This window comes from Arthrobacter sp. AOP36-A1-22 (genome assembly GCF_052377615.1).
Lineage (GTDB): Bacteria > Actinomycetota > Actinomycetes > Actinomycetales > Micrococcaceae > Arthrobacter_H.
The window spans coordinates 1-56,611 of record NZ_JBQSWX010000014.1; the positions used below are offsets into that span (position 1 = coordinate 1).

Sequence of the window (56,611 nt, forward strand, 5' to 3'; positions counted from 1 at the left end):
CCTAGGAAGTCAATGATGAGTACGACCACCGACACCCTCCGCGTGGCACCACCCCGGAACGAACACGCCGCCGCCCCATCGGGGCGCGGCACGGTCACCGCTGTCCGGACCGCCCGATTTGTCTCCCCCGGGTTCACCGGACAGGTCAGCGGAGCCCTGAATCTGGTCCCTTCTCCCGATTTCGAGGACGCGATCGCCCGGGCCTTCGAGACGCAACCCGATGCCGATGTCGTCATCGGCTGCCTGCCCTTTGACGCCACCGAGCCCGCCGTCTTCATCTGCGGTGCCAATGAGGCATACTCCGGCGCCACCGGCGATGTGGCCCCGGACAGCCGGACTCCCCGCATCCAGTCCCTCGTTGAGATCCCGGACGTGGCCGGATACGAACGCCGCGTCGAAGAAGCTCTGCGGTTGATTGGTGACGGACAGCTCGAAAAAGTCGTCCTGGCCCGTTCCAAGCTGGTGGCCGCCGATGGCCCGATCGACCCCCATGGGCTCCTGGAGCGGCTCCTGTCCTCCTCCGAAAATGGTTTCGGCTACCACATCCCGCTTGAACACGGGCGCTCCTTCGTGGGCCTGAGTCCCGAACTCTTGCTCGAACGAGACGGCTCCTCCGTCAGCTCCCACCCCCTGGCCGGATCCCGCCCGCGGAGTGGCGAGGACAACGAAGACCGGAAACGCGCCGCAGACCTGCGCACCTCGAGCAAGGATGCCCGTGAACACGGACTGGTCGTCGACGCCGTCACTTCCGGTCTGGCCCCGAATTGCTCCAATGTACGTGTCGAGGCCCAGGACACCACCACGACGGATTCCATGCTCCATCTCGGCACCTGGATCCGTGGGGACCTCTCTGCCCCCGGGACCTCGGGTCACCGGCCATCGGCCGCCGCCCTGGCCCGCACCCTGCACCCCACCCCTGCCGTATGCGGCACGCCGACCTCCGAGGCCCGCGCCCTTCTGCGACGCTTTGAAGCTAGCCGCGGCTACTTCACCGGCGCCGTCGGCTGGCAGGACCGCGCGGGAAACGGGGTGTGGGTGGTCGCCATCCGTGGGGCCCTGGTCGACGGCCCCACGGCCCTCATTTCGGCGGGAGCCGGCATCGTCGCCGGCTCCGATCCCCGATCGGAGGCCGCGGAGACCGGGGCCAAGTTGCGCACCGTCCTCGCGGCGCTGGGGCTCGGGGAAGGCGGCAATCGATGAACCCACAGACCATGAACTCAGCGACCCCCCTGCTGGCCGCCGGTGGCCGGCCCTGGCCAGCCGAAGCAGCAGCGGCCTACCGCCGTGACGGGTACTGGACCGGAGAACGGCTGGATCGCATCGCGGAGGCCGCGATTCGAGCCACCCCGGATCACCCTGCAGTGGTGGATGACCACGGACAGCTCAGCTATGCCGAGCTCGGCGCCCGGATCAGCCGACTGGCTGCGGTGTTCTCCCACCGGGGGCTCACCGATCGGGACCGGGTCATCCTCCAACTCCCGAACCGAATCGAACTCGTCGTCTGCGCCCTGGCCCTGATGCGCATCGGAGCCATTCCCGTTTACTGTCTGGGCAGCAGTCGTGAACGCGAGCTCACGGCCGTCGCCGACCGGGCGAAGGCCGTTGCCCTCATCGTTGGCGACATGACCGCGGACTACGACGCTGCCCGGGTCGCCGCCGACGTGGTCGAACAGGTCGCTTCAGCCAGGTGGGTCATGACCGCGGAGCAACTCCGCAGCGCCTCGATCACCGGCCGGGAGCTCGAGCAGACCTACCGCGTCTCGGGGACGGACGACATCGCCTTCCTGCAGCTCTCCGGGGGAACCACGGGTCTGCCCAAACTCATTCCCCGCACCCACGACGACTATCTGTATTCAATCCGCCGGAGCAACGTGGTGTGTGGACTGACGCCCCAGGACGTCTTCCTATCGGTGATCCCGGCCGTGCACAATTTCCCGATGAGCTCCCCCGGCTTCCTGGGCGTGCTGCTGGCCGGCGGCACCGTGGTCCTGACCGAAGACCAACTTCCCGGGGCCGTATTTGATCTCGTGGCCCTCCACCGGGTGACGGTGGTCCCGCTCGTTCCGCCGCTGGCGCATCTGTGGGTCAACCATGCCGAGCTGGAACCTGACGCCATCGGACAGCTCTCGAGCCTGCGGCTCCTGCAGGTCGGTGGCGCCAAGCTGGTCCCCGAACTGGCCCGACGGCTCATGGAGCTGGTCCCCGGGACTTTGCAACAGGTCTTCGGCATGGCCGAGGGACTGGTCTGCTATACCCGGCCCGACGACGATGCCGACACGGTCATCGGCACGCAGGGCCGGCCCATGAGCGCTGCCGACGAGATCCGGATCGTCGACGAGCAGGACCGCCCGGTCGCCTCTGGGCACCGCGGCCACCTGCTGACCCGGGGCCCCTATACGATCCGCGGGTACTTCCGGTCACCGGAGGCCAACCGCCAGGCGTTCACCGAGGACGGTTTCTACCGCACGGGTGACATCGTGCGACAGCGCGCCGACGGCTCCCTCATCGTCGAAGGGCGGTCCAAGGACCAGATCAACCGCGGCGGGGAAAAGATCTCCGCCGAGGAGGTCGAGGACATCCTGCTGGCCCATCCCGCCATCGACGATGCCGTCGTCGTGGCCGAGCCCGATGAATACCTCGGCGAACGCAGTGTCGCCATCATCGTCCCGGCACGTGCGGGCACCAGCGCGAATTCCGGAGTGGACCGGAAGTCGATCGCCTCCCATCTGCGGGACTGCGGCGTCGATGTCATGAAGGTTCCCGATCGGATCGAGACCACCGAACAGTTCCCCGTCACCGGGGTAGGAAAAATCAGCCGGGTTCGCCTGCGGACACTGCTGCGCGAGCAAAGGAGCACCAACGCATGAGCACCAACACCATGGACACGACGAACCTCGAAATCCCCGAGGCGCTTCGCTACGACTTGCCGCGCTGGGACGGGGTGAACCGGGTAGGCGATTGGATCTCCTGCCCGGAGCGCAGCATCCTCCTCGTTCACGACATGCAGAACCACTTCGTGGATAAGTATGCTGCTGACGCCGAACCGATGGACACCGTTCTGGGGAACATCGCCGAGCTCATCGCCCAGGCACGCCTACTGGGTATTCCGGTGGTTTACAGTGCCCAGCCCGGCGACCAGGATCCCGACGAACGTGCCCTTCTGACCGATTTCTGGGGCTACGGCCCTCGCACCGCGGATACCGGGATCGTGGGGTCCCTGACTCCCGCGGACGCTTCCGAAGTAATGCGCAAATGGCGCTACAGCGCTTTCCAGCGCACCGATCTGCTGGAACGCCTGCGCGCGGAAGGGCGCGACCAGTTGGTCATCACCGGGGTCTATGCCTTCATCGGCTGCTTGGCCACGGCCCTGGAGGGATTCATGTCAGATGTCCAGTCCTTCATCGTCGCCGATGCCGTAGCGGATTTCACCGCCGAGGACCACGCCCGGGCGTTGGAATGGGTTTCGGCACGCTGCGGCGTCGTGACGACGATGCAGCACCTCGGCGGCCAGTGGAAGCTGCAGACCGTGATCCGCGAGTCCGCAGCCCTGCTGGGCATTCCCGCCGCGGAGATCACTGCCGACTCCGATCTGGCCGATCTGGGTCTGGACTCGGTGCGGTTCATCCAGTTGGTCATGAAGCTCAAGAAGCAGGGCCTGGACGTCCCCCTGGAACGTCTGGTCCAGGGCGGACCGGTCTCGGGCTGGCTGAAGGAGGTCTAGAAGAGCTCGAGGCTGAAGGAATGGCCCTGCACCAGGGTGGCGTGCCATTCCTTGGCGGAGGAGTCCGTCAGGCTCGCGACCTGGTCGATGACCGCCCGCAGCCGGCCGGCATCGTCGGTGGCGCTGGCCCAGTCCTCGGCGAAGAGCGGTTCGAGATAACGGTCCCCGGTGTCCTCCAGCAACCCGACCAGTTCACCCAGCACCTCGAGCTGGCGCTGGTAGATGGGCTGGCGTTCCTGGCTGGTCATCACGTAGGCGGCGGCGAGCCCCTTCATCGCGGCGATCTCGTGATCGGTTTCCTCGGGGATGATGAGGTGGCCGTTGAACCGGGTCAGCCGGGTCGGCCCATAGACCGCCCGGGTGGCGTCGAAGGCCGACTGGCAGAACCTGCCGATGAACTGGCTGGTCATGTCCTTCAATGCGGCTGCGCCCTTGCGGGACTGGTCGTAGTGCTCGACCCATTCACCGGTGGCCTCCAGCCGGGCCAGGGCGCCGTCGATGGTCGCGGTATCGACCTCGGGCAGATACCAGCGTTGGGTGCAGTCGATGACCCGCGCCCGCTGGTCCGCATCACGGATCCACCGCAACTGGAAACGGCCGGCCACGATCGCGTCCTCCACATCGTGGACCGAATAGGAGATGTCGTCGGCCAGATCCATGACCTGGGCCTCCACGCATTTCTGCCGCGGCTCCGGGGACACGGTGGCACCGCCGTCGTGCCCCGAGCGCAGCCAGTCGAAGACGGGCAGGTCATCTTCGTAGACACCGAATTTTCCGGTCTGCCGGCCGTTGACGATGGGGGCCTCGCTCCGCCGCCACGGATATTTGCAGGCGGCGTCGAGGGTGGCACGGGTCAGGTTCAGACCTGCGGGTTCGCCGTCATCACGGAACTTCTTGGTTTCCAACCGGGTCAACAGCCGCAGGGTCTGGGCGTTGCCTTCGAATCCGCCGATGCCGGCGGCCAGTTGGTTCAGGGCCTTCTCGCCGTTGTGGCCGAAGGGCGGATGCCCCAGGTCGTGGGAAAGGCAGGCGGTGTCCACGACGTCGGGGTCGCAGCCCAGGGTGGCCCCGAGTTCGCGGCCGACCTGGGCGACTTCGAGCGAATGCGTGAGCCGGGTGCGCACGAAATCATCGGACATGGGGGCCACGACCTGGGTCTTGGCCCCCAGCCGGCGCAGTGCCGAGGAGTGCAGGACGCGGGCCCGGTCGCGTTCGAAGCTGGTGCGGTAAGCGAGCTTCTCCGGTTCGCCGACCCAGCGTTCCTCGTCGAAGGGCGTGTAGCCGGCCGGGCTGCGGCGGGTCTGCCGCTCAACCACCTGACACGTCCAGTTCGGCGGCGGAGATCATCGCACGGTGCTCCTCGTCCATGGACCTGCTGTCCAGCCACCCGTCGGGCAGATGCGTGCGTTTCGGCGATCCCGCCCGGCCGCGGGGGCCTTCGGCGCCGCCCCCGGGGTAGGGCACGTCGGCATCGAGTTCAGCGAGCAACTCGGCCAGCGAGTCCAACGTCTCCACGGCGGCCAGGGCCGCCCGCAGGTCCCCGCCGACCGCGTAGCCCTTGAAGTACCAGGCCACGTGTTTGCGGATGTCCCGAAGCGCCTTGCCCTCGTCCTCGAAGTACTCGACCAGCAGTTCGGCGTGGCGTTGGAAGCTGGTGGCCACCTCGGCCAGCCCGGGACGGAACCGGCGATCGGATCCCTCGAAGGCGGCCTGAAGGTCCCCGAAGAGCCAGGGCCGGCCCTGGCAGCCACGGCCCACGACGATGCCGTCGACCCCGGTCTGCTCGACCACGGCGACGGCGTCCTCCGCGCTCCAGATGTCCCCGTTGCCTAGCACGGGGATATCGGGCAGGGCGTTGCGCAGTTCGGCGATCGCGTCCCAGTCGGCCTTCCCGGAATAATGCTGGCCCGCCGTGCGCCCGTGCAGGGCCACGGCGGCGACGCCGGCATCACGGGCGATTTTCCCGGCCTCGATGAACGTCAGGTGGTCCTCGTCGATGCCCTTGCGCATCTTGATGGTCAGCGGGACGTCCCCGCGGGCTGCTTCGCGGGTGGCGGCTTGGATGATGGAGGTGAACAGATCCGTCTTCCACGGCAGGGCCGCTCCCCCACCGCGCCGGGTGACCTTGGGGACCGGGCAGCCGAAGTTCAGGTCGATGTGGTCCGCGCGGTCCTCCTCGACGATCAGCCGCACCGCGGCGCCGACGGTGGCCGGGTCCACCCCGTAGAGTTGGACCGAGCGGATGCCTTCGTCGTCATCGTGGGAGATGATCCGCAACGACTGTTCATTGCGTTCGACCAGCGCGCGGGAGGTCACCATCTCGGAGACGAACAACCCGCCGCCGTACTCCCGGCACAGGCGCCGGAAGGCGGCATTGGTGATGCCGGCCATCGGGGCCAGGACGACGGGGGTGTCCACCGTGAGATGGCCCAGTTGCAGCGGGGGCAGCATCAGTTGGGGCGGGGTCGGGGTATCGGGGGTAATCACGCTCACGACCCCATTGTGTCAAGAACGGGCCGATCCTCCGAATGCCGCCGCCGGGAAGGGCCCTCCCCGGCGGCCTGGGTGCATTAGTTGGCGACGATGATCGTCGTGGTCACCACGGTCGCCGATCCGGCGGTGATCAGTTCATCGGTCAGATCCGCGAGCGGGGCCATGGCGTCGTCGACTTCGAGCTTGACCGGGTACTGGTGGGCCAGCATGGCCAGCAGACCGCGGACCGCCTCACGGGCCTCGGAGTCGGAAAGGGAGGGGTCCCAGCCCATGAGCACATCGGCCGGGGCGTCGACGCGGTCGGGCTCGTAGCTGATCGCGAAGGAGAGGATCTTGCCGCCGGATTCCTTGGGCTTGTCGCGCAGCACGATGGCGCCCTTGGCCCCGGTGGCCTCGTTGAGCAGCATGGTCTGGGCACGGCCCAGGGTCATCTGCGCCCGGTCCCACTCGTGGACCGCGTTGTAGAAGTCCGCGACCACCTGGGAGAGCTCCACCGACCCGGTGGCGGCCTCCTCCAGGGTCAGTCCTTCGTCCTCGAAGACCGGCAGGCGCAAGGAGTCCGGTTCCACGACGACCCCGCGGGACCTCTGGATCTGTTCCTGGCCGAGGGAGACCGTGAAGGCGGCCGCTGCTTCACCTTCGGCGCCTTCGACCGTGTACCTGGACTTCAGTGCGGTGACCCCCGACGGGGCCGGGAATTCGCGCAGCCGCCGCAGCAGTTCGGTGGCGACCCCCTGGCGGCGCAGGCCCGGGGCGACCTCCACGAAGAACCACAGCCGGTCGGGGTGCAGCGAGGACTCGAACAGCGTGCCGGCGCCGACCGGGACGCCCTCGTCGACGGCGACGAGCGTGCGGGCCCACGGGTCATCACCATCGGCACGGAGCATCGTGCGGTCGATATGGGCCTGTGGTGTGGATGGATCCCCGAGGATCTCCAGGAGGGCCAGGTCGTCGCCTTCTTGCCACGGCCGGTAGGTGAGGTTGCTCATGATGCTCCTGATGCGAGTTGGAGGTGGTGAAACGACTGCGGGCCGGCCACCGTGGGGTGGCCGGCCCGTGGGGGCTCAGGCGCCGAGTAGACGCGTGGCCAGGTAGGACTTCACCTGGTCCAGGGCCACTCGTTCCTGGTTCATGGTGTCGCGTTCACGGATGGTCACCGCGTGGTCCTCGAGCGTGTCGAAGTCCACGGTGATGCAGAACGGGGTGCCGATCTCATCCTGGCGACGGTAGCGGCGGCCGATGGCCCCGGAATCGTCGAAGTCCACGTTCCAGTGCTTGCGCAGCTCGGCGGCCAGTTCCTTGGCTTTGGGGGTGAGTTCCTCGTTGCGGCTCAACGGCAGCACCGCGGCCTTCACCGGGGCCAGCCGCGGGTCCAGCTTGAGCACGGTGCGCTTATCGACGCCACCCTTGGAGTTCGGGGCCTCGTCCTCGGTGTAGGCATCCACCAGGAATGCCATCATCGCGCGGGTCAAGCCGAAGGAGGGCTCGATGACGTAGGGGGTGAACCGCTCGCCGGTGGCCTGGTCGAAGTAGCTCAGTTCGGTGCCCGAGCCTGCGGTGTGGGCCCCCAGGTCGTAATCGGTCCGGTTGGCCACCCCCATCAGCTCGCCCCATTCGGAGCCCTTGAAACCGAAGCGGTACTCGAAATCGACGGTACCCGCCGAGTAGTGGGCGCGTTCCCCGTCGGGAACGTCGTACTGGCGCATGTTCTCCGGGTTGATGCCCAGATCCAGGAACCAGGCCCAGCAGGCGTCGATCCATTCCCGGTACCAGTGCCCGGCGTCTTCGGGGGCGGTGAAGAACTCGATCTCCATCTGCTCGAATTCGCGGGTGCGGAAGATGAAGTTGCCCGGGGTGATCTCGTTGCGGAAGGCCTTACCGATCTGGCCGATGCCGAACGGGGGCTTCTTGCGCGAGGTGGTGAGCACGTTGTTGAAGTTCACGAAGATGCCCTGGGCGGTTTCGGGGCGCAGGAAGGTCAGCCCGGCTTCGTTGTCCACCGGGCCGAGGTAGGTCTTGACCAGGCCGGAGAAGAGCTGCGGTTCGGTCCAGCCGCCCTTGTTCCCGCAATCCGGGCAGGCGATCTCCGACATGCCATCGACCGGGTCGCGCTTCTTCTTGGCGGTGAAGGCCTCGATGAGGTGGTCTTCGCGGTGGCGTCGATGGCAGCTGGTGCACTCGACCAGCGGGTCGGTGAAGGTCGCCACATGCCCCGAGGCCTCCCAGACCGCCTTGGGCAGGATGACCGAGGAGTCCAGGCCGACCATGTCGTCGCGGCCGCGCACGAAGGACTGCCACCACTCGCGCTTGATGTTTTCCTTCAGTTCGGTCCCCAGCGGGCCGTAGTCCCAGGCGGAGCGGGATCCACCGTAGATCTCACCGGCCTGGAAGACGAAGCCGCGCCGTTTGGCGAGGGAGATGACCTGATCGAGCGGGGACTGGGGCGCCATGAATTCAACTCCAATGGTTTACGAGGCCGCTGGTTGCGGTCCGTAGCGGGGTAACAATATCGGCCAAGCCTAACGTGATCGCCGTGTCCGCAGGCAATTTCACCTACCGGCGCCCCCGCGTGGGCCGGGCCAGCCGTCCGGCCGGGACGCTGGCCAGGACGACGGCGGCCAGGGTCAGCAGGGTGCCCAGCAACGTCGCCACGGCGATGACGGTGCCCGGGGCCGGCAGGATCAGGTCGATGGCCAGCGAGCCGACGAGTTGTCCGGCGATCATGCATAATCCGGAGATCAGCACGCCCAGGGATTTGACCAGCAGGGCGCCGATGGCGATGAACACGCAGCCGAAGACCCCTCCGGTGTAGAGCCACCATTCGGCGGGGAAGGACAGCTGGTGTTCACCCCCGAGGGAGCTGAGGCCCCACAGGATGAACAGGGCGGTTCCCCCGACGAGGAAATTGACCAGGGTGGCGGTGATGGGGGTGCCGTAGGCGGCGGTCTGGGTCCCGTTCATGGCCTGCTGGAACCCCATGAACAGCCCTGCGGTGAACGGCAGGAGCACCGGCACCAGCCAGGAGAGCCCGTCGGCGGAGGATTCCAGCCGGGGCGATACCGCCCACAGTACGGCGATGATCATCAGTACGGCCCCGGCCATCCGCCGGGCGGTGATGAAGCGTTTGCCCCCGGGGCCGAATCCGACCCGGTCGACCATCAGCCCGCTCATGGTCTGTCCGGTCACGATGGCCACGGTGAACAGTGCGACGCCGATCAGGGGCACCGCGTGGCTCTGTCCGAAGACGATGTAGCCGCCGCTGATCCCCGCCAGCAGGTACCAGCGTGGGAATTCTCGTCCGGCCACGGCCCGGCGCATGGCCACCAGTCCGGCCCGCCCCCGCGGCAGCAGGACCGAGGCCAGCATCATGACCACGGTCCCGCCGGCGAAGCTGATGGCCGCCGCGGCGTTCGGGTCCCCCATCCGTTCAGCGAGCCCGCCGTTGATCCGGCCCTGGATGGGCATCATCAGTCCCCCGATGATGGCCAGGACCAGACCGGCCCATAACGGAAGGTGCCGGGCCTTCGCCCGCGGAGCAATCACTGGGGTCATCGTTGGACATGCTATCGCCGCGGTGGCGGCCGGACCTGCTCGTGACGCAAGATGGTCTCATGACAGCAGAACAGCCCCGGCCCATCAGCATCCGCGACGATTCGATCCGTTTGGGGCAGCTACTGAAGCTGGCGAGCCTGGCCGAGGACGGTTTCCATGCCAAGGAGCTCATCGAAAACGGGATGGTTCAGGTCAACGGTGAGATCGAGACCCGCCGGGGCCGGCAGTTGAAGATCGACGATGTGATCGCCCTGGCCGACGAGTCGGTGATCGTCACCTCCGAGTAGGCGCGACTCCGCCGGGTCCTAGTCCAGCACGTGGTGGCGCAGGAACTCGCCCACATGCTTCATTTCCGGTTCCGATACGCTGTGGCCCATTCCGGCATAGAGCATCTTGGTCAGGTCGGTGTGTTCCCCGGCCCAGTCCAGGGTGAAATCGATCTTCTCCTCGGTGATCACCGGGTCGGCTTGTCCGCGTCCCCAGAACATCGGCGTCCGGGCCGCCTTCGTGGCCTGGTCGTTGAAGAATTCGTGTCCGGCGGCCTGGATCGCGAATCCCGACAGTCCGACGACGGCGTCGATCTCCTCCGGTCGGTGGCGCAGGACCGAGGTCGCCACGGCCATCCCCATGGAGAAGCCCAGGAGCGTCACCGATGCGTGCTGTTCCTTCACCTCCTCCAGCCAGGCCCACACCTGCTGCACCGACTCCACGACCTTCTCCAGCGAGTAGTCCAGGTCCTCCATCAGCGGGAACCAGGTGTAGCCCGGGCCCATGGCGTAGGGGGCACGCACCGAGGCCAGGGTGAATTCCTCCGGCAGCATCGGGGCCAGGCCGATCAGGTCCTTCTCATGGGAAAGGTAGCCATGGAACAGGACCAGCAGGGGGGTGCCCTCCCGCTCGGATTCGGGGCGGGACCAGGCAACGACGGGCTGGGGCAAAGTCTCAGTCATGCGGCCATTGAATCACGCCGGCGCGCCCGGCCACAGGACGCGGCATCGCTTCCGGCGTGCCTGCCGGTCGTGTCCCGGGGTGGTAAACCCGGGCGCCCGGTGAAATGATGTACCCGTGAGTAACAATGATGCTTCCTCCGCACCGGACCAGTCCGACCCCTCGTCCACGTCCCCCGGCGACGCGATCCGCCACCCCTGGCGCCGCATGGTCTCCCTCGGCGACTCCTTCACCGAGGGCATCGGGGATCCGGATCCGCAGAGCCCCGGCGGACACCGTGGCTGGGCCGACCGTGTCGCCGAGCAGCTCAGCCGGCAGGCGGAGGACTTCGCCTATGCCAACCTGGCGATCCGCGGCCGGCTGCTGGACCAGATCCATGAGGAGCAGCTGGAACCCGCCCTGGAACTCCGCCCGGACCTGATCACCATTTGCGCCGGGGGCAACGACGTGCTGCGCCCCGGTGGGGATCCCGATGCCCTGGCGGTGACCATGGACCGGTTCATCGGCGAGCTCTCGGCCACCGGGGCCACGGTCCTGCTGTTCAACGGCCCCGATATCGGTGAAACCCCGGTCCTGGGCTCGATGCGCGGCCGGGTGGCCATCTACAACGAGAACTTGCGGGCCATCGGCGCCCGCCATGACGCGGTCGTCGCCGATATGTGGGCGATGCGCCAGCTCCACGAACCCCGGATGTGGGCCCCGGACCGGCTGCACTTCTCACCGCTGGGCCACCACACCATTGCGATGATGGCCCTGGATGCCCTCAACGTCGAACACGAGCTCACGGCCTTGGAGCCGAGCCCCTCGGAGCCCAAGCCCTGGAGGGTGGCCCGGCGTGAGGACCTGGTCTGGGCGCGCACGCATCTGGCGCCCTGGGTGCTGCGGCGGCTTCGGCACCAGTCCAGCGGTGACGGAATCACGGCCAAACGCCCGCAGGCCATGCCCTTTTCCCCGGGCGGGACCCCCCACAGCGTGGGTGCCGGGGATCCGCGCAACGACGCGGACTAGGTTCCCGGGGCGGGGCCCTCAGGCGTAGAACCCCGAACGAAGGACCTGGTTCAACTGTTCGATGTCGGTCAGGAAGCCATCGTGGCCGATCGGTGAATGGATGTACTGGACCTGCGGTGTCTCCGGCAGGGCAGCGGCCAGGCGCTCGGACTGCTGCGGGCCGTAGAGCCGGTCGCTGTCGACGGCGGCGATGAGGAATTCCACCCCGCCGGTCCGGGCCAGGGCGGCCTCGACCCCGCCCCGTCCCCGTCCGACGTCATGCCCCACCAGTGCCTCGGTGAGCACGATGTAGGAGTTCGCGTCGAAGCGGGTCACCAGCTTGCCGGCCTGGTGGTCCAGATAGCTTTCGACCTGGTACCGGCCCCGGTCGAAGCCGGGGCTGCCGAAGGGGTCCTCCTCGGCCTGGCCCTCGTGCCCGAAACGGATCTCCAGTTCCGGCTCGGAACGGTAGGTGATGTGGGCCAGCCGGCGGGCGATCCCCAGCCCCGCGAGGGGGCCGGTGCCACTGCCCCGGGCCACGGTGCCGACGGCGTCGAGGGCGCCGGCCGAGGGCGCCGCTCCGTAGAAGTCGCCACCGGAGAAGTCCGGATCCAGCCGGATGGCCTGCGTCTGGATCTGCCCGAAGGCGATCTGTTCGGCGGAGGCGACCGCGGTGGCCGCAATGACGGCGCACCGGGCCACGCGTTCGGGGTATTCCACCGCCCATTCCAACGCTCGCGCTCCACCGAGGGAACCGCCCAGGACGGAGTGCCAGCGTGAAATGCCCAGGTAGTCGGCCAACCGGGCCTCGGTGCGCACCGAATCCCGCACCGTGGTGAACGGGAACCGGGAGCCCCAGGCCTGCCCGTCGGGGTCGAGGCTGGAGGGCCCGCTGGAGCCATAGCAGCCGCCGACCATGTTCGGGGCCACGACGAAGAACCTGTCGGTATCGATCGTCTTTCCCGGACCCACGAGTCCTTCCCACCAGCCTTCTTCCTGGCTGTGCCCCCGGGAGACATGGGTATCCCCCGTCAGGGCGTGCAGCAACAGCACCGCATTGGAGGCCCGGGCGTCCAGGGTCCCCCAGGTCTCGTAGCCGATCATCACCTCGGGCAGCCAGCCGCCGGTCTCGAAGCGGTAGCCGCCGATGGGCACGCATTTGAGGATGCCGTCACGGATCAACGGCGCCCCGGGGGCCTGACGTCGTTCCCTCACGTCGCCGACGCCCTGGCTCACCGGACGGCCTGGACTTCCGGGGCGGCCTCTGCGGCTTCGTCCCCGGCGGCGGCCGCGGCGGCGAAACCGACCTCGAGGTCGGCGATGATGTCGTCGATGTGCTCGATGCCCACCGACAGGCGCACCAGTCCGGCTCCCACCCCGGCCGCGGCGCGTTCGGCGTCGGAGAGCTGGGAGTGCGTGGTGGAGGCCGGGTGGATCACCAGCGAGCGCACATCGCCGATGTTGGCGACGTTGGAGTGCAGTTCGAGGCCGTCGACGAAGGCCCGGCCGGCCGGTTCGCCGCCGGAGATCTCGAAGGCCAGGACCGCGCCGACGCCCCGCGGGGCGTATTTGCGGCCGAGTTCGTACCAGGGGCTGGAGGGCAGGCCGGCGAAGGCGACGGAGTCGACCTGGGCGTGGGCCTCGAGCCATTCGGCGACCTTCTGCGCGTTGGCCACATGGCGTTCCATGCGCAGGCTCAGGGTTTCCAGGCCCTGGGCGATCAGGAAGGCGTTGAACGGGGAGACCGCCGAACCCAGATCGCGCAACAACTGGACGCGCGCCTTGAGGATGAACGCCAGGTTCGCCCCCAGGGCGCCGTCGACCCCCAGATCGCGGGCGAAGACCAGCCCGTTGTAGGACTCGTCGGGGGTATTGAATTCCGGGAAGCGTTCCGGGTCGGCCGCGAAGTCGAAGTTGCCCGAATCAACGATGGCCCCGGCGACGGAGGTTCCGTGCCCGCCCAGGTACTTCGTGGCCGAGTGCACCACGATGTCGGCACCGAATTCGATGGGGCGGACCAGGTACGGGGTGCCCAGGGTGTTGTCCACGATGAGCGGGACCCCGGCTTCGTGGGCCACCGTGCTGACGCCCTCGATATCCAGGACGTCCTGGCGCGGATTGGAGATGACCTCACCGAAGAATGCCTTGGTGTTCGGTTTCACCGCGGCCCGCCAGGAATCCAGGTGGTCGGGATCCTCCACGAAGGTGACCTCGATGCCGAGGCGCTTCAACGTGTGCTTGAACAGGTTCTGCGTTCCCCCGTAGAGGCTCGGGCTGGCCACGATATGGTCCCCGGCTCCCGCGAGGTTGAGGATCGAAAGCGTGGTCGCCGCCTGGCCCGAGGCCAGCAGCAGGGCCCCGACCCCGCCTTCGAGGTCGGCGATCCGGGTTTCGACGGCTTCCTGCGTCGGGTTGCCGGTGCGGGTGTAGATCGGCTCGAGTTCCTTCAGCGCGAAGCGTGCTGCGGCACTCTCGGCGCTGGGGAAGACATACGACGTCGTCTGGTAGATCGGCAGCACCCGGGCCCCGGTGGTGGGATCCGGTGCCTGTCCGGCGTGGACCTGGCGGGTTTCAAAAGACCATGATGCAGACATTTCTGTCCCCTTCTACGACTCAGGGGCCCCTGTTCCACGGCGGTCCCGGAAGGGAACGCCGGGAGGTGACCCGCGCTTGTCCGTTCTCCTTGTGGAGGCGAACCAGGTCTTCACCCGGGGCACCCCACCGCGAGTGGAGGGTTGCCGGCCAGCAAACCGGGGTTTCGCGCTGGCACTCATGACCTGCCTCCAGTGTTGTGGATCGGGGCGGCCGCCGCAACAACGCGGCGTCAATATGACCGCAGGGCGCAACATTCCTCCCCCTCCCCCGTCCGGTCCCCCTCCTGACGGCCGCGATGGAGGCCCGGGAAACGGGTCGAGGAAAATACGAACCATGGTGATTTAGGGCACCCTAAGTCGAGACGCACCTCACAAAGTGCGATCATGAAGCCATGATGAGGTTGGATCACGTTTCGTACGCATGTGGACCAGACGGGTTGGCCGCGACGGCCGCCCGTGTCGGCAAGACTCTGGGGATCGAGTCCGTCAAGGGAGGCATTCATCCCCGCTTCGGGACCAGGAACGTCATTTTCCCGTTGAAGAACACCCAGTACCTGGAGGTCGTGGAGGTCCTGGACCACCCGTCCTCGGACAAGGCGCCGTTCGGCCAGGCCGTCCGGGCCCGATCGGAGATGGGTGGCGGATGGATGGGTTGGTGCGTCGCCGTTGACGACCTGGCCCCGTTCGAGGAACGTCTGGGCCGGTCATCGGTCCCGGGCAACCGCAAGTTCCCCGACGGCCAAGAACTGACGTGGCAGCAGATCGGCATCAAGGGCCTGATCGCCGACCCGCAGGTGCCCTACATGCTGCGCTGGGATACCGGCACCGAGGACCTGCACCCCTCCCGGGCATTGGATCCGCAGGGGCATATCTCCGGGATCGCGATCGCCGGTTCGGTCGAACGGGTCCGCGAATGGCTGGGCACCCCCTCGGAGTCGCCGTTGGGCGATGTCGAAGTCCAGTGGGAGGCCCCCAATGGCACCCCGGGAATCATGACGGTGACCTTCGAGACCCCCTCGGGGACCATCACCCTCTGATCCGCTCACGGAGGTGGAACACCGAACGACGGCGGCCCGCGGGCCGCCGTCGTTTTCGCTCTGTGCCGTCCCGGATCAGTGCCGCGGCACCGCCGCGAAGGGTCCGTCGGCGGCGAAGACCCGATCGGCGAAGCGATCGCCGATCAGCTGATGCGTTGCGGAATCCGGATGCAGGTTGTCCGGCAGCGGCAGCTCGGCCTCGTCCGGGGCCCCATACAGCTCGAGTCCGTCCAGGAAGTACAGGTTCGCATCGTCCGCCCGGTCTTCGACCAGGGAGCGCATCTCGCGGCGGATGACCTCCAAGGTCAGCCGTCCCGCCGATTCATCCCCTGGGGTCCCCGTCGCGCTGAACTTGACCTGGCTGGTCCCCAGGCTCTCCGGGACGATCGTGCCGGGGCCCGACGTGCTTTCGTGAATCGGGCAGAAGATCGGGGAGATCAACACCAGCGGCGTGGTGGGATGCCCCTCGCGGATGGTGTCAAGGAATCCGTGGATGGCCGGGACCAGGGTCCGCACGCGCATGGCATCCAGGTTCACGATGTTGATGCCGAGTTTGACGCTGATGACGTCCGCTGGCGCATCGCGGATCACCCGCGCCATGAAGGGGTCCACGAAGCAGCTGCCCCCGAAGCCGAGGTTGTGCAGTTCGACCCCGCCCCGGCGGGCTGCCACGGCGGGCCAGATCCCGCTGGGGGATGCCGCGTTCGATCCCTGGCTGATGGAGCTGCCGTGGTGGACCCACAGCGGACGGGTCCGGGGCGCGGGGTGGAGCGGCTTGTCGGAGCAGAGGCTGATCAACTCCAGGGATTCATTGTGGGGGAGGTGGAATTCGAGCGTCTTCTCCGTTGGCGCGAGGCCCTCCACGACGGTTGTGTGGTGGGGCCCGGCCACGTGGTGCATCGAGCCGGCGGCCATGTCGATTTCCACGGCGTCCCCGCCGGTGAGTTCGTCGCCGAGCTGGAGGCTGCCGTCGACGAAGACGTCGATGCGGCCACGGGGCCTTTCGCTCCCCCGGAACGCGGTGTGCGTCGAATGGGAGACGAGCTTGATCCGGGTCGCAGTCGTCCTCACGACAATGCGGACGCCCGCGGGCTGGGATTCACGGTCCATGAGGGTCTGTTCAGGGTATTGCCGGCGCACCCAGGCCGGCAGCCGGTGGATCCGCATCCCGTCGGGGGTCTGCTCGAGTTCGGCGGCGCCCCGGACGAGGTCTGTGGTGAGGTCGGTCGTGATCATCAGTGCTCCTGCTCTGTGGTGGTGGGCCAGCTAGCCAGGGCGCGGTCGAGGGCTTCCAGGGCGCGATGCCAAGACGTCCGGGTCTGCTCGTCGCGGTGCTCGAAGGAGGAGGCCCGTTCCAGGGCCAGGAACCCGTTGACCGTGGCGCCCATGAATCGGGTCGCGTGCACCAGTTCGGTCTCCGGCAGGCGGTAGCCGCGGAGCACCGAGAAGGTGAGGTCAACGAGGCGGATGGCCCCCGCGGAGCGTGCGGTCTTCGGCGTGGCGGGCCGTGCCAGGACGGCCCACCGGCCGGGGTGCTGCCCGGCGAAGTCGCGCTGGGCTTCACCCAGACCCACGAGCGCCTCGTATCCGGAGCGCCCAGCGATCCCCGCGGCCACCGCCTCGGCCACCTCGCCGAGGACGAGTTCGTGCACCCCGTCCAGCAGGGCTGCCAGATCCTTGACATGCGAGTAGAGGCTGGCCGGGCGGACGCCCACCTCCCGGGCCAACGCCGAGACCGTGATGGCCTCGAAGCCATCCCGGTCAGCCAGTTCGGCGGCTGCCTGGACCACTGCTGCCTGGTGAAGGGGTGCACGTTTCATGCATTGAACCTACACCCTGTAGGCGTTTGCCTACAAGCTGTAGGTCCAGGGGTGGCTAGGTTCCCAACCCGATCGCCGAACCGATGAGCGAATACCCCACGAAACCGGCGATATCCAGCAGCGCATGGGCGATGACCAATGGCATGACCCGGCCCGTCCGGGTGTAGATCCAGCCGAAGATCACCCCCATGACGGCGTTGCCCAGGAACGGACCGAACCCCTGGTAGAGGTGGTAGCTGCCCCGCACCACCGCGCTGGTGAGGATGATCGGCCAGGTCCCCCAGCCCAGCTGCCGCAACCGGTCGAAGAGGTACCCGATCATGATCGTCTCCTCCAGGATCCCGTGCCGGATGGCCGAGAGCACCAGCACCGGGATGGTCCACCAATATGGTTCCAGCGCCTCGGGGACGAGGGCCGTGGTCACCCCCAGCGTCCGGCCCACGGCGTAGAGCCCCAGGGTGCCGACCCCGATCAGCACGAAGAGCCCCACCCCCTGCCATGAATCCTTTCCGGGCCGGCGCAGATCGAATCCGAGCGCACGGAACCCGTTCCTGCCGGCCAGATAGAACAGGTAGAACACCAGGGCGACCGGAACCAGGGCGAACATGATGTCCATCAGCTGGTAGGTCAGATCAAAGTACTGCCGGTTGCTGAGCGAATTATTCAGCGTGGTCGTCTGTGATCCCAGCGGGCCGCGGCTGAGCTTGTCGATCAGCGAAACGATCGCGTAGAGGGCGGACTGCCCCAGCGAGAGCCCCAGGACGATCAGGATTTCCGGCCACAGGCTCTTGCTACGCATAGGTGAATACTAGGCCAGTGGCGCGGACCCCACGGCGGTCCGATCCACCCGCTGCCCGGCCCGCCAGACGGCCCCGGTCAACGGCATGCCCGGTCGGTAGGCCAGATGGGCCGCCGACGGTGCGTTGAGCAGCTGCAGATCCGCCCGTTTGCCGACCTCGATGCTGCCCACCTGGTCCTGCACCCCCAGGGCCAGGGCCCCGCCCATCGTCGCGGCCTGCAGGGCCTCGGTCAGGGACAGGCGCATCTGCAGCACCGCCGTGGAAACGCAGAAGGCCATCGAACTGGTGTAGCTGGTCCCCGGGTTGCAGTTCGAGGCCAGGGCGATCTGGACGCCGGCGTCGAGCAGCCGGCGCCCCTCGGCCAGCGGCTGCCGGGTCGAGAGGTCGCAGGCGGGCAGGCAGGTCGCCACGGTCCCGGATTCCCCCGTTCCGCTCGCGGCATCCCAACCGGACCAGGATCCGGCGAGCGCGTCGACATCCGCCTCGTCGAGGTGGTTCACATGGTCCACGCTCGCGGCCCCGAATTCCACGGCCAACCGCACCCCCGGCCCGGGACCGAGCTGGTTGCCGTGGACCCGCAGGCCCAGGCCCGCATCACGGGAGGCGGCCAGGACCCTGCGGGATTGGTCTTCGGTGAAGGCGCCGCGTTCGCAGAACACATCCGCCCATTTCACGTAGGGGCGCACGGCGGAGAGCATGTCGGAGCAGACCAGATCGGTGTATTGTTCGGCGTCGGCGCCCGGCGGGACCAGATGGGCGCCCAGATAGGTGACCTGGTCCACGATCGTGGAGGCGATCCGGGCGTGGCGGGCTTCCTCGGTGACATCCAGGCCGTAGCCGGTCTTGGTCTCCAGGTAGGTCGTCCCCCCGGCGGCGGCCTCGGCCACCCGGCCCATGAGCAGTCGGGTGAGTTCGTAATCGGTGGCGGTCCGGGTCGCCTCCATGGTGACGCTGATCCCCCCGGCCGCGTAGTCGGCGCCGGCCATCCTGGCCTCGAATTCGGCGGCCCGGTCCCCGGCGAACATCAGGTGGGTATGGGAATCCACCCAGCCCGGCAGCGCGGCCCGGCCCCCGGCGTCGTACACGGTATCCACCGCCGGGGCCTGGCGGGGATGCCCGATCCAGGCGATACGCCCCCGGTCCATGACCACGGCGGCACCGGCCAATACCCGTGCGTCAGGGTCCAGCGTGGTCAATTCCCCGACATTGGTCACCAAGGTGGCACTCATGCGAACTCCCGATGCTCGTAGATGAAGGTCCTCAACAAGGCGGCAGGATCGCCGAGCCGGGTGTGGATTCCCTCCCGGGCGACCTCGACGCCATTGATGACCACAGCGTGGACGTCGGCGGCGGTGGCCGTCAAGGGCAGCTGGGCCACCCGGCTACCGGCGGTGCGCAGACTACCGGCGTCAACCAGGAGGTGGTCGTCGTTGCCGGGCAGGGACAGGCTGCGCAGCCCCCCGGCCCGCGAAGCCGCCGACAGCTCCGCCGGGGCGAAGCGGCCGCGGATCCCGCTGCGGAGGCGTTCACCGTATTCCAGGGCCCGCATCTCCAGATACGGGTCGATGACCGCATGCTGGTCGGTGCCCAGGGCGAGGTTCGCCCCGGCGTCGACCAGGGCCCGCGCCGGGCCGATGCCATCGGCCAGATCGGCCTCCGTCGTCGGGCACATCACGATCGAGCAGCCGGCGGCCCCCAGGGCGGCGATATCGGCCTCGGTGAGGTGGGTGGCATGGACCGCCGACAGGCGTGGACCCAACAGCCCCTGCCCGGCCAACAGGGCGGTGGGGCTCACCCCGTGGGCGGCCAGGCACCCCTGGTTCTCCGCGGGCTGCTCGGAGAGGTGCACATGCAGCGGCTCGCCCGGTTCCAGGGCCGCCGCGATGACCGGCAGGGCCTGGAGAGGGACGGCCCGTACCGAGTGGAGGGCCGCGCCCAGAGTCACCAGGCCCGCCCCGTCGGCCCCGGTGGCGGGTTCCTCGGAGGCCAGGGCCGCCCGCAAGGCGGCATGGCGGCCCACCCACCCGGCGGCGTCTCCGTCGGAGAAGCGTCGTTGGGTGGCATTGAGCTCCACCGGGGCCCCCTCGGCATCGAGTCCGCCGGACAAATAGCAGGTGTCCAGCAGGACCAGTCGGATTCCCGCGGCCCGGGCGGCCCGGGCCAGAGCGCGTTCCATGTCATGGTCGGGATAGGGGGTGCCATCGGGGCCATGGTGCAGGTAATGGAATTCGCCGACGGCGGTGAACCCGCTGACCACCATCTCGGCGAACACCGCGGTGGCCAGCTGTTCGTAGCCGGCCGGATCCAGCTGGTCGGCGGCGGCATACATCCGTTCGCGCCAGGTCCAGAAGTCCCCGGCCCCACCGGTCGCCCCCTCATGGGTGCGCCCGCGCAGGATCCGGTGGAAGGCATGCGAATGCGCGTTCACCGGGCCCGGCACCTTCACGAGGTCTTCCGCGGCCCCGCTCACAGCAGGTCCTCCAGCGCGTCGGCCAGGGCCACGGTGCCGGCGGTGGCGTCCTCGTCCTCGACGTGCTCCTCGGGCGAATGGCTGATGCCCGAGGGGTTGCGCACGAAGAGCATCCCGGTGGGGACCTCGGCAGCCAGCACCCCGGCGTCGTGCCCGGCACCGGTGGACAGGGCGGGGGCCGCAGCAGTGGTGCGGCGCACCGAGTTCTGCAGGGTCCGGGTGAGGGTGGCATCGAAATGCACGGTGCCCGAATAGGATTCCTCGGTCATGGTCACCGAACAGCCTTCGAAGGCGGCGATCTTCTGTGCCTGGCCGTGGATCCGCTCCACCAGCATGGCGGTGACCGCATCGTCGGGGTGGCGCACATCCATCCAGAAATCGATCCGGGAGGCGATGACGTTGGTCCCGCCGGGGAGTGGTTCCAATCGTCCGACGGTGGCCCGCGCCCCGGTCTGGCCTGCTGCGGTCTTCCGGACGGCCAACACCATCTGGGCGGCAGCGACCATCGGATCGGCCCGGTCGGTCATCAAGGTGGTTCCCGCATGGTTTCCCTGCCCGGACACGGAGAACCGCCAGCGGCCGTGTCCGAGGATCGAGGAGGCCACGGCCACCGCGGGTCCGCGGCCGGCCGCATCGACATGGTCCTCACCATTGAGCCCCAGCCCCTGCTCGACGTGCAATTCGACGAAGTCGCCGATCCGGGCCAGTGCCGCCTCATCGCGTCCCATGGCCGCGGGGTCCAGCCCCTGGGCCTTCGAGGCCTCGGCGAAGGTGGTGCCGGATCCGTCGCGCAGGTTCAGCGCCCGCGTCGGCTCGATCGCCCCGGTGAGCAGCCGCGACCCCAGGCAGGCGACCCCGAACGCGGAGCCCTCCTCCTCGGGGAACACGGCGATGGCCATGGCCCGGTGGCGCTGCAGGTCCCCCGCGGCTTCACGGGCGGCCAACACGTCATGGGCGGCCAGCGCCGAGGCGACCCCGAGCGGGCCGTCGAAGGCCCCGCCGCCGGGGACCGAGTCCAGATGCGAACCGGTGACCAGGGCCCCGCGGCGCCCCTCGGTGGATGCGGCGCCGGGCAGATCCCACCAGGCCCAGATGATGCCGTTGGGATCGCGTTCGACGGCGAGACCACGGCGGGTGGCCTCGGTGGTGAACCATTCACGCAGTTCCAGCTCGGGGGTGGAGTAGACGGGGCGGGTGTAGCCGCCGCGGCGCCGATCGCGTCCGGTGTCCGCGATGGCCGCCATCAGTGAATTGACGGTGCTGATCTCGTTCATGCTATTCCGCCATCGGGATGCGCACGCCGCGTTCGGCAGCGACTTCGGAGGCGCGGTCGTAGCCGGCGTCGACGTGGCGGATGACGCCCATGCCCGGGTCGTTGGTCAGCAGGGCCTCGAGTTTGGCGGCGGCCAGCTCGGTGCCGTCGGCGACGGAGACCTGCCCGGCGTGGATCGAGCGGCCGATGCCCACCCCTCCCCCATGGTGGATGGACACCCAGGTGGCCCCCGAGGAGGCGGCGGTCAGGGCGTTGAGCAGCGGCCAGTCGGCGATGGCGTCGGAGCCGTCGGCCATGGCTTCGGTTTCGCGGTAGGGGCTGGCCACCGACCCGGCGTCGAGATGGTCACGGCCGATGACGATGGGGGCGGAGACCTTGCCGTCGGCGACCAGCTGGTTGAACAGGAGCCCTGCCTTGGCCCGGTCGCCGTAGCCGAGCCAGCAGATGCGGGCGGGCAGGCCCTCGAACTCCACGTGCTCGGCGGCGGCGTCGAGCCAACGGTGCAGGTGGGCGTTGTCCGGGAAGAGTTCCTTCAGCGCCTGATCGGTGACGCGGATGTCCTCCGGGTCCCCCGAGAGCGCGACCCAGCGGAAGGGGCCCAGCCCCTCGCAGAAGAGCGGACGGATGTAGGCCGGGACGAAACCGGGGAAGGCGAAGGCCCGGGCGAAGCCGCCCTGGCGGGCCTCGTCGCGGATGGAGTTGCCGTAGTCGAAGACCTCGGCTCCGGCGTCCTGGAATCCGACCATCGCCTCGACGTGGACGGCCATGGATTCCTGGGCCTTCTTGGTGAAGCCGATCGGATCGGCCTGCGCCTCGGCGTCCCACTGTTCCAGGGTGTATTCCACCGGCAGGTAGGACAGCGGATCGTGGGCGGAGGTCTGGTCGGTGACGATGTCGATGCTCAGCTCCCCCGCCCGGTGTCGGCGCAGCAGCTCGGGGAAGACCTCGGCGGCGTTGCCGACGTAACCGACGGAAAGCGCACGCTGCTCGGCCTGGGCGGCCAGGACCTTGGCCAGGGCGGTGTCCAGGTCGGTCTCCACCTCGTCGAGGTAGCGTTTGCCTTCGCGGCGGCGCAGCCTCTCCTCGGAGACATCCACGATCAGGCAGACCCCGCCGTTGAGCGTCACGGCCAGCGGTTGGGCCCCGCCCATGCCGCCGCAGCCACCGGTGAGGGTCAGCGTGCCGGCCAAGGTACCGTCCTGGTCCCCGGTGAGCTTGCGGGCGATGGCCCCGAAGGTCTCGTAGGTGCCCTGCAGGATCCCCTGGGTCCCGATGTAGATCCAGGAGCCGGCGGTCATCTGCCCGTACATCATCAGGCCTTCGGCCTCCAGCTTGCGGAATTCGGGCCAGGTGGCCCAGTCCCCGACCAGGTTGGAGTTGGCGATCAGCACGCGCGGGGCCCATTTATTGGTGGTGAACACCCCGACGGGTTTGCCGGACTGGACCAGCAGGGTCTCGTTGTCCTCCAGGGTCTCCAGCGTGCGGGTGATGGCGTCGTAGGCCTCCCAGGACCGGGCGGCCCGTCCCGTGCCGCCATAGACGACCAGGTCCTCGGGGCGTTCGGCGACCTCGGGATCCAGGTTGTTCATCAGCATGCGCAGCGGCGCCTCGGTCTGCCAGGACTTGGCGGTCAGCCCGGTCCCGCGGGCGGCACGGATGGTGCGGGCGGGGTCGTGCTGGGTGAAGGACTGGCTCATGCCGTCTGCTCCTTGCTGTCGGCGTCGTCGCCGGCTTCGGTGTCGAGTTGGTGGGTGGTGAGGATGCTGTGGGCTTCGGCGGCGACCTGGCGGCCGATCCGGGTGACCAGTTCGGGGTCCATCCGGTACGACGGCGCAATCACCGACAGGGCAGCGATCACCCGGGTTTCGTCCCCGCGGCCCACGGTGATGGGGGCGGCGATCGCCGTGACGTCCTTTTCGACGCCGCGGTCCACGACCACGTACCCGGCCGCTGGGGTCCTGCCCCGCAGGACGGCCCCGACGGCACTGTTGTCGAGCGGGACGCTCCGGCCGACCCAGGAGGTGTGGCGCACCGAATGCGTCCCCTCCTCCACCGCGATGTAGATGCTGTGCCGCGCCGCCGTTCCGCCGACCGAGGGGACGCTGAGATAGGCGGACTCCCCGGTGGCCGCCACCAGATGACGGAGGGATTCCATCGCCAGCGAGACCAGGGATTCGTGGCTCAGCGCCTGGGCACCGAGCTGGACGATCCGCATTCCCGGCCGGTAGCCGGCTTCCGGTTCGCGGCGGACGAATCCGCTGGATTCCAGCGTGCGCAATAAGCGCAGGGCGGTGGAGGCGGAGAGCCCGGTCTGTCGGGCCGCCTCGGCGAGGCTGAGATGCCCCGCGTCGCAGACGGAACCGAGCAGGTGCAGTGCCCGCTCCACCGTGCGGGTGGACGGTTCGGCCATGTCTCCTCCTGGTTCGTTGCCTCCGGGTGGATCAGACGGTTCACTGTCTTGCCACCAGACAAAATTTACGTTTCACTTATTGAAACGTGAATGCCACTACTTGGCAAGCCCTTCTATCCGGGAGGCACCCAACGAGAGGAACACCCCATGGCAGAGACCATCACCCTGAGCCCAGCGCCACTGGCCGCCCACGACGTCGTGCAGGTCGCCCGTCATGAGGCACGGGTCGAGATCTCCGGGGAATCGCTGTCCGCCATGGCCGAATCCCGTCGGGTCATCGACGGGCTGGTCACCGACACCCGGCCGCATTACGGGGTCTCCACCGGCTTCGGCGCCCTGGCCACCAAGCAGATCCCGGTCGAGCTCCGGGCCCAGCTGCAGCGTTCACTCATCCGCTCCCATGCCGCCTCCTCCGGCGCCGAAGTCGACCGGGAGATCGTGCGGGGACTGATGCTCAACCGCCTGCACACCATGACCACCGGGCGGACCGGGGTCCGCCCCGAGGTCGCCCGCGCCTACGCCGCAGTGCTCAATGCCGGAATCACCCCGGTCGTGGGGGAATACGGTTCGTTGGGTTGTTCCGGGGATCTGGCGCCACTGTCGCACTGCGCGCTGGCCGTCATGGGCGAGGGCAAGGTCCACAACGCCGCCGGGGAACGCGTCGAGGCCTCCGAGGCCCTGGCCGCCGCCGGCCTCGAACCGATCGTACTGGCCGAAAAGGAAGGCCTGGCACTGATCAACGGCACCGACGGCATGTTGGGGATGCTGCTGATGGCCGCCGAGGACCTGCACCGCCTGGTCGCCACCGCCGACCTGTCCGCGGCCATGAGCATCGAGGGTCTGCTGGGCACCGACGATGTCTTCGCCGCCGATCTGCACGCCCTGCGCCCGCATCCGGGGCAGATCACCTCGGCCGCGAACATGCGCGCCGTACTGTCCGGTTCAACACTGATTGCCGAACAGAAGGAAGGCTCGCACGCCTTCACCCGCGTGCAGGACGCCTACTCGCTGCGCTGCGCCCCCCAGGTCCATGGCGCCGTGCGCGCCACCCTGGCCCACGCCGAATCCGTGGCCGAACTGGAATTGGCCTCGGCCATCGACAACCCGGTGGTCACCACCGACGGACGGGTCGAATCCAACGGCAACTTCCACGGCGCCCCGGTCGGCTACGTCCTGGATTTCCTCGCCATCGCCGTGGCCGATCTGGCCTCCATCGCCGAGCGACGCACCGACCGGTTCCTGGACAAGGCCCGCAGCCACGGGCTCAACGCCTTCCTCGCCGATGATCCCGGGGTGGACTCCGGGCACATGATCGCCCAATACACCCAGGCCGGAATCGTCTCCGAACTCAAGCGCCTGGCCGTCCCCGCCTCCGTGGACTCGATCCCGAGTTCGGCCATGCAGGAGGACCACGTCTCGATGGGGTGGTCCGCCGGGTTGAAGCTGCGCCGTTCGATCGACGGCCTGCAGCGGGTGCTGGCCGTGGAGCTGCTCACCAGCGCCCGCGCCCTGGACATGCGCGACGGCGGTCTGGCGACCTCGAAGTCCTCCCCGGTCGTCGACGCCGTGCGCACGGCGATCCGCCAGGTGGTTGAAGGCCCGGGCACCGACCGCTACCTCGCCCCCGAAATCGAGGCGGTCCACACCCTGGTCGCCGACGGTACGGTGCTGGCAGCAGCCAACGGTGCCGCGGAGTCGGCACTACAGTAGTCGCCACACCCCCGACGTCAGGACCTGCGCATGAGCACCCCCACCCCGGCCCACCTGATCCGTTTCGCCTCCCTGTGCGCCGAACGCTGGCGCAACGGGGGTGGCTCCACCGTGGAGATCGCCCGTTCACAGCCGCCGGGATCCGGTACCGGGGCCCCGGCCCCCGGTACCGACTGGAATTGGCGTCTCAGCGTCGCCGAGGTCTCCCGCGCAGGCGCCTTCTCCGCGTTCCCGGGGTGCGAAAGGATCCTGACGGTCATCGAGGGGGAATTCATGCTGCTCACCATCGACGGCGTCGACCACGGGTTGCAGAAGTACCGGCCGTTCCGTTTCGAGGGCGGGGCGGACACCGGGGCCACCCTGCCGGAGGGCCCGATCAGGGATCTGAACCTGATCACCGGGCCCGGCCACCGGGGCCACGTGGTCATCCTCGAACTGTCGAAGAAGCGCCCGCACCCGGTCTTCGACGACCAGCACGCGGTGTTCCTCCACGGCAACGCGGTGGTGTCGGGCGGTCCGGGGGAGGAACCCCTCGGACTTGAACGGCTCGACACCGTCATCGGCAACGATGCGGCGCCCCCGGAGATCTCCGGGCGGGGTTTCCTCGCCGTCGTCTCCCACGACCGCCGCTAGAGGGATCCCGGCGGGGTCTCCCCGTCGACCAGGGCGACGGCGGCCAGGGCCTCGAGCCCCTGGACCAGGGCCCGCAGATCGGGGACCGCCAACCGGGCCATCGCGGCCTTGCGATACCTGTCGGCGTCGATGATCACCGAGTGGAGCATCTGCCGGCCACTATCGGTGGCCACCAGCCGGCGTGAACGGCCGTCGCGTTCATCGCGGATCCGTTCCACGACCCCGTGGCCGACCAGCCGGTCCACGATCCCCGATACCGTGGCCAGGGACACGTGGAGGATCTCGGACATCCGCTGGGATGTGGCATCCCCGTTGGCGGTGATCACCACGGCCAGGGCCTTGAGCTGCTGAACGGTCAGGGGCAGGGAGAGCAGCGCCTCCAGGGAGGCATCCCGACTCATCCTGTCGGCATTCGATTCCAGCGCCTCGATGCGTCCCATCAGTGCTTCCCGCTCGTCCATGCCCCTCGTTCCGTCCTGGACCGCAGCATCCATACCCATTGATGCTTAGCCACAAGCTATGCTTATTCGGTCACAGCTTACCGGCTGATCGTCCCCCTGCCTGCCGAAGGATCCACTCGTGCACCATCTCGCCCGCCTCAGTCTGGCCAACCGGGCTGTCGTCGCGCTCCTGACCCTGATCATCGCCGTGGCCGGCTTCGTGTCGATGGGTTCGCTGAAGCAGGAGCTGATCCCCCCGATCAGCATTCCCCAGACCACGATCCTGACCACCGCCGTCGGGTCCAGCCCCGAGCTGATCGACGAACAGATCAGCCTGCCGCTGTCCAAGGCCGTCAAGGGCGTCAGCGGGGTCGAAACCGTTTCCGCGTCCTCGGCCCCGTCGGTGTCCACCATCACGGTGTCCACCGAATACGGCCTGGACCAGGACAAGGTCGAATCAAGTCTGCGCGAGGCCATCGATTCGGTCTCCTCGAAACTCCCCGAAGGGGCCGACCCCGAGATCCTGGCCGGCAGCACCTCGGATATTCCGGTGGTCATGTTGACGGCGTCCTCCGACGCCTCCGCCGAAGACCTGAGCCACAGCCTGGAGAAGGCAGTCCTGCCGGAGATCCAGGGCATCGAGGGGGTCCGTGACGTCCAGCTCAGCGGTGAGACGAAACAGCGGATCACGATCGACCCCGACGCCAAGAAGCTCGCTGCCGCCGGGCTGGGACAGCAGGCGATCTCCTCCGCCCTGAAGGCCAATGGAACGACCCTGCCCGCAGGCACCATCGTCGAGGACGACCAGTCGGTGTCGGTCCAGGCCGGCAACGCGATCGAATCCCTCGATGCGCTCAAGTCACTGCCCCTGCTGCCCTCCGCCCCGGCCGCCGGTGCCGACGGCCAGGGAGCCCTCGGCCAGGAGGGTCCGGGGCAGGATGCCCCGGGTCAGGGTGCCCCGGGTCAGGACTCGAAGGCCCCGGAGGGCCAGGCCCCTGCCGCCCCCGCGGCCCCCGCCAGCGGGCCGGTGAAAACCATCGGCGACGTCGCCTCGGTGAAGGTGACCAACGAAAAGCAGACCTCCATCACCCGGACCAACGGCGAGCCCAGCCTCTCCGTCCAGGTCACCGCGCTGCCCGATGCCGACATCGTTTCCATCTCCCACGCGGTCAACGACAAGCTCGATGGGTTCAAGGACGCGCTGGGCGCCGGCGCCGCCATCACCCCGATCTTCGATCAGGCGCCCTTCATCGAGCAGTCGATCAACCACCTGGCCATTGAGGGCCTGCTGGGACTGGCCTTTGCCGTCATCGTCATCCTGGTCTTCCTGCTCTCGGTGCGTTCGACGCTGGTCACCGCGATCTCCATCCCGATCTCCGTGCTGGTGACGTTCATCGGACTCAATGTGGGCGGCTATTCGCTGAACATGCTCACCCTGGGCGCCTTGACCATCGCCATCGGCCGTGTGGTGGACGACTCGATCGTGGTCATCGAGAACATCAAACGACATCTGGGCTACGGCGAGGAGAAACGCCACGCCATCCTGACCGCGGTGAAGGAGGTGGCCGGGGCGATCACCGCATCGACCCTGACCACGATCATGGTCTTCCTTCCCATCGCCCTGGTCGGCGATGTGGTCGGGGAACTGTTCAGGCCCTTCGCCCTCACGGTCGCCATCGCCATGCTCTCCTCGCTGTTCGTGGCGCTGACCATCGTCCCGATCCTCGCCTACTGGTTCATGCACCAGCCCCAGCAGGACGTCGACCCCGCAGAGGTCCGCGCCGCCTCCGAGGTGAAGGAACGCAAGAGCCGGCTGCAGCGCGCCTACCTGCCGATCCTGCGTGGCACCCAGCGCCACCCGGTCTGGACACTGGTCGGCGCCGTGATGATCCTGGTCCTGACCGCCGGCATCCTGCCCTTGTTGAAGGTCGACTTCCTGGGCAGCACCGGGCAGAACAGCCTGCAGGTCACCCAGGAGTTCGAGACCGGGGCCGATCTGAAGACGATCAGCAGCCAGGCCGAGGCCACCGAAAAGGCCCTGCTGGATTCCGACGGCGTCGAGAGCGTCCTGCTCACCGCGGGGGTGGGCGGCGAAGGCCTGGCCGCCATGCTCGGCGGTGGCGCCGATTCGGCGTCGTACACGGTGAACACCGATCCGGATGGGGACCAGAGCGCCATCAGCGAGGGCATCCGGAAGCGCCTGGATGCCTTGCCCGACGGCGAGGACATCTCCGTGGGGGAAGCTGCCGCCTACGGCAGCAGCACGGTGGACGTGATCGTCAAGGCCCACGACGACAAGAAGGCCCTGACCAAGGCCTCCGACCAGGTGCTCTCCGCGCTCAAGGACACCGCCCACACCACGGATATCGCCAGCGACCTGGCGGCCGACCAACCGACGATCGAGGTCGTGGTCGACCGCGCGAAGGCCGCGAAGTCCGGGCTGACCGAAATGCAGGTCTCGGGGATCGTGGCCTCCGCCGCCAACCCGCAGGCCGTGGACAGCATCCGGCTCGACGGCAAGGACCTCTCGGTCTACGTCGACAGCGGGACCTCGGTGTCCACATTGAAGGAACTCAAGGACTCCCCGGTCCCCAGCGCCACGGGGATGAAGAAGCTCTCCCAGCTCGCCGACATCAAATCCACCAGCGTGCCCGCCTCGGTCAGCCGCCAGGGCGGCCAGCTCGTGGCCACCGTCTCGCTGACCCCCGAAGATGGCGAACTCGGAGCGGTGACCTCCTCGGTCACGGACGCCGTCGATGACATCGACCTGCCGGCGGGGGCCTCGGTGGAGATCGGTGGGGTCAGCGCCCAGCAGACGGACTCCTTCAAGCAGCTGGGATTGGCCATGCTGGTCGCCATCGCGATCGTCTACCTGCTGATGGTGGCCGAGTTCAGGTCCCTGCTCCAGCCGCTGATCCTGCTGGTGTCGATCCCGTTCGCGGCCACCGGGGCGATCCTGCTCATGCTGGCCTCCGGCAAGCCGTTGGGGGTGGCCTCGATGATCGGCTTGTTGATGCTCATCGGCATCGTGGTCACCAATGCGATCGTGCTGATCGACCTGGTCAACCAGTACCGACGCCAGGGCCAAAGCGTCCGGGATGCCGTGATCAACGGGGCCCGGCAGCGGTTGCGTCCGATCCTGATGACCGCGCTGGCGACGATCTTCGCCCTGACGCCGATGGCCCTGGGCGTGACCGGATCCAGCGGGTTCATCTCCCAGGACCTGGCCATCGTGGTCATCGGTGGGCTGGTCTCCTCCACGGCACTGACGTTGATCCTGGTCCCGGTGTTGTACCAGCTGGTCGAAGGCCGGCTGGAGAAGCGTGGACAACGCAAGGCAGCCAAGGCGAAGCCGCATGGAGTCCACGCGGCCCCGGTTGAGCCGGATCTGCCACCGAACACCGCCACCCACCCGTAGGCAGGGACGAAGGAGGCCGATCCGCTACTGCGGATCGGCCTCCTTCATGGTGCGGTGCCCCGGCTACCGGGCGGAGATGAAGGCCTGCACGCAGGCCTCGATGTCCTCCGGTGAATGCGCTGCCGAGAGCTGGACGCGGATGCGGGCCGCATCGCGGGGGACCACCGGGAAGCTGAACGCCGTGACGTACACCCCGTGCTCGAGCATCGTGTCGGCCACGGCGGCGGCCTTCGCGGCGTCACCGAACATCACCGGGATGATCGCGTGTTCGCCGTCGAGCAGTTCGAAGCCCTCCTCGGTCATCCGCCGACGGAACAGTGCGGCGTTCTCGAACAGCCGGGTGCGCAGCTCCCCCGAATCCACGACCAGTTCCAACGCCTTCAGTGTCGCGGCGACGATGGCCGGGGCCAACGAGTTGGAGAAGAGGTACGGCCTGGCCTTCTGGCGCAGCATCGCCACGATCTCGGAGCGACCGGCGACGTAGCCGCCGGAGGCACCGCCGAGGGCCTTGCCGAAGGTCCCGGTGTAGATATCGACCCGCTCCGACACCCCCGCGTGTTCCGGGGTCCCGGCACCGGTGGCCCCCATGAAGCCCACGGCGTGGGAGTCGTCGACCATCACCAGGGCCCCGAATTCGTCGGCCAGGTCGCAGATCTCCTGCAGGGGGGCCAGGAAGCCGTCCATGGAGAAGACCCCGTCGGTGACGATGACCGATCGGCGGGGCCCTGCCCCGTCGTTCATGGTCGCGGCCTCGGTCAGCTTCCCGCGCAGGTCGTCCATGTCCTGGTTGGCATAGCGGAACCGCTTTGCCTTGCTCAGACGGATTCCGTCGATGATCGAGGCGTGGTTCAGGGCATCGGAGATCACGGCGTCCTCAGGGCCGAAGAGGGATTCGAACACTCCCCCGTTGGCGTCGAAGCAGCTGGAGAACAAGATGGTGTCCTCGGTGCCCAGGAACTCCGAGACCTTCCCTTCCAGTTCCAGGTGCAGGTCCTGGGTGCCGCAGATGAAGCGCACCGAGGCCATGCCGAGGCCGCGCTCATCCAGCGCGGTCTTGGCCGCTTCGACGAGCCGGGGGTCATCGGCCAGCCCCAGGTAGTTGTTGGCGCAGAAGTTCAGCACGGCGCGCGCCGGGGCGCCAAGGGCCCCGGCGGCGATGTGGCTGGACTGGGCGGAGTCGATCCGGCGTTCGTGCTTGAACGTTCCGGCGTCGCTGATTTCCGCCAGTTCGGCGGTGAGCTGGTCCTTGAGGGTGGAGTACATGGTTCTTCCTTTCGGAACAGACGTTTAGTTGAACACGGTCCAGTCGAGAATGACTTTTCCGCCTTGGCCGGCCCGGGCGGCTTCGAATCCGGCTTCCCATTCGGTGGCCGGAAGCCGGTCGGTGACGATGGAGGAGATGCGCTCGCGCAGTTGGGCATTGGAACCGAGCATGGCGGACATGGCGTACCAGGTCTCGTACATCTCCCGTCCGTAGATGCCCTTGAGCGTGAGCATATGGGTGACGACCTTGCCCCAATTGATGTCGATGGCGGTGCTGGGCAGACCGAGCATGGCGATCTTGCCGCCGTGGTTCATGTTGTCGATCATCTCCGGCAGCGCGGTGGCGTGACCCGACATCTCCAGGCCGATGTCGAAGCCCTCGACCATGCCCATTTCCTGTTGCGCCTCACGGATCCGGTTCGCGGAGACATCCACGGCCAGATCGATGCCCATGCTCCGGGCCAGGTCCAGCCGGGCGGCGGAGACGTCGGTGATGACGATCTTGCGGGCCCCGGCATGGCGGACGACTTCGGCGGCCATGAGCCCGATCGGACCGGCCCCGGTGATCAGCACGTCCTCGCCCACCAGCGGGTAGGCCAGCGCGGTGTGCACGGCGTTGCCGAAGGGGTCGAAGATGGCACCGAGTTCGGGGGTGATGGATTCGTCGCGGTGGACCCAGGCGTTGGTTTCGGGGATCACCACGTATTCGGCGAAGGCCCCGTCGCGTTGGACGCCGACGGAGACGGTGTTGATGCACATCTGTCGTCGTCCGGCGCGGCAGTTGCGGCACATCCCGCAGACCACGTGGCCCTCGCCGGAGACCTTGTCGCCGAGCTGGACGTGGGTCGCCAGTTCGCCGACCTCCACGACCTCGCCGTAGAACTCGTGGCCGGGAATCAGCGGGGCGTCGATCATGGAGCGGGCGGCATCGTCATAGGCCAGGATGTGCAGGTCGGTGCCGCAGATGCCGGCGGTCTCCACCCGGATCTTGACCTCATGCGGGCCGGTGACGGGTTCGGGACGATCAACAAGCTCCAGGCCCTCGTGCGGACCGGATTTATACAGTGCCTTCATGGGATCCTTACTGGCTACAGACGTCGGGCGGCAGTCGAACACCGCCTCCGTCCCCAGTCTGACACCGGGAGGACGACTTCAACGGTTAAGAACATACGACATTATCTGAAGCGACGATTTAGGATGGTCTAATGGAAGTCCATCAGTTGCAGATCCTCCGCGAACTCGGTGACCTCGGCAGCGTCCGGGCCGTCGCCGCCTCGATGTTCGTGACCCCCTCCGCGGTGTCCCAGCAATTGGCCCTGCTTCAACGCGGTGTCGACGTCCCGTTGACCCGCAAGGAGGGCAGGACCCTGGTGCTCACGGAGGCCGGCCGGATCCTCGCCAACGCCGGTGCCGCCGTCATCTCCTCGATGGCCGAGGCCCGGGCGGCGATCGGAAACTACCAGAACGACGCCGCCGCCCCCGTCACCCTCGCCGGCTTCCACTCGGTCGGACAGTCCCTGTTCGCGCCGCTGTTGGCCCGGTTGAAGGCGGCCCAGGGGCCGCAATTGCTCTTCTCCGACGAGGACGTCGCCCAGGACGATTTCCCGGCTCTGACGTCCCGCTATGATCTGGTCCTGGCCCACCGGATGGACCACACCCCACCCTGGCCCGGACAACAAGTCTCCGTGGTGCCCCTGGCCCACGAGCCGCTGGACATCGCCGTACCCACCGGACACCGGCTGGCAGGACACCGGAGCGTGACCCCCGCCGACCTGAGGGGTGAGCGATGGGCGGTCAGCCGCGAGGGGTACTCCCCCGCGGACATCCTGGGGGCCATTGCCGCCGTCTCCGGCGGTGCCCCCGAAATAGTCCACCGGATCAACGACTACGCCACCGTCGCGGAGCTGGTCGGTACCGGAAACGTCTTGGGGGTCATCCCCCGTTACACGGCAGGCGCCTCGGTAGGTCAGGGAGTGGTGCTGCTGCCACTGGAGGGCATCGCCAACCGGCGCCGCATCGACCTGCTGGCCCGTCCCGAGTCGTTGCGCCGGCTCTCGGTACGGCGGGTCGCCGACGCCCTGAGGGAGACCATGGCCGAACGCGCCGCGGAGACCCACGATCATTGATTGCCGAAGGCACTCCCGCCCGGCCTCCCGGTTCGTACTGCCGAGGAGGGCGGCTGCCTCCTCGGGATTTGCTGCCTGGCCTCCGCACATGCTCCGAGCCCAAGGGCCACGGCCTGCGGCCATGGTAGGGTCCACCTGACGTCGAGACCCTGGTCCCTGTCTCAAATCCATGCTGGGCATCATGGGCATTCCCAGCTGATTCCAAGGAGCCGCCCTGAGCCATGAACCCACCTGGTTGTTCCCAGGAGCCATCCTTGCATTCGCCGTGGCTGCGGCGGTCCTCATCTTGACGATTCCCCCGCTATTCGGCACGCACGAGCCGTACCAGGTCTGGCTCACCTCCGCACTGGCGGTCCTGACCACGATCCTGGGAACAGCCGTCATTCTCTTGCGCCCTCCCCCACGGAAGTGAGGTAGCCGGCAGAGCCGGCGATGGCCCCCACGCCGACGGGTGCGGGGGGGCCATCGACCCATATCGGATGGTCACGGGACCGAGAGCCCTCCAGACAGCCCGTCCCCCGTGTTCCGGTCAGCTCTACGTGTCAGTGCCCGGCTTCCTCCGCAGCGGCCTTCTCGGCGGCCTTCTCCGCGTCCTTGGCTTCGCGCAGGGCGTGGGCCTCGAATTCCTCCTCCGCCTTCTCCTGATGGATGACATTGGCCAGGAGCTTTTCCATCTCCTTGGCCACCCCGCCGGCCGAGGCCGGGTTCTGCCCGGTCACCAGCCGGTCATCGACGACCACCTTCTCCTCGAAGACGTCGGCCTGGACGTGGGTCGCCCCTTGCTCCTCGAGCCGGTCGGCAAGGAAGAACGGGATGATCTTGTCCTTGCCGGCAGCGACTTCCTCCTCGTTGGTGAAAGCCGCCACCTTGCGTCCGGAGACCAGACGGAAACCATCGGCCAATTCGACGTTCACCAGTCCGGCCGGTCCGTGGCAGACGGCCCCGACGACGCCGCCGGCATCATAGACACCGGCCACCAGCTGCTGCAGGCCCTCGCTGTCCGGGAAGTCCCACATGGTGCCGTGGCCGCCCACCAGATAGACGCCGTCGTACTGCTCGGGATCGACCACCGAGACCCGGGCCGTGTTGTAGAGCCCGGCCCGCGTGGTCTCGCTTTCGGTGAAGGCCACCTGGATGGGGTCCTCCTTGTCGACCACGTCCTGCGGAGGGTGCCCGCCCTGGATGGACGCGAAGTCCACGATATGACCGGAATCGGCGAACACCTTCCACGGATGCGCTGCTTCGGCGACGTTGTATCCGGTTTTTTCACCCGTATCGCCGAGTTCGGAAACGCTGGTCAGGACCATGAGGATCTTCTTCATGTCGTGCTCCTTTCGTCCGGTTTTCCAGCCTAGGACAGATGCGGGCTACTTCACAGGGCGAACTTATCCGCCGTTTCCCGCTCTTGGTTGGCCGCGAAATACCGCAGCAAGCCTTCGTCCAGTGGCGGGACCTCCCGTGCCGCCCCGTCCCCGCGCAACGACTCCGTCGCCAGGACCCCGGCCGCGACGGCAGCCCGGGCGGCGACCGGCGAGGTCTCCGTCGGGCCGCCCTCGGTGGCAAAACGCAGGAACTCGCCGATCAGCAACGGGTCGGCCCCGCCATGCCCACCATCGGCGTCGGCGATGACCACCTCCTGGTCGGCCTCCACGTAGCCGTCCTGGGTCCTGCTGGTCCACACCTTGATCCGGTCCCCCGCATGGTCCCCGAAGTTCTCCAATCGACCGCGCGTACCGATCACCGTGTAGTTCCGCCAGTAGTCGGGGGTGAAATGGCACTGCTGGTAGGACGCCAGGATGCCGTTCTCCAGCACCATGTTCATCATCGAAACATCCTCCACGTCGATGACCGGGTTGAGGTCCTGCTGCGCGGACGGCGGCCAGTTCTCCAGCGAGAACCAGTCGCCCATGCGCCGGTCGGAATTATCCCGCCGTGACGTCACATCGCCGTAGACCGCCAGGGTGCCGACGGCCGATACGCGTTCCGTGTAGGCATCGGCCAGCCAGTGGATGACGTCGATGTCGTGGGCGCCCTTCTGCAGCAGCAGACCGGTGCTGTTCGCCCGCGCGGCATGCCAGTCCTTGAAGTAGTAGTCACCGCCGTTCCCCACGAAATGACGGCACCAGACGGCCTTGACTTCCCCGATCGTTCCCGCCTGGATGATCTCGCGCATCTGGCGGATCACCGGCATATGGCGCATGTTGTGTCCGACGTAGAGCTTGGTCCCGGTCCGGAAAGCAGTGTCGAGGAGGGAATCCACGGCCTCGAGCGTGACGTCCAACGGCTTCTCGCAGAACGTGGCGATGCCTGCCTCCAGGGTGCGCGTAGCCACGGCGGCATGCTGGTTGTCCGGGGTCAGTACCAAAACGGCGTCCAGTCCGGCCGTCAACAGATCATCGAGGTCCGCGGTGACGGTGGCTTCGGGCAGTTTGGCTGCCGCATCTGCGCGGCCGCGTTCGCTGGTATCGCACACCATGGTGACGACCGACCCTTCACCGGGGCGGTGCGCCTGCCGGAACAGTCCCGAGCGCAGGCCGAAACCGACCACTCCTACTTTGAGATCCACGAATCTAACTCCTTAATTATTGATGAAAATGTCGCCGCAGGTGCCGCCGGTTGCCTTCACTGCGCCGACACTGTGTCGGCGAAATGGCATCGGGCGGCATGGGTTCCGGAAATTTCGACGGGCTCGGGTTCCTGGTCGACACACATCGCCTGGGCCAGCGGACACCGCGTATGGAACCGACACCCCGACGGCGGGTCGATGGGCGAGGGCGGGTCACCCTGGAGCACGATGCGTTCGCGGTCGGCACCGTCGTTTTTGCGCAATTCCGGCGCCGCGGAGAGTAGCGCCTGGGTATACGGGTGGCCCGTGCGGTCGTAGACTTCGTCGTAGCGGCCCAGTTCCACGACCTTGCCCAGGTACATGGTGGCGACCCGGTCGGAGATGTGTCGGACGATCTGCAGGTCGTGGGCGATGAAAAGGTAGCTCAGGCCCAACTCTTTTTGCAGCGTGTCGAGCAGGTTCACGATCTGGGCCCGGACGGAGACGTCCAGTGCCGAGACCGGTTCATCGCAGATGAGCATCTTGGGGTTCAGCGCGATTCCCCGCGCAATCCCGATGCGTTGTTGCTGGCCTCCGGAGAAGTTATGCGGGTATCGGTCCGCATGGTCGGGGTTCAAACCGACCAGCTCCAGGAGTTCGCGGATCTTGTTCCGTCGCCCGGCCCGGGGCTCGATTTCGGAATGGATCGCGAAGGGCTCACCGACCAGCTCTTCAACGGTCATGCGCGGGTTGAGCGAGGAGAACGGATCCTGGAAGATCAGCTGGATGTTCCGACGCATCTCGCGCTTTTCCGCCCCTTTGAGCTCATTGATGTCCTGCCCCCGGAAAAGCACCCGCCCTTCGGTCGGCTTTTCCAGACCCGACATGACCCGGGCCAACGTTGATTTTCCACAGCCCGACTCCCCGATGACGCCCATGGTTTCCCCGGGACGCACGTCCAGGTCCACCCCGTCCAGGGCCTTGACCACCTTCTGTGGTCCGATCGGGAGATGGCGGTGTACCGGATAGTGCTGTTTGATCCCCTGCATTTCCATCAACGGGGCGGCCGCCCTCCCGGGCGTACCGTTCTGGATCGTTGCTTCAGGCAGTGACATGGTCCAAGACCTCCTCGGTGTGGAAACAAGCGCTCTGACGCCCGGCGCCCACCGACTCCAACGGCGGTACCTGTTCCAGGCATTCGTCCGTGACGAAGGGGCACCGGTTGGCGAAGGAGCACCCGTCGGGCAAACGCAGCAAATCCGGTGGTGTGCCCGGAATCGCCGGCAAGCGTTGCCCCTTCAGCTCCTCGCCGGCAACCGATGCACGGAGTCCCTGGGTATAGGGGTGCCCCGGGTGGTTGAGCACCTCATCGGTGGCTCCATGCTCGACGATGCGTCCCGCATACATCACCGCCACTTGATCGGTGACTTCCTTGACCACCGAGATGTCATGGGTGATGAGGATCAGCCCCATGTTCCTCTCCACCTGTTGTTCCTTGAGCAGCTCGAGGATTTGTGCCTGAACGGTGACGTCCAGTGCCGTAGTAGGCTCATCGGCGATCAGCAGCACAGGGTCCAGGGCAAGGGCCATGGCGATGACGATGCGCTGACGCATGCCGCCGGAGAACTGGTGGGGATAGTCATTCACCCGAGAAGCAGCGGCCGGGATCCGCACCCGGTCCATCATGTCGATTGCTGCTGCCTTGGCATCCTTGCGGGAGTATCCACGGTGGACCCGGTACAACTCACCGATCTGGCGTCCGACCGGGTGGACGGGGTTCAGTGCCGTCAGGGCATCCTGGAAGACCATCGAGACCCTGGATCCGACCAGTTCACGGTGCCGTTTGGCACTGATCGTCAAAAGGTCCTCCCCTTCAAGCAGGATTTCTCCACGCGGGACCTTGGCCGGTGGCATGTCCAGGATGCCCATCACCGCTCGGGCGGTGACCGATTTCCCGGATCCGGATTCACCCAGGATGCCCAGCGCCTCACCGCGCTGGACGGTGAAGTTCATGCCGCTGACGGCGGTGGCAATGCCCTTCGAAGTGTCGAATTCGACGTCGAGGTCCCTGACTCGGAGCAGCGGGTGGTCCCCCGCCGGGTCGGGTTGTTGCGTCTGTTGCGTTCTCACTTACTTGCCTTTCGGGTCGAATTCATCGCGCAGTGCTTCCCCGAAGAGCACGAAGCCGAGCACCGTGAGTGTCAGGAACAGTGCCGGGAAGACCAGCAGGTGCGGGGCGGCGGAGATGTAGTCGCGTGCCGCAGCCAGTTGCAGTCCCCAGGACACCGAGGGCGGGGTGAGGCCGATGCCGATGAAGGTCAGCCCCGCTTCGGCGGAAATCACTCCGCCGACTCCGAGTGTCTGCAGGACCAGCAACGGGGTCAACGAGTTCGGGATGATGTGGGACTTGATGATCCTGGTCTTGCTGGCACCCAGCAGCATCGAGGCCTGGACATACTCTCGGTTGCGTACCTCCATGACGGAGGAGCGCATGAAGCGGACGCCACCTGGCCAATTGAACAGGGCCAGCGCGAAGATCACCGTCCAGACGGTACGTTCGCTGAACAGCTGCAACACGACGATGGCCGCCAGGATGAACGGAAGGCCGAAGGCCATGTCGCAGGCCCGCGAGATGATGACGTCGACCCAACCGCCGAAGTAGCCGGCAAGGGCTCCGAGAATGGCTGCAACGACGAAGGAGATCGCGGTGACCACGATGCCCACCAGGATCGAGGCGCGGGCACCATAGATGACGTTCGTGTAGTAATCGCATCCTTGGATGTCGACGCCGAAGATGTGCTCGCTACTGGGCGCCTGGTTTGTTTCCATCACGTTGCAGTTCGCGTTGGGGTCGCTGCCGAACCCGGCAAAGAGCTGGGGGAAAGCAGCCATGAGCAGCATCAGCGCCACGATCGTCCCTGAAATCAGGAAGCGCGGCCTCAACCAGATGGGCCCCCGGTTCGTCTTCTTGCGCCGCCGCGGCGGGAAGGTGGCCGGTTCGCCGGCGGCAACGGCGGAAGCGGTCGGCTCGGTGGTCTGGCTCATACTCGTACCCTCGGATCAATCACGCCGTAGAGGAGATCCACGAGCAGGTTGAAGAAGAGGTAGACCAATACGAGCATCGTGGCGATGCCCACGACGATGGTCCCCTCCTTGTTGTTGATTGAGGTCACCATCAACCCGCCGATGCCGGGAATGTTGAAGATGGCCTCGATGATCACTGCGCCGCCGAGCATCCCGGCCAGGCTCAGCCCGAGATAGGTGACCACGGGGATCATGGCATTGCGCAGGGCATGGCCCCAGATGACCCGTCGCGGGGAAAGGCCCTTGGCTCGTGCCGTACGCATGTACTCCGACCGAAGGACTCCCACCAGCGAGGTGCGGGTCAGTCGTGCCAGGCCGGCGGCTGCTTCGAAGGCCATCACCAACGCCGGCAGGATGAAGGCCATCGGCCACCCGGCACTGATTCCCGCCGGGTTGACCCAGCCCAGTTGGACACCGAACACCGTCTGGGCGCCCAGGGCGATCACGAATCCGGGCACACCGAGGAACACGACGGTGAAGACCAGTGCGAAGTGGTCCCCGGCACGCCCGTGACGCAGCCCGCCGTAGACGCCGATGGCCAGTCCGATCACCAGTTTCAGGACCCACGCCGTCAGGGCCAGGGCGAAGGTCGTCGGCAGTCGCTCCAGGATCAGGCCCAAAACCGGTCGACCGAAGAAGTCAATCCCGAAGTTCCCGTGCAACAGGCCCCACATGTAGTTTCCGTATTGCACCAGGAACGGGTCATCCAGATGGTAGGCCTGTCGGATCTGGGCCACTGTTGATTCGGGCAGGGGGCGGGCGCCGGTCAACGCCGCGATGGGGTCTCCGGGCATGAGGAAGGTCAAGGCGTAGATCAGGAAGGTGGCGCCGATGACCACCGGAATCATCTGCCCTATGCGGCGTATGGTGTAGCCGAGCATGCGGATGGTCCTTTCGCGGTGTGATGGGAGTGGTGGGACGGGGTCCGATGCGCCGGTGTCTACTGCTCAGCGACGCATCGGACCCGTGGATGATTCACTACCTAGCAGCCATACCCCGCGCGGTAGAACTGCAGATCCCCCTGGACTTCCTTCATATCAGCGCATTCGGTGTGCAAGCCGAAGTCGGTGGGAATGAACAGCGGGATGGCCGGCATGTCCTTGACGATCAGTGACTCGGCCTCGGCGTACGTCTTTGCTGCCGTGGCTTCGTCCTGCGAGGCCCGTGCCGATCTGACCAGCTTGTCCACCGGCTTACTGGAATATCCCGTGGTCTCGTTGCCGTCGCCGCCCGTTTCGTACTGGCTCAGGTACTGGTCCGGGCTCTTATAGGACCAGCCCCAGAGGCCGAAAACGGCTCCATCGAGTTCCTGGTTGTTGCGACGCGACTGCAGCTCGGTACCCAGAACCGGCTTGAGCTGGACCTTGATGCCCAGGTTCTCCTTGATCTGCTTGGCGATGGCCTGGACCAGCTGCTGGTCGGATGCCGAGTTGTGTTCGATCACCAGGGTTCCGTCGAATCCACCGGCCTTTTTCAGCAGCTTCTTCGCCTCGTCGGCGTCGAAGGTGCACGAAGCGCAGGCGCCTTCCTCATAGGAATCCAGCGACGGCGGGACCAGCGAGTCCGACGCCGAGGCGTAGCCCTGCAATAGGGACTTGGCGATGGATTCGCGGTCGATGGACATCGAGATGGCCTTCCGCAGATCCGGGTCGCGCAAATCCTTGATGTACTCCGGGATCTGCAACGTGTACTGTTTGGAGCCGGTTTCGACCTCGTAGAGGGAATCCTCGCCCAACTGGCTCTTGGCCTTGGAGACCATCGTGGCGGGCACGTTGCGGATCATGTCCAGGTTTCCGGCCGTCATATCGGTGTAGGCCGCGTCCACCGCCGTATAGATCTGGCCGGTGAGCTTGTCGGCGCCGCCGGAGAAGCCATCGGCCCCCTTGAAGCCGTCCCACTTCTCCAGCACTACTTCTTCGTTGTGGTTCCAGGAGACGAACTGGTAAGGCCCATTGGACACGGGGTTCTCCTCATAGGCCTCCGGGTCGCTGAACGCCTGTTCCGGCAAGGGGCAGAGGGCCGAGGTGCTCAGGAGCTTGGGGAAGTCGGCATTGGGTGCGTTGAGTGCGATTTCCAGGTGCTGGTCGTCAACGACCTCGACACCAGAAAGTTCATCCGTCGTGGGCTTGGAGCCGTCCGACGGGTTCAGGTCCTTATACCCCTCGAAGGCGGTGAAGGAGCCGTTGCCCTGCCAGGCATTGGAACCGGTGGCCGTCTTGTTCCAGGCCTTGGCGAACGAGTCGGCAGTCACCGGTGCGCCATCCTGGAACGTCCATCCGTCCTGCAGCTCGATCTTCCAGTGTTGGGCATCATCACTGGTCACCGAGGTCGCAGCCAGTGGTTCCAGTTCCTGGGATTCGGTGTTCACCTCCATCAGGTTCGCGCAGGTGGCCATGGCGACCTGGCTGCCCGGATCCTCATGCGGCACCAATGACTTGGGTTCGCTGAGTTGGAAGGACAAGGCGCTTTCCTCCCCGGCCCCCGCTGCGTTCCCCGCACCGGATGCACAGCCGCTGGCCATCAGCATCAACGCTGATGATGCCGCGACCAAGGCAAACATCTTCTTTTTCGGCATGCTCCACTCCCGTTCAAATGATCTGTGGTGATCGAGCTGATTAGGTGGTCTCCGGCGGAGCACGACAAGATGTGATCCGCTTCACCTAGTTAATTTATGCTCTAAAATAAATCAGATACGGCAGAGCCTGTCAAGGAAGTACCTCAAATGGCGAAGGAGGTTACCGGCGGCTTCGACAGCTGAAACCGGCTCGGTGCACGGCAACGAGTGACACGGTCCTGCCCTGCACGATTCCTGGGCTCGGCCTTATACCGGGTCGGGAGTGGCCAGCCCGGTGATCCCCAACGGGTCCGCCAGCACCGCGGCAACCAGCGTCGACGCGGCGAAGAGGGAGAGCGAAAAGACGTGGTCCGTGGAAAGAACCACTCGTTCGGCCGCTCTCTTACCCGTCTGTGCCCTCCGGGCCACTTCATCGACGAGAGAAGCGAACACCAGGGGTGATTCCGCCGGGGTGCCGACCACCACCAGCAGCTCGGGATCATGGATGTCAATGAGCTGGGCTGCGGCCCGGCCGACCCACCGGTTGCGTTGCTCCAGCAGGGCGATGGCCCCCGACTCCCCCTCCGCCGCCTGGAACAGGATCTCGTCGATGTTCGGCGACCCCTGCAGACCTCGCTCCACCGCGGTGTCTGCGACGGCGTCATCCGACGCCATGACCGCCAGGCATCCGGTCCGGCCACAGGGGCAGGGTCGGGCACCGTCGTCGACGGAGAGATGGGCGATCTGTCCAGCGGTTTGGCTGAACCCGGACCGGATCCTGCCGGCATCGACCATGACCGAGCCGATATCGGCGGTCACCACCATCAACACGAAGTCGTTGGTCCGCTGCCCGTGCCCGTAGAGCAATTCGGACTGGGCCGCTGCGCGGGCGTTGTTCTCCAGGATCAGCGGCCCGGGCAACCTGCCCTCGAGCAGGGCCATGACGTCGACGTTCTTCCACCCGGCGCCGGGGTTGTCGATGATCAGTCCCGCGGCACGATCCACGATGCCGCCGGTCGCGATCCCCGTCCCGATGACGACCCGGCCGCGGGTATCCTCCGCAAGCAGCTCATCGGCGGCCGCGACGATCAAATCCATTGACTCCTCCGGTGGCATCCCGGTATGGGGAACCAACACCGAGGCATGTTCGCTGCCGTCCAGGCCCATGAGTACGACGCCGGTGGTGCGAGGCCCCAGATGGATGCCCATCACCAGCGGGGTCTTCGTATCGACCTGCAACGGCACCCGCGGACGCCCCTGGGTGCCCGAGAGTGGTGCCAGCTCCCGCAACAAGCCGGCTTCGAGCAGCTGCACCACCATTTTCGTGACCGATGCGGCACTCAACCCCAGTTGCAGGGCGACTTCCGAACGAGACAGTCCGGGGTGGTCGAAGACGTGCTTCATGACGGCCGCGGTATTGAGTCGCCGCAGATCATCGCCGCGATGACCACGACCGTTGCGTATTCCGGAGTCGACAGCAGGATCTAGGGTTGCCATGACCGCTGGTGTTCTCCTGTTCGGTGCCGGCCACGCCGGAATGCGTTGCCCTTCCCATGATGCACGTCAGACACACTCAACTGCCAACTGCCCCAGCGCATGCCGGCCCACGGAGTGCAGCGGGTCGCCCTCGGGCATCAGAGCCATCAAGGTCCCGAAGTGCACCGCCCATCCCCGGGCACGCGCCCAGGTGTCCGCGTCGTGGGGGAGTTCGGCGATGAAGGCGGCACGGCCTGCCGGGGTGAAATGCAGCCAGGCAGCCGCCAGGTCGCAGGCGGGGTCCCCGGCGGTGAGGTCCCCGAAGTCCACGACCGCCGAAATCGTCGCCGGGCCGGAACCCGGCACGGTCACGAGGTTATGCGGATGCAGATCCCCATGCAGCCACAGGGGTGGGCCGTGGTGTTCGGGCGCCTGCACCCCGTTGGCAAAGATTTCATGCCAGGGCCCGGGCAGCGGCCGGCCCGCTTCCGCCAGTCGCCGGGTGAAGGCCTCGGCCCGGGTGGCCAGGGCGGTGCCCCGGACAGCATTGCGCGGTGCGTCTGCCGGGGCCGGAACGTGCAGGGTGCGCAGGAACCGGCCGAGGGCCGCGGCATAGCCATCCCGGTCGGCAGCCGGACGGTTTGCGGCGGATTCCCCGTCGAACCAGGGCACCACGGCCCAATGGTAGGGGTAGCCGCTTCCCGGGCGGCCGCGGCGCACCACGGCCGGAATCGGCAACGGCAGCCTCGGGGCCAGGAAGGGCAACCACCTGACTTCGTTCAGCAGCAGCTGGTGGGCGCTGGCCCGCCGGGGCAGGCGCACGGCCAGCTCCCCTCCCAGCCGGTAGACGATGTTGTCCCAGCCGTTGGCCACCCGGACCAGGTCCAACCCGGCCAGTCCGGGGTGCTGTTCGAACAGCAGGGTACGGACCAGGGCGTCGGTGACCTCGACATCATGGGCCGGAACCCCGGATCCGGGTCGTTGTCCTGCGCCGTGGGCGGTCATGGGACCACGCTACACACCCGGCAGAGGCCGAGGGACGGGCGGAAGGTCCTCCGCCCGCCCCTCGGCAGGTGTTTCGGCGTCCGGGCCACCGGGGCCCGGGACGGATCAGCCCTCGACGCCGAGCTTCTCCAGCACGATCTCGCGCACGCGGCCGGCATCGGCCTGGCCGCGGGTGGCCTTCATGACCGGGCCGATGAGTGCACCGATGGCCTGGACCTTGCCGTCCTTGATCTTCGCGACGACATCGGGCATCGAGGCCATGGCGTCGTCGATCGCGGCACCTAGTGCTGAATCATCATTGACGACGGCCAGCGACCGCTTCTCGACGATCTCGCTCGGCGTCCCCTCCCCTGCCACTGCGTATTCGAGGACCTGGCGGGCGATCTTGTCGTTGATCTTCTTGGCTTCGATCAGCTGGTTGAGCTCGATGATCGTCGCCGGGGTGACCCCGAGGTCCATCGGCTCCACGTCGGCGTTCTTGGCCAGTCGCGAGATCTCGCCCATCCACCATTTGCGGGCCACCGCGGGGGTCGCACCGGCGGCGATGGTCTCTTCGATGGCGTCCAGGAATCCCGCATTGACCACATCGCGGAACTCGGCGTCGGCATAGCCCCAATCGGCCTGCAGGCGCTTGCGGCGTTCGGCCGGCGGCTCCGGCAACTGGGCGCGCAGTTCCTCGACCCATTCGCGGGTCGTGACGATCGGCACCAGATCCGGTTCGGGGAAGTAACGGTAGTCATCGGCGTCCGACTTGGGACGGCCCGACGTCGTGGTCCGGGTGTCCTCCCGCCAGTGGCGCGTCTCCTGGACCACGAGGTTGCCGGCGTCCAGGACCGCTGCGTGGCGTTCGATCTCGAAGCGCACGGTGTGTTCGACCGCGCGCAGGGAGTTCACGTTCTTCGTCTCCGAGCGGGTGCCGAACTTCGTGGCGTCCTTGGGCATCAGCGAGACGTTGGCGTCACAACGGACGTTGCCGCGTTCCATCTTGGCGTCGGAGACATCCAGGGTCTTCACGATCTCGCGGATCGCCGCCACATAGGCCTTGGCCAGCTCGGGGGCGCGCTCGCCGGCCCCGGTGATGGGCTTGGTGACGATCTCCACCAGCGGCACGCCGGCCCGGTTGTAGTCCACCAAGGAGGAATCCGCGCCCTGGATGCGCCCGGTCGACCCCATATGGGTCAGCTTCCCGGCGTCTTCCTCCATATGGGCCCGCTCGATCTCCACCCGGAAGACCTTGCCGTCGGAGAGTTCGATGTCCAGATACCCGTCGAAGGCAATGGGCTCGTCGTACTGCGAGGTCTGGAAGTTCTTCGGGGTGTCCGGGTAGAAGTAGTGCTTGCGGGCGAAGCGGCAGTACTCGGCGATCTGGCAGTTCAGCGCCAGACCGATCTTGATGGAGTACTCCACCGCCTTCTTATTCACCACCGGCAGCACGCCGGGCAGGCCGAGGTCCACCGGGGTGACATTGGTGTTGGGGACGTCGCCGAAGGCGTTCGGGGCGTCGGAGAACATCTTGGTGGCGGTGTTCAGCTCGACGTGCACCTCGAAGCCGAGGACCGGATCGTACCGCTCCAGGGCCTCGTCGAAGTCGACGAGTTCTTCAGTTGCATGGGCCATCTCAGGCGACACCTTCCTTGGACGATTCGGCCAGCTCGGGGGCCTGGTTGATCAGCGGACCGTCCCAGCGGTCCTCCAGCAGCTTCTCCAAGGCCGCGCCGGCACGGTAGAGCCGGGCGTCCTCGTGGGCCGGGGCCAGGAACTGGATGCCCACCGGCAGACCCTCGGAGAGCCCTCCGGGGACCGTGATGCCGGGGATGCCGGCCAGGTTGGCGGGAATGGTGGCGACGTCGTTGAGGTACATCGCCAGCGGGTCGTCGAGTTTCGAACCCAGTTCGAAAGCGACGACCGGGGAGGTCGGGGACACCAGGACGTCGGCCTGGGCGAACGCCGCCTCGAAGTCACGCTGGATGAGCGTACGGACCTTCTGCGCCGACCCGTAGTAGGCGTCGTAGTAGCCCGCCGACAGGGCATAGGTGCCCAGGATGATCCGGCGCTTGACCTCGTCGCCGAAGCCCGCCGAACGGGTGGAGGCCATGACGCGTTCGATGGTCAGCGGCCCCTCCGTGGGCAGGACACGGTTGCCGAAACGCACGCCGTCGTACTTGGCCAGGTTGGAGGAGACCTCCGAGGGCATGATCAGGTAGTAGGCACCCAGCGCGTACTCGAAGTTCGGGCAGGAGACCTCGACGATCTCCGCGCCGGCGGCCTTGAGCACCTCGAGGGACTCGTCGAAGCGCGACTGGACCCCGGCCTGGTAGCCCTCGCCCTGCAGTTCGCGGATGACCCCGACGCGCACACCGGTCAGGTCCCCGGTGGCGCCCTGTTCGGCGGCCGCGGCAAGTCCGCCGACCGGTGCATCGATGGAGGTGGAATCCTTGGGGTCGTGCCCGCCGATGAGCTCGTGCAGCAGGGCCGAATCGCGTACGGTGCGGCTGACCGGGCCGATCTGGTCCAGCGAGGAGGCCATGGCGATGGCCCCGTAGCGTGAGACGGACCCGTAGGTGGGCTTGACCCCGACGGTGCCGGTGACGGCGCCCGGCTGGCGGATCGAACCACCGGTGTCGGTGCCCAGCGCCAGCGGCGCCTCGTAGGCGGCCAGCGCCGCCGCGGAACCGCCGCCGGAACCGCCGGGAATGCGGTCCAGGTCCCACGGGTTGCGGGTGTCGCCGAAGGCCGAGTGTTCGGTGGAGGAACCCATCGCGAATTCGTCGAGGTTGGTCTTGCCCAGGATCGGCAGCTTGGCGGCACGGATCTTTTCGATCACGGTGGCGTCGTAGGGGCTCATCCATCCCTCGAGGAACTTCGAGCCCGCGGTGGTGGGCTGGCCCTGGGTGACGATGAGGTCCTTGATGGCGATCGGTACGCCGGCCAGCGGGTGCAACGCCTCGGCCTCGGCCCCTCCCGCGCCGCGAATCGCGTCGACTTCGGCGGCCACGGCGAGCGCCTCCTCCCCGTTCAGGTGAAGGAAGGCGTGGATCCCGCGGTCCCCGCCGTCGACCGCTGCGATGCGGTCCAGGTGGGCCTGGACGGCCTGGACGGAGGTGAGCGATCCGTCACGGAGTTTTGCCGCCAGTTCGGCGGCGGAGAGCTTGATGATCTCGTTCATGCCCTACTCCCCTTCCAGGATGGCCGGAACCTTGAATCGGCCGTCTTCGGCGTCGGGCGCGTTCTGCAGCGCCTGGTCCTGCGTCAGCGTCCGGCCGACCACGTCTTCGCGCATCACGTTGGTCAGCGGTAGCGGGTGGCTGGTGGCCGGGACGTCGTCGCCGGCGGCCTCGCTCACGGATTTGATCGCGTTGACGATGACACCGAGTTCGCCGGCCATTTTCTCCAGCTCGGTCTCGCTCATCTCCAGGTGGGCCAGTTGCGCCAGATGGGCAACTTCCTCACGACTGATCGCAGGCATGTATCTCCCCGAATTCATGGATGGTGGGTTTTCCCCACCAGTCTAGTTCAGGACCGGCGTCCGCCGGTGCCGGTCCGCCGCCCTGATCCCCACCAGGGCCAGGAGCACTGCGGCCAACGAGCCGGTTCCTGCGGCGATGATGATCAGGCGGTCGCTGTCCACCACCAGGCCGGGGGTTCCCAGCAGGAACCCCAGCCCGACCATGATCTTGAAGACCACGGTCAGGTACGCCCAGGCGGCCCCGTGGTGGGCTTCGGGGATCCGGGCATAGACGGCGTTGCGCACCCCTGTGTTGTGCATCCCGTTGCCGAATCCGCCCAGCAGGAACACCGCCAGGATGACCAGGGCGTCTGGCCACAGCCCCTCCGCCAGGATGGCTGCGCCGATGAGCACACCGCCCAGGAGCACCGGGGTCCTCACCCGTGCCCCCAGGAACCTGCTCCCGCCGGTTAGGGCGCCGATGAGCGCGCCCACCGACCAGGCCCCGAGCATCACCGCATAGAGGGTGTCGTTCCCGGCCACCGAGCGCAGATAGAAGACCCCCGCGACTCCTTCGGCGGAGGTGAACAGCACGACGGCGGCCATGGGGATCAGCAGGAGGGCCAGCAACCGGTCGGTGAACAGGATCCGTGCTCCGGCTCCGTCGCCACCGGCGCGAGGTTCCTTGAGGTCGACCGGCACCGCACGGCGCGGCACCACCAGCCCCGCCCCCAGGGCCAGCACCGTGAAGCCCAGGGCGTTGAGGGCCAATACCGGTTGGACGGACCAGGCGGTATAGGCGAGGGCGGCGATCGGCGGTGCCAGGATGCCCGCCAACGATCCGGCGGAGACGATCAGGCTGCTGGCCCGCGCCAGCGGCAGCGGCCCCCGGAGGGAGGGAATGAGTTTGAAGATCGCCGAGGCGTTGATGACGGCACTGATGCTGGCCCCGCACATCAACACCAGGCTGACCCGCAGGTCATCGACGAGGGCCATCAGGGCGAAGAGCAGGACGTGGGCAAGCAGGCTGGCCACCCAGATCCTGCGCAGGTTCGTCCCGTCGACCAGCCGGCCCACCAGCGGGGCCGCCAGGATCGGGGGGATCAACCCCGTGAGGAACAGTATCGTGACACCCCAGGACCCGAGCTGGTCGGCCGCAGCCAGGGTCAGGGCGAAGAGCGCCATCGCGTCCCCGACCATCGAGACGAAGGCCAGGAGCACGAAGACCGGGTAGGTCCTTCGGGCACGGGGCGACGCGGTGGGCATGGGCCGACCCTACTTGCTTGGGCCGGCCGGGCCGCTGCCGGTTAGAGCGGCAGGATGTAGACCTTGAGCAGGATGTCGGTGTCGGGGACGAACCAGTCCCGGTCGGTGGCGCGCTGGAAACCCATCGTCGTGTAGAGGGCGTTGGCTGCTTCCCAATGCCCGCCGGTGGTCAGTGAGACCGTGTCCACGCCGTCGAGCTGCCGGGCCCGGTCGATGACCGCCTCGACCATGGTCCGTCCGGCCCCCGAACGCTGCACGGACGGGTCCACGACCAGCATCCGGAATTCGAGTTCACCGGCTTCGGCGATATCGGCGTAGGGGTTCCCCGGCTGGACCAGGGTCACCGCACCGATGACTTTCCCGTTGTTTTCGGCGACCAGGATCTCGGCTGCGGCGTGGCGGTCGGCGACCTGGCGGACGAACTGCAGGTATTCGTGGTCGGGGTCCTCGAAGTGCCCCGCCGCCAGGTAGGAGTCCACGGTGATGCGGCCGATCTCGTCGTAGTCGGCTTCCGTGGCCTGGCGGATGGTCAGGGGCATGCGGGCGGTTGCAGTAGTCATCACCTTCCAGTTTGACACCTTTTCGTCGTCGCGATGAACCAGGGTCCTCTGAATGTCGCCGAATTCACGGCTTCCACCCCTCGGGGATCCTCCCCTCCTGCCGCGGTCCGGTTCAGTGGGCCGGAGGTGCAGGAAGCAGATCGAAGTCGATGTAGCCGGCGGCCTGCCAGCCCGGATCGGCCTCCGGGCGCAGCACCGGGCACCCGGCTTCCTCGGCGACCAGGGCCCCGGCGGACCAATCGTGTTCTCCGGTGCCGTATTCGGCATAGGCATCGAGGGTCCCATCGGCGACCAGGCACAGGTCCACGGCCGCCGAGCCGATGCGCCGCACGTTGGCGAACCCCGGCAGGAGGGTCGCCACCGCCTGCAGCTGGAAGTCGCGTCGGGTGGCGTCGTACCCGAATCCGGTGGCGAGCAGGGCCCCGGCGGCCCCGGGGACGGGGCCGGTCAACCGGCGCGCCCCGGCGTCGTTCCCGGTCTCGGTCCCTCCCAGCCAGGCTCCCGCCCCGCGCGAAGCCCACCAGGTGCTGGCCAATGCCGGGGCCTGCACGACGCCGGCGAGCCATACGGTGGCTTCCCGGCCGTCGGGGGCGGGACCGGCGACGGCCACCGAGGTGGCGTAGTAGACGATGCCGCGCACGAAGTTGGCCGTGCCGTCCAGCGGGTCGATGGACCAGCGGTAGGCGCTGGGCTCCGCGGGGGTGGTGCTGCCGTATTCCTCCCCGGTGATGGCATCATGCGGGCGTTCGGCGTTGATGACCGCACGCACCGCCTGTTCGGCCCGCCGGTCGTAGTCGGTGACCCAGTCCCCGGCCGCGGATTTGGTGTCGGCGGCGATGTGGACTCCGTGGCGTTCGGCCAGCACGGCGGCGCCGGCGGCCGCGGCGCGGCGGGCGATGGCCAACAGGTCGGCGGTGGCTGCGGGATTCTGGCTCATGCTGGGTCTCCATCGGTGGTGATCTGTGATTCCGCGGATTCCGGGGTCCCGGTCTCCTCGGCGGTGGGTTCGGGGCCGTTCTCGAGCAGGGCGCGGAAGCCCTCCTCGTCCAGCACCCTCAGGCCCAGGGAGACCGCCTTCTCCAGTTTGGTGCCCGCCGCTTCCCCGGCGACGACGTAGCTGGTCTTCTTCGAAACGGACCCCGAGGCCTTGCCGCCGCGGGTGATGATGGCCTCCTTGGCCTCATCGCGGCTGAAGCCCTCCAGCGATCCGGTGACCACGATGGTCAGCCCCTCGAGCGTGCGCTCGGTTTCACCGTGGGATTCATCGACCATGCGCACGTTTTCCGCGGCCCAGGCCTCGACGATCCCCAGATGCCAGTCGATGCCGAACCATTCGATGAGGGCCTCGGCGATGATCGGACCGATGCCGTCGACGTCGGCCAGTTTCTCGGCGGCATCCTCGGCGGTGACGGCTTCGCGGATGGCGTCCATGGACCCGTAGTGGGTGGCCAGGGCGCGGGAGGCGGTGGGCCCGACATGGCGGATGGACAAGGCCACCAGCACGCGCCAGAGCGGCTGCGTCTTGGCCTTCTCCAGTTCCTCGAACAGCTTCTTCGTATTGGCGGTAGGAGCCGAGGGTTTCTTCTCGGTACCCTTGCTCCAGAAGTACGGGACGAGCTCGAACCGACCGGTGCCCACCCCCTTCTCGCGCCTCTCCCGCCAGACCTTCACCTCGGCGAGCGCCTCGCGCAGCGTGTCGTCTCCATGGCCGGTGGCCAGGTCGAAGATCCGGGCTTCGTTGATGATCGGGCCGGGTCCTGCGGGTTTGGGCAGGCCTCCGTGCTCGGCCGGGTCGGGGCCCGGGCCCACGGTCAGGGCCAGTGCGGCTTCCTCACCCAGGGCCTCGACGTCGAAGGCCCCGCGACCGCCCAGGTGGGCGACGCGTTCGGTCAGTTGGGCCGGGCAGGATTCGGCGTTGAGGCAGCGGATGTCGATATCGCCCTCCTTCGCCGGAGCCAACGGCTCCCCGCAGGAGGGGCAGTCGGTGGGCATGACGAATTCGTGCAGTTCGTCTTCGCGTCCCTCCCGCAACGGCAGGACCGGACCCACGATCTCGGGGATCACGTCCCCGGCCTTGCGCAGGATGATGGTGTCCCCGATGAGCACACCTTTGGCCTTGACGACGTCCTGGTTGTGCAGGGTGGCCATCTCCACGGTGGATCCGGCGACCTTCACCGGTTCCATGACCCCGTACGGGGTGACACGTCCGGTGCGCCCGACGTTGACGCGGATGTCCAGCAGCTTGGTGTGGACCTCCTCGGGCGGATATTTATACGCCACCGACCAGCGCGGTACCCGGGAGGTGTATCCCAGCGCCCGCTGGATGGCGAAGGAGTCGGCCTTGACCACGATCCCGTCGATGTCGTGGACCAGGGAGTGCCGGTCGGCCCCGTAGGTCTCGATATAGGCCAGGACCTCGTCGATCGAGTCCACGACCTTCGAGTACGGGGTCACCGGTAGGCCCCAGCCCTTGAGGAGTTCGTAGGTTTCGGACTGGGAGGCGGCATCCAGCCCCTCACGGACCCCGAATCCGTGAACGAACATGCCCAGCGGGCGTTTGGCGGTCTCGGCCGGATCCTTTTGGCGCAGCGAGCCGGCGGCGGCGTTGCGCGGGTTCGCCAGTTCCGGTTTGCCGGCTTCGAGCAGGGCCTCGTTGTATTCACGGAATTTTTGCGAGGGGAAGAAGATCTCCCCGCGGATTTCGACCTCCGTGGGCCAGTTGCTGCCGGAGAGTTCGGTGGGGATCTCACCGATGGTCAACACGTTGTGGGTGACATCCTCGCCGGTGGTGCCGTCCCCGCGGGTGGCGGCCCTCACCAGCTTGCCCTCACGGTAGAGCAGGTTGATCGCCAGTCCGTCGATCTTGACCTCACAGAGCCAGCGCAGCTTCTGGTTCGGGGCCCGGGTTCCGGCGTTGACGGTGGCTCGTTCGAGCCAGGCGGTGAGTTCCTCGAGGGAGAACACATCCTCCAGCGAGTACATCTGGGTCAGGTGGACCACCGGGGAGAAGGCCGCGGAGACCTCGCCGCCGACTTCCTGGGTGGGTGAGTCGTTGGAGACGATCTCCGGGTGCAGTTGTTCGATTTCCTCGAGGCGGGTGAACAGGACATCGAACTCGGCATCGGAGACGATCGGGTCGTCCTCAAGGTAGTAGGCCATCCGGTACCGGCGGACATCGTCGATGAGCTGCTGGTACTCCTCCCGCAGTTGCCCCGCGGGGATGACCTCGTCACCGGCGGCGGTGCTCGCCCCCTCGGCGGAGGCGGTGGTGGAACGGTCCGTGGTGTTCTGCTGCTCGCTTTTCGTCACCCCTCTATCTTGCCCCACCGGCCCTTGGCGTGGCGACGAGGTCAGGCGGGGACGACTCCGGCGAGCTGCAGGGCAGGGAAGATGACGGCGGGCGAGCTCGTGAAGAGGTTGACGATGAAGTGGGCGATGGTGATGGGCAACAACCGTTTCTGTCGGAGCACGATCAGCGCCGATCCAATCCCCCATACCGTGAACGCCACGACGTAGACGATCATGGCGTCCGCCGTCGGGGCGAAGAAGGCGTGCTGGGCGCCGAAGGCGACCGAACAGACCAGCACGGTGGCAAGGACGGGCCACCGACGCAACAGGCGTGACTGGGAGTAGCCACGGAACACCGCCTCCTCGGCGGGGGCATTGAGCGGGGCGAAGGTCAGAACGGCAATGATCCCCAGGGCCAGCCCCCAGCCGGGTTGGGTGATGGCTGCGGCCTGCGGGTCGTAGAAGACCGTTCTGAATGCCGTGAACATCTCGGGGCCGTGCAGGGCCCACATGGTGCCCATGATGGCGGCGACGAAGGGCAGGTAGAGGACGAGGATCCAGAGCAGTCCCCAGCCGATTTCGCGCAGCATCGGACGCCGGGCCGGGACGAACAGGGAACGAAGGTCCTGGCCTTCGGAGCGCAGGAAACGGGCAACGAGCCACAGCGAGACGATGTTCACCGGGAGCAAGCTCAACGAAGCCAGCAGGGGCGACGGCGGAAACGAGGCCGGACCGTCGACACCGACCATGACCAGCCAGGCGATCGTCGTGGCCAGGGCGACCAGCCCCACCCGCACGATCAGCAGGACTCCCCCGCGCAGGGCGTGGGCTCTGGCCACAACCGACGGTGCTGGTTGCGCACTCATGGCATCAGGGTACGTCCTAACCCGGGAATCAGGGCAGCAGGTGTTGGGTGATCTGCCCGTGCCCGCCGACCAATTCGACCTCCGCCAGCGCCCCGTTGACCAGCGGCATCTGAGGAGGCTGGTGCCCCGTATCGAAATCAAGGATCACAGGAATATCCAGATCCCCCAAGGCCCGCTCCACCGCTTCGGCCTGCGTGAGTTCCGGGGTATCGGGAGCAGTGGTGCGACCGATGAGTACTCCGTTGGCGTGGTCGAACCATCCAGCCAAACGCAGTGCCCAGAGTGTACGAAGCACGCTCACGGCGTCGGAATCGACGACTTCGAGGTAGACGATCAGTCCTTCGGGGGCATGCTCGCGGGCGAATCCCGACAGATCCCCATAGCTGGATCCCGAGAGCAAGGATACCGTCTCCAAACACCCTCCCAGGAGTCGGCCACGCAGTTCCACGTCCCCGGCATGCAGCGACCTCCAGGCGGTCGGTTCCTCATAGGCTTCGGCCCGACCCAACGGTTCCTCATCCCAGTCGGACCACGGGCGTGACCGACGATACGGGGCAGCTGTTTGGGTGAAGGACGCGCCTTCGGGCAGTGCTGCCACCTCGGTCCAGCGGTGGAAACCTGTCGGCAGTTCCCACGGCTCGTCCATGAGGCTGCCACCGTGAATGGTTGCGACACCGGTGGTGATCGTCAGTGGCAACAGAAGAGTGGAGATATCCGACCAGCCGACGAACCAGGTGGGGTCCTCCGCGAGGGTGTTCCAATCGGTTCCTTCGACGATTTCGATGGCCAGCTTCCCTCCCCAGGGCGGCAGGACGGCACGGGCCGGACCGGAGAAGGCGGCAGCGAGTTCGGCCCGCCGCGCGGATGGCGGGCCTGAAGCCAGTCCCTCCTGACGGACGGATTCCTCCACCTGTACTTCGAATCCGGCAGCGCGCAAGTCCGATACCGCATGGTCCAGCCGGGGGTGCAGGGAGACCGGGACGCCCATCGACGGGACGGTCACCTCGATTCGGTCTCCGGCGGAAAGAGGGCGGGGGTATCGCATTCCGGTCATCTGGTTGACCCTAGCAAGGCACGGGCCAGTCTCTGCCCCGTCTTGAAAACGACGACTAGTCGTCGGCGGCAGGGGCTGCGTCCAACAACGGCAGATCCGCGGCGACCACCAGATGCGAGGTGACGGCATGTTCGACCAGGCGGGCCCGCCGGTTGGTTGCCAGTTTGCCGGCGCCCCCGCGCAGCCCGGCGACTCCTGATTTATCCAGCTTGTCGCAGACGTTGTCGAGTTTGCGGTTGAACTTGGTCAACGGCCACCCCAGCCGGGCCGCTGCCTTGGCCGAGGTCGGGATGGAGCTCAACCCGGTGCCGTCGCGGCGGAGCATCGGTTCCGCCAGGGAAACCACCAGCGCCCGCTGGGCCTCGGTGAGCACGACGGGGCCGATCGTGGTCTGTCCATCGCCGTCGTCCGCGTTCCATTCCTGGCGGAAGGCCGGCGTCGTGAGGTGGACCGAGAATTCGTAGGTCGTGGGTCCGGCGGTGAAGACGACATTGGTCTGGCTGAACACCAGGGGGATCCGGGCGCCCGGCGCCACCCAGGCCTGGAGTCCACCGGTGGCGTCGGCGATGGTCGCCGAAAGGCGGGAACCGACGTTGGAGAGCCACCAGATGTTGTCGTAGCAGGCCACGGTGAGGAAGCGCCGGTGCAGGTAGGGGTTGTCGTCGACCTCCAGATCGCCTTCGCGCCCAATGGTGAAGACCTGGTCATCAGCGACCGGGAACCATTCCCCGCAAAAATCGATGTTCACTTCGGCCATACGTCGTTTCCCCCTGGGTCGTCCATCAACTTTCGGCAATCATCCACCCACGAGACTAGCCGTCCGAACAATATCTGCTGGGGTCCGAGGACTTCCCCGTCGATCGCACCAGCACCACTTGGATGCACGTGGGCTCCCCCTGGGCTTCCTCGGTGGTCGCGGTGGGTTCCTCGGCCTTCCGGTTCTCTCCTTGCTCGGTGGCCGTCACCGGCGCCCAATAGAAGACATCGCCCTTCTTGGCCTCCGGGTTCTTCCACGTGAACGTGATCTTCGAACCGGCCTTCTTCGCCGCGAAGTCCCCGACCTGCGGAACCTTGCCCTCCTGCCCCAGCAACGGGTCTGCCGGTTCCTTGCTCAGGGACACCCCCGAGGAGACCTCCTGGTCCTCGCTGCCCCGGTTCAACGCATTCACCACGAAGATCCCCGCGATGACCATCGCCAGAACGGCTCCGAGTCCGGCCACCAAGCCGGTCGGGAACCGTTGTTCCACCCGTGCTCCGGCCACCGGGGTCGGCGGGACCGCGGGAACCCACCCGCCGGCGTCGGGCCCTTCCCCGGGAACGGAATCCTGCGGGTTCCGGGCCCGCCCGCCAGAGGAACCGGGCGCGGACCCCACCCCGGGGTGGGATCCCTGCCGTTGCCGCGATCCGGCCAGCGAACCGTCCGGCAGCCGACCGCGCATGATCGTTGCGTCCTCGGCGGCCGCCGGATCCACTGCCGGTGGATCCGTGATGGGCGAGGAGGGCCCCGGCGTCGGGGCCCCGGCATCGGGGTCGATGGAGACCACCTGCCGGACCCGGGTCGCTTCACCGCCGTCGTCCTCTCCGGGCTCTTCCCGGGGAACCGGCTCCTCCATCACTTCGAAGGCGGTCACCGACAGGCCGAGTTCGGCCTGCACCCGTTGCAAGGCCAGGGCCAGGTCATGGACGGATTCAAAACGGGCCCCGGGGCTCTTGGCCATGCTGGTGGCCAGCGTCTGTTCCAGGGTCGGGGGCACATCCGGACGGTTCAGCGAG

At 67.3% G+C, this 56,611-nt stretch carries 49 protein-coding genes and 1 riboswitch (1 of these 50 cut by a window edge); of the genes, 10 read left to right on the plus strand and 39 right to left on the minus strand.

What is annotated here, in order from left to right; translation table 11 throughout:
• Positions 1 to 15: 15 nt before the first annotated feature.
• Genes ACT3S2_RS09685 through ACT3S2_RS09695 form a run of 3 tightly spaced genes read left to right on the plus strand, consistent with a single transcriptional unit; the run spans position 16 to position 3,721 of the window.
• Complete coding sequence (locus tag ACT3S2_RS09685; RefSeq protein WP_444555713.1) at positions 16 to 1,200, plus strand: isochorismate synthase; 1,185 nt, start codon at positions 16 to 18, stop codon at positions 1,198 to 1,200.
• Entirely contained in the window at positions 1,197 to 2,867 is a 1,671-nt protein-coding gene (locus tag ACT3S2_RS09690; RefSeq protein WP_444555714.1) for a (2,3-dihydroxybenzoyl)adenylate synthase, read from the plus strand. The genes ACT3S2_RS09685 and ACT3S2_RS09690 overlap by 4 nt, the downstream gene beginning before the upstream one ends.
• Positions 2,864 to 3,721 carry an isochorismatase family protein gene (locus ACT3S2_RS09695; RefSeq protein WP_444561611.1) on the plus strand — a complete coding sequence of 286 codons (858 nt, stop codon included), beginning with the start codon at positions 2,864 to 2,866 and terminating at the stop codon, positions 3,719 to 3,721. Before ACT3S2_RS09690 ends, ACT3S2_RS09695 begins: the two co-directional genes overlap by 4 nt.
• Here the strand turns inward: ACT3S2_RS09695 and ACT3S2_RS09700 are convergent.
• From ACT3S2_RS09700 to ACT3S2_RS09720, 5 genes are all read right to left on the minus strand, one after another.
• Positions 3,718 to 5,037 carry a deoxyguanosinetriphosphate triphosphohydrolase gene (locus ACT3S2_RS09700; RefSeq protein ID WP_444555715.1) on the minus strand — a complete coding sequence of 440 codons (1,320 nt, stop codon included), beginning with the start codon at positions 5,035 to 5,037 and terminating at the stop codon, positions 3,718 to 3,720. The two genes, ACT3S2_RS09695 and ACT3S2_RS09700, sit on opposite strands and share 4 nt — an antisense overlap.
• The gene (dusB, locus tag ACT3S2_RS09705; RefSeq protein ID WP_444561665.1) at positions 5,030 to 6,172 is read right to left on the minus strand and encodes a tRNA dihydrouridine synthase DusB; all 1,143 of its coding nucleotides are present in this window, start codon (positions 6,170 to 6,172) and stop codon (positions 5,030 to 5,032) included. The genes ACT3S2_RS09700 and dusB overlap by 8 nt, the downstream gene beginning before the upstream one ends.
• 119 nt (positions 6,173 to 6,291) lie before the next feature.
• Positions 6,292 to 7,203, minus strand: coding sequence for a GNAT family N-acetyltransferase (locus tag ACT3S2_RS09710; protein ID WP_444555716.1), 912 nt, complete (start codon positions 7,201 to 7,203; stop codon positions 6,292 to 6,294).
• A 75-nt stretch (positions 7,204 to 7,278) separates the two neighbouring features.
• Positions 7,279 to 8,664 carry a glycine--tRNA ligase gene (locus ACT3S2_RS09715; protein ID WP_444555717.1) on the minus strand — a complete coding sequence of 462 codons (1,386 nt, stop codon included), beginning with the start codon at positions 8,662 to 8,664 and terminating at the stop codon, positions 7,279 to 7,281.
• A gap of 103 nt (positions 8,665 to 8,767) precedes the next feature.
• Positions 8,768 to 9,766, minus strand: coding sequence for a DMT family transporter (locus ACT3S2_RS09720; RefSeq protein ID WP_444561612.1), 999 nt, complete (start codon positions 9,764 to 9,766; stop codon positions 8,768 to 8,770).
• Positions 9,767 to 9,825: 59 nt separating this feature from the next.
• Between ACT3S2_RS09720 and ACT3S2_RS09725 the strand changes: the two genes are divergently transcribed.
• A complete protein-coding gene (locus tag ACT3S2_RS09725; RefSeq protein ID WP_444555768.1) occupies positions 9,826 to 10,053 on the plus strand; it encodes an RNA-binding S4 domain-containing protein in 228 nt (75 codons plus the stop codon).
• A gap of 18 nt (positions 10,054 to 10,071) precedes the next feature.
• Here the strand turns inward: ACT3S2_RS09725 and ACT3S2_RS09730 are convergent, their stop codons facing one another.
• On the minus strand, positions 10,072 to 10,716 hold the full coding sequence (locus ACT3S2_RS09730; RefSeq protein ID WP_444555769.1) for an alpha/beta hydrolase: 645 nt from the start codon (positions 10,714 to 10,716) through the stop codon (positions 10,072 to 10,074).
• 115 nt (positions 10,717 to 10,831) lie between these two features.
• On the opposite strand from ACT3S2_RS09730, the gene ACT3S2_RS09735 reads away from it, so the two are divergent.
• Entirely contained in the window at positions 10,832 to 11,722 is an 891-nt protein-coding gene (locus tag ACT3S2_RS09735; RefSeq protein WP_444555770.1) for an SGNH/GDSL hydrolase family protein, read from the plus strand.
• A gap of 18 nt (positions 11,723 to 11,740) precedes the next feature.
• On the opposite strand, the gene metX is transcribed toward ACT3S2_RS09735, so the two are convergent.
• Positions 11,741 to 12,916 (minus strand): homoserine O-acetyltransferase MetX, encoded by a 1,176-nt coding sequence (gene metX / locus ACT3S2_RS09740; protein ID WP_444555266.1) that lies wholly within the window; start codon positions 12,914 to 12,916, stop codon positions 11,741 to 11,743.
• A gap of 17 nt (positions 12,917 to 12,933) precedes the next feature.
• The gene (locus tag ACT3S2_RS09745) at positions 12,934 to 14,295 is read right to left on the minus strand and encodes a bifunctional o-acetylhomoserine/o-acetylserine sulfhydrylase (protein WP_444561613.1); all 1,362 of its coding nucleotides are present in this window, start codon (positions 14,293 to 14,295) and stop codon (positions 12,934 to 12,936) included.
• A 67-nt stretch (positions 14,296 to 14,362) separates the two neighbouring features.
• A riboswitch (SAM riboswitch) is annotated at positions 14,363 to 14,479 on the minus strand.
• A 208-nt stretch (positions 14,480 to 14,687) separates the two neighbouring features.
• Between ACT3S2_RS09745 and ACT3S2_RS09750 the strand changes: the two genes are divergently transcribed.
• Positions 14,688 to 15,332, plus strand: a complete 645-nt coding sequence (locus ACT3S2_RS09750) for a VOC family protein (RefSeq protein ID WP_444555264.1) — start codon at positions 14,688 to 14,690, stop codon at positions 15,330 to 15,332.
• A 75-nt stretch (positions 15,333 to 15,407) separates the two neighbouring features.
• Here the strand turns inward: ACT3S2_RS09750 and ACT3S2_RS09755 are convergent, their stop codons facing one another.
• The 8 genes from ACT3S2_RS09755 to ACT3S2_RS09790 are packed head-to-tail and all read right to left on the minus strand — an operon-like array spanning position 15,408 to position 24,105.
• Positions 15,408 to 16,568, minus strand: a complete 1,161-nt coding sequence (locus tag ACT3S2_RS09755; protein WP_444561614.1) for a GDSL-type esterase/lipase family protein — start codon at positions 16,566 to 16,568, stop codon at positions 15,408 to 15,410.
• Complete coding sequence (locus ACT3S2_RS09760) at positions 16,568 to 17,152, minus strand: TetR/AcrR family transcriptional regulator (protein ID WP_444555262.1); 585 nt, start codon at positions 17,150 to 17,152, stop codon at positions 16,568 to 16,570. Before ACT3S2_RS09760 ends, ACT3S2_RS09755 begins: the two co-directional genes overlap by 1 nt.
• A 55-nt stretch (positions 17,153 to 17,207) precedes the next feature.
• Positions 17,208 to 17,951 (minus strand): CPBP family intramembrane glutamic endopeptidase, encoded by a 744-nt coding sequence (locus tag ACT3S2_RS09765; RefSeq protein ID WP_444555261.1) that lies wholly within the window; start codon positions 17,949 to 17,951, stop codon positions 17,208 to 17,210.
• 9 nt (positions 17,952 to 17,960) lie between these two features.
• Positions 17,961 to 19,181, minus strand: coding sequence for an imidazolonepropionase (gene hutI, locus ACT3S2_RS09770; RefSeq protein ID WP_444561615.1), 1,221 nt, complete (start codon positions 19,179 to 19,181; stop codon positions 17,961 to 17,963).
• Positions 19,178 to 20,422, minus strand: coding sequence for a formimidoylglutamate deiminase (locus ACT3S2_RS09775; protein WP_444555259.1), 1,245 nt, complete (start codon positions 20,420 to 20,422; stop codon positions 19,178 to 19,180). Before ACT3S2_RS09775 ends, hutI begins: the two co-directional genes overlap by 4 nt.
• Complete coding sequence (locus ACT3S2_RS09780) at positions 20,419 to 21,696, minus strand: allantoate amidohydrolase (RefSeq protein ID WP_444561616.1); 1,278 nt, start codon at positions 21,694 to 21,696, stop codon at positions 20,419 to 20,421. The genes ACT3S2_RS09775 and ACT3S2_RS09780 overlap by 4 nt, the downstream gene beginning before the upstream one ends.
• Before the next feature lies 1 nt (position 21,697).
• Entirely contained in the window at positions 21,698 to 23,392 is a 1,695-nt protein-coding gene (locus tag ACT3S2_RS09785) for a urocanate hydratase (RefSeq protein WP_444561617.1), read from the minus strand.
• Positions 23,389 to 24,105: an IclR family transcriptional regulator gene (locus ACT3S2_RS09790; protein ID WP_444561618.1), complete on the minus strand. Its 717-nt coding sequence runs from the start codon at positions 24,103 to 24,105 to the stop codon at positions 23,389 to 23,391. The genes ACT3S2_RS09785 and ACT3S2_RS09790 overlap by 4 nt, the downstream gene beginning before the upstream one ends.
• A gap of 147 nt (positions 24,106 to 24,252) precedes the next feature.
• Between ACT3S2_RS09790 and hutH the strand changes: the two genes are divergently transcribed.
• A complete protein-coding gene (gene hutH, locus ACT3S2_RS09795; RefSeq protein WP_444561619.1) occupies positions 24,253 to 25,815 on the plus strand; it encodes a histidine ammonia-lyase in 1,563 nt (520 codons plus the stop codon).
• A gap of 30 nt (positions 25,816 to 25,845) precedes the next feature.
• Positions 25,846 to 26,448: a HutD/Ves family protein gene (locus tag ACT3S2_RS09800; RefSeq protein WP_444561620.1), complete on the plus strand. Its 603-nt coding sequence runs from the start codon at positions 25,846 to 25,848 to the stop codon at positions 26,446 to 26,448.
• Here the strand turns inward: ACT3S2_RS09800 and ACT3S2_RS09805 are convergent.
• Positions 26,445 to 26,909: a MarR family winged helix-turn-helix transcriptional regulator gene (locus ACT3S2_RS09805; RefSeq protein WP_444561621.1), complete on the minus strand. Its 465-nt coding sequence runs from the start codon at positions 26,907 to 26,909 to the stop codon at positions 26,445 to 26,447. The two genes, ACT3S2_RS09800 and ACT3S2_RS09805, sit on opposite strands and share 4 nt — an antisense overlap.
• Before the next feature lie 118 nt (positions 26,910 to 27,027).
• Between ACT3S2_RS09805 and ACT3S2_RS09810 the strand changes: the two genes are divergently transcribed.
• A complete protein-coding gene (locus ACT3S2_RS09810; protein ID WP_444561622.1) occupies positions 27,028 to 30,306 on the plus strand; it encodes an efflux RND transporter permease subunit in 3,279 nt (1,092 codons plus the stop codon).
• Positions 30,307 to 30,369: 63 nt separating this feature from the next.
• Here the strand turns inward: ACT3S2_RS09810 and ACT3S2_RS09815 are convergent, their stop codons facing one another.
• Positions 30,370 to 31,569 carry a glycine C-acetyltransferase gene (locus ACT3S2_RS09815; RefSeq protein ID WP_444561623.1) on the minus strand — a complete coding sequence of 400 codons (1,200 nt, stop codon included), beginning with the start codon at positions 31,567 to 31,569 and terminating at the stop codon, positions 30,370 to 30,372.
• Between the two features lie 24 nt (positions 31,570 to 31,593).
• Positions 31,594 to 32,643: an L-threonine 3-dehydrogenase gene (gene tdh, locus ACT3S2_RS09820; RefSeq protein WP_444561624.1), complete on the minus strand. Its 1,050-nt coding sequence runs from the start codon at positions 32,641 to 32,643 to the stop codon at positions 31,594 to 31,596.
• A gap of 131 nt (positions 32,644 to 32,774) precedes the next feature.
• Here tdh and ACT3S2_RS09825 point away from each other — a divergent pair, with 131 nt between their 5' ends.
• Positions 32,775 to 33,695, plus strand: a complete 921-nt coding sequence (locus ACT3S2_RS09825; RefSeq protein ID WP_444561625.1) for a LysR family transcriptional regulator — start codon at positions 32,775 to 32,777, stop codon at positions 33,693 to 33,695.
• Between the two features lie 542 nt (positions 33,696 to 34,237).
• Here the strand turns inward: ACT3S2_RS09825 and ACT3S2_RS09830 are convergent.
• The 20 genes from ACT3S2_RS09830 to ACT3S2_RS09925 form a co-directional block, all read right to left on the minus strand.
• Positions 34,238 to 35,017, minus strand: coding sequence for a type 1 glutamine amidotransferase domain-containing protein (locus tag ACT3S2_RS09830; protein ID WP_444561626.1), 780 nt, complete (start codon positions 35,015 to 35,017; stop codon positions 34,238 to 34,240).
• Positions 35,018 to 35,067: 50 nt separating this feature from the next.
• The gene (locus tag ACT3S2_RS09835; protein WP_444561627.1) at positions 35,068 to 36,261 is read right to left on the minus strand and encodes a Gfo/Idh/MocA family protein; all 1,194 of its coding nucleotides are present in this window, start codon (positions 36,259 to 36,261) and stop codon (positions 35,068 to 35,070) included.
• Positions 36,262 to 36,317: 56 nt separating this feature from the next.
• Positions 36,318 to 37,355, minus strand: a complete 1,038-nt coding sequence (locus ACT3S2_RS09840; protein ID WP_444561628.1) for an ABC transporter ATP-binding protein — start codon at positions 37,353 to 37,355, stop codon at positions 36,318 to 36,320.
• Complete coding sequence (locus ACT3S2_RS09845) at positions 37,342 to 38,370, minus strand: ABC transporter ATP-binding protein (RefSeq protein WP_444561629.1); 1,029 nt, start codon at positions 38,368 to 38,370, stop codon at positions 37,342 to 37,344. The genes ACT3S2_RS09840 and ACT3S2_RS09845 overlap by 14 nt, the downstream gene beginning before the upstream one ends.
• Positions 38,371 to 39,285, minus strand: a complete 915-nt coding sequence (locus tag ACT3S2_RS09850; RefSeq protein WP_444561630.1) for an ABC transporter permease — start codon at positions 39,283 to 39,285, stop codon at positions 38,371 to 38,373.
• The gene (locus tag ACT3S2_RS09855; protein WP_444561631.1) at positions 39,282 to 40,205 is read right to left on the minus strand and encodes an ABC transporter permease; all 924 of its coding nucleotides are present in this window, start codon (positions 40,203 to 40,205) and stop codon (positions 39,282 to 39,284) included. The genes ACT3S2_RS09850 and ACT3S2_RS09855 overlap by 4 nt, the downstream gene beginning before the upstream one ends.
• A 101-nt stretch (positions 40,206 to 40,306) precedes the next feature.
• Complete coding sequence (locus tag ACT3S2_RS09860; RefSeq protein ID WP_444561632.1) at positions 40,307 to 41,899, minus strand: peptide ABC transporter substrate-binding protein; 1,593 nt, start codon at positions 41,897 to 41,899, stop codon at positions 40,307 to 40,309.
• A gap of 246 nt (positions 41,900 to 42,145) precedes the next feature.
• Positions 42,146 to 43,375, minus strand: a complete 1,230-nt coding sequence (locus tag ACT3S2_RS09865) for an ROK family transcriptional regulator (protein WP_444561633.1) — start codon at positions 43,373 to 43,375, stop codon at positions 42,146 to 42,148.
• 66 nt (positions 43,376 to 43,441) lie between these two features.
• Complete coding sequence (locus tag ACT3S2_RS09870) at positions 43,442 to 44,359, minus strand: aminoglycoside phosphotransferase family protein (RefSeq protein ID WP_444561634.1); 918 nt, start codon at positions 44,357 to 44,359, stop codon at positions 43,442 to 43,444.
• A gap of 105 nt (positions 44,360 to 44,464) precedes the next feature.
• Positions 44,465 to 45,976 (minus strand): Asp-tRNA(Asn)/Glu-tRNA(Gln) amidotransferase subunit GatB, encoded by a 1,512-nt coding sequence (gatB, locus tag ACT3S2_RS09875; protein ID WP_444561635.1) that lies wholly within the window; start codon positions 45,974 to 45,976, stop codon positions 44,465 to 44,467.
• Position 45,977: 1 nt separating this feature from the next.
• Positions 45,978 to 47,525 carry an Asp-tRNA(Asn)/Glu-tRNA(Gln) amidotransferase subunit GatA gene (gene gatA / locus ACT3S2_RS09880; protein WP_444561636.1) on the minus strand — a complete coding sequence of 516 codons (1,548 nt, stop codon included), beginning with the start codon at positions 47,523 to 47,525 and terminating at the stop codon, positions 45,978 to 45,980.
• A 3-nt stretch (positions 47,526 to 47,528) separates the two neighbouring features.
• Positions 47,529 to 47,825: an Asp-tRNA(Asn)/Glu-tRNA(Gln) amidotransferase subunit GatC gene (gene gatC / locus ACT3S2_RS09885; RefSeq protein WP_444561637.1), complete on the minus strand. Its 297-nt coding sequence runs from the start codon at positions 47,823 to 47,825 to the stop codon at positions 47,529 to 47,531.
• Between the two features lie 42 nt (positions 47,826 to 47,867).
• Positions 47,868 to 49,070, minus strand: a complete 1,203-nt coding sequence (locus tag ACT3S2_RS09890; protein WP_444561638.1) for an MFS transporter — start codon at positions 49,068 to 49,070, stop codon at positions 47,868 to 47,870.
• 41 nt (positions 49,071 to 49,111) lie between these two features.
• Positions 49,112 to 49,630, minus strand: coding sequence for a GNAT family N-acetyltransferase (locus tag ACT3S2_RS09895; RefSeq protein WP_444561639.1), 519 nt, complete (start codon positions 49,628 to 49,630; stop codon positions 49,112 to 49,114).
• A gap of 112 nt (positions 49,631 to 49,742) precedes the next feature.
• The gene (locus ACT3S2_RS09900) at positions 49,743 to 50,567 is read right to left on the minus strand and encodes an inositol monophosphatase family protein (RefSeq protein ID WP_444561640.1); all 825 of its coding nucleotides are present in this window, start codon (positions 50,565 to 50,567) and stop codon (positions 49,743 to 49,745) included.
• Positions 50,564 to 52,939 carry an NAD-dependent DNA ligase LigA gene (gene ligA, locus ACT3S2_RS09905; RefSeq protein WP_444561641.1) on the minus strand — a complete coding sequence of 792 codons (2,376 nt, stop codon included), beginning with the start codon at positions 52,937 to 52,939 and terminating at the stop codon, positions 50,564 to 50,566. Before ligA ends, ACT3S2_RS09900 begins: the two co-directional genes overlap by 4 nt.
• 41 nt (positions 52,940 to 52,980) lie before the next feature.
• Positions 52,981 to 53,784 (minus strand): lysostaphin resistance A-like protein, encoded by an 804-nt coding sequence (locus ACT3S2_RS09910; protein ID WP_444561642.1) that lies wholly within the window; start codon positions 53,782 to 53,784, stop codon positions 52,981 to 52,983.
• A 28-nt stretch (positions 53,785 to 53,812) separates the two neighbouring features.
• Positions 53,813 to 54,838 (minus strand): S66 family peptidase, encoded by a 1,026-nt coding sequence (locus ACT3S2_RS09915; protein ID WP_444561643.1) that lies wholly within the window; start codon positions 54,836 to 54,838, stop codon positions 53,813 to 53,815.
• A 55-nt stretch (positions 54,839 to 54,893) separates the two neighbouring features.
• Complete coding sequence (locus tag ACT3S2_RS09920) at positions 54,894 to 55,595, minus strand: hypothetical protein (RefSeq protein WP_444561644.1); 702 nt, start codon at positions 55,593 to 55,595, stop codon at positions 54,894 to 54,896.
• 55 nt (positions 55,596 to 55,650) lie between these two features.
• Positions 55,651 to 56,611 carry the 3' portion of a protein kinase domain-containing protein gene (locus tag ACT3S2_RS09925; RefSeq protein ID WP_444561645.1) on the minus strand. The gene runs 701 nt beyond the window's last position, so 961 of the gene's 1,662 nt are visible here — the last part of the coding sequence; its start codon lies off the right edge, out of view; its stop codon occupies positions 55,651 to 55,653.

What these genes read in the sequence shown, in the direction of transcription:
- ACT3S2_RS09860 (WP_444561632.1), bottom strand. Translation starts at nt 41,899, where the DNA reads ATGCCGAAAAAGAAGATGTTTGCCTTGGTCGCGGCATCATCAGCGTTG.
- hutI (WP_444561615.1), bottom strand. Translation starts at nt 19,181, where the DNA reads ATGAGTGCCACCTTGGTGACCAATGTCGGGGAATTGACCACGCTGGAC.
- ACT3S2_RS09790 (WP_444561618.1), bottom strand. Translation starts at nt 24,105, where the DNA reads ATGGCCGAACCGTCCACCCGCACGGTGGAGCGGGCACTGCACCTGCTC.
- hutH (WP_444561619.1), top strand. Translation starts at nt 24,253, where the DNA reads ATGGCAGAGACCATCACCCTGAGCCCAGCGCCACTGGCCGCCCACGAC.
- dusB (WP_444561665.1), bottom strand. Translation starts at nt 6,172, where the DNA reads ATGCTGCCCCCGCTGCAACTGGGCCATCTCACGGTGGACACCCCCGTC.
- tdh (WP_444561624.1), bottom strand. Translation starts at nt 32,643, where the DNA reads ATGAAGGCACTGTATAAATCCGGTCCGCACGAGGGCCTGGAGCTTGTT.
- ACT3S2_RS09855 (WP_444561631.1), bottom strand. Translation starts at nt 40,205, where the DNA reads ATGCTCGGCTACACCATACGCCGCATAGGGCAGATGATTCCGGTGGTC.
- ACT3S2_RS09815 (WP_444561623.1), bottom strand. Translation starts at nt 31,569, where the DNA reads ATGTACTCCACCCTCAAGGACCAGCTCACCGCCGAACTGGCGGAAATC.
- ACT3S2_RS09910 (WP_444561642.1), bottom strand. Translation starts at nt 53,784, where the DNA reads ATGAGTGCGCAACCAGCACCGTCGGTTGTGGCCAGAGCCCACGCCCTG.
- ACT3S2_RS09865 (WP_444561633.1), bottom strand. Translation starts at nt 43,375, where the DNA reads ATGGCAACCCTAGATCCTGCTGTCGACTCCGGAATACGCAACGGTCGT.
- ACT3S2_RS09765 (WP_444555261.1), bottom strand. Translation starts at nt 17,951, where the DNA reads ATGCGTAGCAAGAGCCTGTGGCCGGAAATCCTGATCGTCCTGGGGCTC.
- ACT3S2_RS09695 (WP_444561611.1), top strand. Translation starts at nt 2,864, where the DNA reads ATGAGCACCAACACCATGGACACGACGAACCTCGAAATCCCCGAGGCG.
- ACT3S2_RS09710 (WP_444555716.1), bottom strand. Translation starts at nt 7,203, where the DNA reads ATGAGCAACCTCACCTACCGGCCGTGGCAAGAAGGCGACGACCTGGCC.
- gatA (WP_444561636.1), bottom strand. Translation starts at nt 47,525, where the DNA reads ATGAACGAGATCATCAAGCTCTCCGCCGCCGAACTGGCGGCAAAACTC.
- gatB (WP_444561635.1), bottom strand. Translation starts at nt 45,976, where the DNA reads ATGGCCCATGCAACTGAAGAACTCGTCGACTTCGACGAGGCCCTGGAG.
- ACT3S2_RS09900 (WP_444561640.1), bottom strand. Translation starts at nt 50,567, where the DNA reads ATGAGCCAGAATCCCGCAGCCACCGCCGACCTGTTGGCCATCGCCCGC.
- ACT3S2_RS09800 (WP_444561620.1), top strand. Translation starts at nt 25,846, where the DNA reads ATGAGCACCCCCACCCCGGCCCACCTGATCCGTTTCGCCTCCCTGTGC.
- gatC (WP_444561637.1), bottom strand. Translation starts at nt 47,825, where the DNA reads ATGCCTGCGATCAGTCGTGAGGAAGTTGCCCATCTGGCGCAACTGGCC.
- ACT3S2_RS09725 (WP_444555768.1), top strand. Translation starts at nt 9,826, where the DNA reads ATGACAGCAGAACAGCCCCGGCCCATCAGCATCCGCGACGATTCGATC.
- ACT3S2_RS09870 (WP_444561634.1), bottom strand. Translation starts at nt 44,359, where the DNA reads ATGACCGCCCACGGCGCAGGACAACGACCCGGATCCGGGGTTCCGGCC.
- ACT3S2_RS09755 (WP_444561614.1), bottom strand. Translation starts at nt 16,568, where the DNA reads ATGATCACGACCGACCTCACCACAGACCTCGTCCGGGGCGCCGCCGAA.
- ACT3S2_RS09915 (WP_444561643.1), bottom strand. Translation starts at nt 54,838, where the DNA reads ATGACCGGAATGCGATACCCCCGCCCTCTTTCCGCCGGAGACCGAATC.
- ACT3S2_RS09890 (WP_444561638.1), bottom strand. Translation starts at nt 49,070, where the DNA reads ATGCCCACCGCGTCGCCCCGTGCCCGAAGGACCTACCCGGTCTTCGTG.
- ACT3S2_RS09840 (WP_444561628.1), bottom strand. Translation starts at nt 37,355, where the DNA reads ATGTCACTGCCTGAAGCAACGATCCAGAACGGTACGCCCGGGAGGGCG.
- ACT3S2_RS09895 (WP_444561639.1), bottom strand. Translation starts at nt 49,630, where the DNA reads ATGACTACTGCAACCGCCCGCATGCCCCTGACCATCCGCCAGGCCACG.
- ACT3S2_RS09715 (WP_444555717.1), bottom strand. Translation starts at nt 8,664, where the DNA reads ATGGCGCCCCAGTCCCCGCTCGATCAGGTCATCTCCCTCGCCAAACGG.
- ACT3S2_RS09760 (WP_444555262.1), bottom strand. Translation starts at nt 17,152, where the DNA reads ATGAAACGTGCACCCCTTCACCAGGCAGCAGTGGTCCAGGCAGCCGCC.
- ACT3S2_RS09730 (WP_444555769.1), bottom strand. Translation starts at nt 10,716, where the DNA reads ATGACTGAGACTTTGCCCCAGCCCGTCGTTGCCTGGTCCCGCCCCGAA.
- ACT3S2_RS09830 (WP_444561626.1), bottom strand. Translation starts at nt 35,017, where the DNA reads ATGAAGAAGATCCTCATGGTCCTGACCAGCGTTTCCGAACTCGGCGAT.
- ACT3S2_RS09685 (WP_444555713.1), top strand. Translation starts at nt 16, where the DNA reads ATGAGTACGACCACCGACACCCTCCGCGTGGCACCACCCCGGAACGAA.
- ACT3S2_RS09780 (WP_444561616.1), bottom strand. Translation starts at nt 21,696, where the DNA reads ATGAACGAGATCAGCACCGTCAATTCACTGATGGCGGCCATCGCGGAC.
- ACT3S2_RS09805 (WP_444561621.1), bottom strand. Translation starts at nt 26,909, where the DNA reads ATGGACGAGCGGGAAGCACTGATGGGACGCATCGAGGCGCTGGAATCG.
- ACT3S2_RS09850 (WP_444561630.1), bottom strand. Translation starts at nt 39,285, where the DNA reads ATGAGCCAGACCACCGAGCCGACCGCTTCCGCCGTTGCCGCCGGCGAA.
- ACT3S2_RS09750 (WP_444555264.1), top strand. Translation starts at nt 14,688, where the DNA reads ATGATGAGGTTGGATCACGTTTCGTACGCATGTGGACCAGACGGGTTG.
- ACT3S2_RS09785 (WP_444561617.1), bottom strand. Translation starts at nt 23,392, where the DNA reads ATGAGCCAGTCCTTCACCCAGCACGACCCCGCCCGCACCATCCGTGCC.
- ACT3S2_RS09745 (WP_444561613.1), bottom strand. Translation starts at nt 14,295, where the DNA reads ATGTCTGCATCATGGTCTTTTGAAACCCGCCAGGTCCACGCCGGACAG.
- ACT3S2_RS09825 (WP_444561625.1), top strand. Translation starts at nt 32,775, where the DNA reads ATGGAAGTCCATCAGTTGCAGATCCTCCGCGAACTCGGTGACCTCGGC.
- ACT3S2_RS09920 (WP_444561644.1), bottom strand. Translation starts at nt 55,595, where the DNA reads ATGGCCGAAGTGAACATCGATTTTTGCGGGGAATGGTTCCCGGTCGCT.
- ACT3S2_RS09690 (WP_444555714.1), top strand. Translation starts at nt 1,197, where the DNA reads ATGAACCCACAGACCATGAACTCAGCGACCCCCCTGCTGGCCGCCGGT.
- ACT3S2_RS09720 (WP_444561612.1), bottom strand. Translation starts at nt 9,766, where the DNA reads ATGACCCCAGTGATTGCTCCGCGGGCGAAGGCCCGGCACCTTCCGTTA.